At 66.8% G+C, this 57,671-nt stretch carries 42 protein-coding genes and 1 pseudogene (1 of these 43 running past the window's edge); 22 read left to right on the top strand and 21 right to left on the bottom strand.

Features of this window, described 5'->3' with window-relative positions; genetic code table 11:
- The 5 genes in view from ACI48D_RS03240 to ACI48D_RS03220 are tightly spaced (at most 31 nt apart) and all read left to right on the top strand, a layout consistent with a single transcriptional unit that may run on beyond the window.
- Nucleotides 1-448 carry the 3' portion of an MFS transporter gene (locus ACI48D_RS03240; RefSeq protein WP_435569970.1) on the top strand. It extends 845 nt beyond the left edge of the window, so 448 of the gene's 1,293 nt are visible here — the last part of the coding sequence; its start codon lies off the left edge, out of view; its stop codon occupies nt 446-448.
- Between the two features lie 31 nt (nt 449-479).
- The gene (gene gudD / locus ACI48D_RS03235) at nt 480-1,820 is read left to right on the top strand and encodes a glucarate dehydratase (protein ID WP_435569769.1); all 1,341 of its coding nucleotides are present in this window, start codon (nt 480-482) and stop codon (nt 1,818-1,820) included.
- A gap of 9 nt (nt 1,821-1,829) precedes the next feature.
- Complete coding sequence (garL, locus tag ACI48D_RS03230; RefSeq protein WP_435569768.1) at nt 1,830-2,612, top strand: 2-dehydro-3-deoxyglucarate aldolase; 783 nt, start codon at nt 1,830-1,832, stop codon at nt 2,610-2,612.
- Nucleotides 2,613-2,641: 29 nt separating this feature from the next.
- The gene (gene glxR / locus ACI48D_RS03225) at nt 2,642-3,535 is read left to right on the top strand and encodes a 2-hydroxy-3-oxopropionate reductase (protein WP_435569767.1); all 894 of its coding nucleotides are present in this window, start codon (nt 2,642-2,644) and stop codon (nt 3,533-3,535) included.
- Nucleotides 3,532-4,794 (top strand): glycerate kinase type-2 family protein, encoded by a 1,263-nt coding sequence (locus ACI48D_RS03220; RefSeq protein WP_435569766.1) that lies wholly within the window; start codon nt 3,532-3,534, stop codon nt 4,792-4,794. Before glxR ends, ACI48D_RS03220 begins: the two co-directional genes overlap by 4 nt.
- Before the next feature lie 120 nt (nt 4,795-4,914).
- On the opposite strand, the gene ACI48D_RS03215 is transcribed toward ACI48D_RS03220, so the two are convergent.
- The 3 genes from ACI48D_RS03215 to ACI48D_RS03205 form a co-directional block, all read right to left on the bottom strand.
- Nucleotides 4,915-5,073 (bottom strand): hypothetical protein, encoded by a 159-nt coding sequence (locus ACI48D_RS03215; RefSeq protein WP_435569765.1) that lies wholly within the window; start codon nt 5,071-5,073, stop codon nt 4,915-4,917.
- Between the two features lie 122 nt (nt 5,074-5,195).
- On the bottom strand, nt 5,196-7,064 hold the full coding sequence (gene glk, locus ACI48D_RS03210; protein ID WP_435569764.1) for a glucokinase: 1,869 nt from the start codon (nt 7,062-7,064) through the stop codon (nt 5,196-5,198).
- Between the two features lie 3 nt (nt 7,065-7,067).
- Nucleotides 7,068-8,714 carry an alpha-amylase family glycosyl hydrolase gene (locus ACI48D_RS03205; protein WP_435569763.1) on the bottom strand — a complete coding sequence of 549 codons (1,647 nt, stop codon included), beginning with the start codon at nt 8,712-8,714 and terminating at the stop codon, nt 7,068-7,070.
- 338 nt (nt 8,715-9,052) lie between these two features.
- Between ACI48D_RS03205 and ACI48D_RS03200 the strand changes: the two genes are divergently transcribed.
- From ACI48D_RS03200 to ahr, 3 genes are all read left to right on the top strand, one after another.
- Nucleotides 9,053-10,609 (top strand): oligopeptide:H+ symporter, encoded by a 1,557-nt coding sequence (locus ACI48D_RS03200; protein ID WP_435569969.1) that lies wholly within the window; start codon nt 9,053-9,055, stop codon nt 10,607-10,609.
- A 49-nt stretch (nt 10,610-10,658) separates the two neighbouring features.
- Entirely contained in the window at nt 10,659-13,406 is a 2,748-nt protein-coding gene (locus tag ACI48D_RS03195) for an alpha-1,6-glucosidase domain-containing protein (RefSeq protein WP_435569762.1), read from the top strand.
- A gap of 78 nt (nt 13,407-13,484) precedes the next feature.
- Nucleotides 13,485-14,507 carry an NADPH-dependent aldehyde reductase Ahr gene (ahr, locus tag ACI48D_RS03190; RefSeq protein WP_435569761.1) on the top strand — a complete coding sequence of 341 codons (1,023 nt, stop codon included), beginning with the start codon at nt 13,485-13,487 and terminating at the stop codon, nt 14,505-14,507.
- A gap of 221 nt (nt 14,508-14,728) precedes the next feature.
- Here ahr and ACI48D_RS03185 read toward each other — a convergent pair whose 3' ends face one another.
- The 4 genes from ACI48D_RS03185 to ACI48D_RS03170 form a co-directional block, all read right to left on the bottom strand.
- The gene (locus tag ACI48D_RS03185; RefSeq protein ID WP_435569760.1) at nt 14,729-16,591 is read right to left on the bottom strand and encodes a glucokinase; all 1,863 of its coding nucleotides are present in this window, start codon (nt 16,589-16,591) and stop codon (nt 14,729-14,731) included.
- 77 nt (nt 16,592-16,668) lie between these two features.
- Nucleotides 16,669-18,162: an MDR family MFS transporter gene (locus ACI48D_RS03180; RefSeq protein WP_435569759.1), complete on the bottom strand. Its 1,494-nt coding sequence runs from the start codon at nt 18,160-18,162 to the stop codon at nt 16,669-16,671.
- A 31-nt stretch (nt 18,163-18,193) separates the two neighbouring features.
- Nucleotides 18,194-19,393, bottom strand: a complete 1,200-nt coding sequence (locus tag ACI48D_RS03175) for an MFS transporter (protein WP_435569968.1) — start codon at nt 19,391-19,393, stop codon at nt 18,194-18,196.
- 15 nt (nt 19,394-19,408) lie between these two features.
- The gene (locus ACI48D_RS03170; protein ID WP_435569758.1) at nt 19,409-20,458 is read right to left on the bottom strand and encodes an NAD(P)-dependent alcohol dehydrogenase; all 1,050 of its coding nucleotides are present in this window, start codon (nt 20,456-20,458) and stop codon (nt 19,409-19,411) included.
- Nucleotides 20,459-20,593: 135 nt separating this feature from the next.
- Between ACI48D_RS03170 and ACI48D_RS03165 the strand changes: the two genes are divergently transcribed.
- On the top strand, nt 20,594-21,487 hold the full coding sequence (locus ACI48D_RS03165) for a LysR family transcriptional regulator (RefSeq protein ID WP_435569757.1): 894 nt from the start codon (nt 20,594-20,596) through the stop codon (nt 21,485-21,487).
- A 6-nt stretch (nt 21,488-21,493) separates the two neighbouring features.
- Here ACI48D_RS03165 and ACI48D_RS03160 read toward each other — a convergent pair whose 3' ends face one another.
- A complete protein-coding gene (locus ACI48D_RS03160; RefSeq protein ID WP_435569756.1) occupies nt 21,494-22,876 on the bottom strand; it encodes a PLP-dependent aminotransferase family protein in 1,383 nt (460 codons plus the stop codon).
- A 156-nt stretch (nt 22,877-23,032) separates the two neighbouring features.
- Nucleotides 23,033-24,109, bottom strand: a complete 1,077-nt coding sequence (locus tag ACI48D_RS03155) for an acyl-CoA dehydrogenase family protein (RefSeq protein WP_435569755.1) — start codon at nt 24,107-24,109, stop codon at nt 23,033-23,035.
- A 160-nt stretch (nt 24,110-24,269) separates the two neighbouring features.
- Here ACI48D_RS03155 and ACI48D_RS03150 point away from each other — a divergent pair, with 160 nt between their 5' ends.
- Nucleotides 24,270-25,487: a YeeE/YedE family protein gene (locus ACI48D_RS03150; RefSeq protein WP_435569754.1), complete on the top strand. Its 1,218-nt coding sequence runs from the start codon at nt 24,270-24,272 to the stop codon at nt 25,485-25,487.
- 10 nt (nt 25,488-25,497) lie between these two features.
- Here the strand turns inward: ACI48D_RS03150 and ACI48D_RS03145 are convergent, their stop codons facing one another.
- The 5 genes from ACI48D_RS03145 to ACI48D_RS03125 all read right to left on the bottom strand — a co-directional run bounded on the left by ACI48D_RS03145 (nt 25,498) and on the right by ACI48D_RS03125 (nt 33,496).
- A complete protein-coding gene (locus ACI48D_RS03145; RefSeq protein ID WP_435569753.1) occupies nt 25,498-26,532 on the bottom strand; it encodes an alpha/beta fold hydrolase in 1,035 nt (344 codons plus the stop codon).
- 97 nt (nt 26,533-26,629) lie between these two features.
- Nucleotides 26,630-28,303, bottom strand: a complete 1,674-nt coding sequence (locus tag ACI48D_RS03140) for an alpha-amylase family glycosyl hydrolase (RefSeq protein ID WP_435569752.1) — start codon at nt 28,301-28,303, stop codon at nt 26,630-26,632.
- A 125-nt stretch (nt 28,304-28,428) separates the two neighbouring features.
- Complete coding sequence (locus ACI48D_RS03135; RefSeq protein WP_435569751.1) at nt 28,429-30,060, bottom strand: alpha-D-glucose phosphate-specific phosphoglucomutase; 1,632 nt, start codon at nt 30,058-30,060, stop codon at nt 28,429-28,431.
- A gap of 85 nt (nt 30,061-30,145) precedes the next feature.
- The gene (locus tag ACI48D_RS03130; RefSeq protein ID WP_435569967.1) at nt 30,146-31,465 is read right to left on the bottom strand and encodes an MFS transporter; all 1,320 of its coding nucleotides are present in this window, start codon (nt 31,463-31,465) and stop codon (nt 30,146-30,148) included.
- 207 nt (nt 31,466-31,672) lie between these two features.
- Nucleotides 31,673-33,496, bottom strand: a complete 1,824-nt coding sequence (locus ACI48D_RS03125; protein WP_435569750.1) for a DEAD/DEAH box helicase — start codon at nt 33,494-33,496, stop codon at nt 31,673-31,675.
- A 117-nt stretch (nt 33,497-33,613) separates the two neighbouring features.
- Between ACI48D_RS03125 and ACI48D_RS03120 the strand changes: the two genes are divergently transcribed.
- The 5 genes from ACI48D_RS03120 (at nt 33,614) to ACI48D_RS03100 (ending at nt 36,488) form a co-directional block, all read left to right on the top strand.
- Entirely contained in the window at nt 33,614-34,510 is an 897-nt protein-coding gene (locus ACI48D_RS03120; RefSeq protein WP_435569749.1) for a LysR family transcriptional regulator, read from the top strand.
- 98 nt (nt 34,511-34,608) lie between these two features.
- Nucleotides 34,609-34,851 carry a tautomerase family protein gene (locus ACI48D_RS03115; RefSeq protein WP_435569748.1) on the top strand — a complete coding sequence of 81 codons (243 nt, stop codon included), beginning with the start codon at nt 34,609-34,611 and terminating at the stop codon, nt 34,849-34,851.
- Nucleotides 34,851-35,321 carry a (R)-mandelonitrile lyase gene (locus ACI48D_RS03110; RefSeq protein ID WP_435569966.1) on the top strand — a complete coding sequence of 157 codons (471 nt, stop codon included), beginning with the start codon at nt 34,851-34,853 and terminating at the stop codon, nt 35,319-35,321. The genes ACI48D_RS03115 and ACI48D_RS03110 overlap by 1 nt, the downstream gene beginning before the upstream one ends.
- Entirely contained in the window at nt 35,302-36,066 is a 765-nt protein-coding gene (locus ACI48D_RS03105) for a carboxymuconolactone decarboxylase family protein (protein WP_435569747.1), read from the top strand. The genes ACI48D_RS03110 and ACI48D_RS03105 overlap by 20 nt, the downstream gene beginning before the upstream one ends.
- Nucleotides 36,067-36,068: 2 nt before the next feature.
- Entirely contained in the window at nt 36,069-36,488 is a 420-nt protein-coding gene (locus ACI48D_RS03100) for a (R)-mandelonitrile lyase (RefSeq protein WP_435569746.1), read from the top strand.
- Here the strand turns inward: ACI48D_RS03100 and ACI48D_RS03095 are convergent.
- Entirely contained in the window at nt 36,439-37,971 is a 1,533-nt protein-coding gene (locus tag ACI48D_RS03095) for a tryptophan halogenase family protein (RefSeq protein ID WP_435569745.1), read from the bottom strand. The two genes, ACI48D_RS03100 and ACI48D_RS03095, sit on opposite strands and share 50 nt — an antisense overlap.
- An 89-nt stretch (nt 37,972-38,060) precedes the next feature.
- Entirely contained in the window at nt 38,061-40,829 is a 2,769-nt protein-coding gene (locus ACI48D_RS03090; RefSeq protein ID WP_435569744.1) for a TonB-dependent receptor, read from the bottom strand.
- Between the two features lie 525 nt (nt 40,830-41,354).
- On the opposite strand from ACI48D_RS03090, the gene ACI48D_RS03085 reads away from it, so the two are divergent.
- Genes ACI48D_RS03085 through ACI48D_RS03075 form a run of 3 tightly spaced genes read left to right on the top strand, consistent with a single transcriptional unit; the run spans nt 41,355 to nt 47,330 of the window.
- Nucleotides 41,355-43,229, top strand: a complete 1,875-nt coding sequence (locus ACI48D_RS03085; RefSeq protein WP_435569743.1) for a glycoside hydrolase family 13 protein — start codon at nt 41,355-41,357, stop codon at nt 43,227-43,229.
- A 48-nt stretch (nt 43,230-43,277) separates the two neighbouring features.
- A complete protein-coding gene (locus ACI48D_RS03080; protein WP_435569742.1) occupies nt 43,278-46,223 on the top strand; it encodes an MGH1-like glycoside hydrolase domain-containing protein in 2,946 nt (981 codons plus the stop codon).
- 12 nt (nt 46,224-46,235) lie between these two features.
- On the top strand, nt 46,236-47,330 hold the full coding sequence (locus tag ACI48D_RS03075) for an alpha/beta hydrolase (protein ID WP_435569741.1): 1,095 nt from the start codon (nt 46,236-46,238) through the stop codon (nt 47,328-47,330).
- A gap of 59 nt (nt 47,331-47,389) precedes the next feature.
- Here ACI48D_RS03075 and ACI48D_RS03070 read toward each other — a convergent pair whose 3' ends face one another.
- The 3 genes from ACI48D_RS03070 to ACI48D_RS03060 form a co-directional block, all read right to left on the bottom strand.
- A complete protein-coding gene (locus ACI48D_RS03070; RefSeq protein ID WP_435569740.1) occupies nt 47,390-47,896 on the bottom strand; it encodes a GNAT family N-acetyltransferase in 507 nt (168 codons plus the stop codon).
- Nucleotides 47,897-47,899: 3 nt separating this feature from the next.
- Nucleotides 47,900-48,430 (bottom strand): N-acetyltransferase family protein, encoded by a 531-nt coding sequence (locus ACI48D_RS03065; RefSeq protein WP_435569739.1) that lies wholly within the window; start codon nt 48,428-48,430, stop codon nt 47,900-47,902.
- 144 nt (nt 48,431-48,574) lie between these two features.
- A complete protein-coding gene (locus tag ACI48D_RS03060; RefSeq protein WP_435569738.1) occupies nt 48,575-49,843 on the bottom strand; it encodes an amidohydrolase family protein in 1,269 nt (422 codons plus the stop codon).
- Nucleotides 49,844-50,059: 216 nt separating this feature from the next.
- Between ACI48D_RS03060 and ACI48D_RS03055 the strand changes: the two genes are divergently transcribed.
- From ACI48D_RS03055 to ACI48D_RS03040, 4 genes are all read left to right on the top strand, one after another.
- Complete coding sequence (locus tag ACI48D_RS03055) at nt 50,060-50,845, top strand: phasin family protein (protein WP_435569737.1); 786 nt, start codon at nt 50,060-50,062, stop codon at nt 50,843-50,845.
- Nucleotides 50,846-50,951: 106 nt separating this feature from the next.
- A complete protein-coding gene (locus tag ACI48D_RS03050; protein WP_435569736.1) occupies nt 50,952-52,700 on the top strand; it encodes an ABC transporter ATP-binding protein in 1,749 nt (582 codons plus the stop codon).
- A complete protein-coding gene (locus ACI48D_RS03045) occupies nt 52,693-54,483 on the top strand; it encodes an ABC transporter ATP-binding protein (protein WP_435569735.1) in 1,791 nt (596 codons plus the stop codon). The genes ACI48D_RS03050 and ACI48D_RS03045 overlap by 8 nt, the downstream gene beginning before the upstream one ends.
- Nucleotides 54,484-54,697: 214 nt before the next feature.
- A complete protein-coding gene (locus ACI48D_RS03040) occupies nt 54,698-56,689 on the top strand; it encodes a tetratricopeptide repeat-containing diguanylate cyclase (RefSeq protein WP_435569734.1) in 1,992 nt (663 codons plus the stop codon).
- 14 nt (nt 56,690-56,703) lie between these two features.
- Here the strand turns inward: ACI48D_RS03040 and ACI48D_RS03035 are convergent, their stop codons facing one another.
- Both ACI48D_RS03035 and ACI48D_RS03030 read right to left on the bottom strand, forming a co-directional pair.
- A complete protein-coding gene (locus tag ACI48D_RS03035; protein WP_435569733.1) occupies nt 56,704-57,003 on the bottom strand; it encodes a hypothetical protein in 300 nt (99 codons plus the stop codon).
- 12 nt (nt 57,004-57,015) lie between these two features.
- Nucleotides 57,016-57,671, bottom strand: a pseudogene (locus tag ACI48D_RS03030) (hypothetical protein); the annotation flags it as partial.

The following is a 57,671-nucleotide window of genomic DNA, read 5'->3' as shown; positions in this document are numbered from 1 at the left end:
CGGCGGCGTGACCGGCGGCTGGCTGTCCGACCGCCTGGCCAAGCGCGGCTACTCGCTGTCGGTGTCGCGCAAGGTGCCGATCGTGCTGGGCATGCTGATGTCGATGAGCATGATCGCCTGTAACTACATCGAGACCGACATGCTGGTGGTGGCCGTGATGTCGCTGGCCTTCTTCGGCAAGGGCGTCGGCGCGCTGGGCTGGGCGGTCGTCTCGGACACCTCGCCGAAAGAAGCCGGCGGCCTGTCGGGCGCCCTGTTCAACACCTTCGGCAATACCGCCGGCATCACCACCCCGATCGTCATCGGCTACATCGTGCAGGGCACCGGTTCCTTCGCCGGCGCGCTGGTCTACGTCGGCGCGAACGCGGCGCTGGCGATCGCCTGCTACCTGTTCATTGTCGGCGACATCAAGCGCGTCAGCCTCTCCAAATCGCTGATCGCGAAGTAACCATCACCCCAGTTTTAGCAAGGAAGCACACATGACTACCTACGTATCCGGCGCCCCCGTCGTCACCGACCTGCGCGTCATTCCCGTGGCCGGCCAGGACAGCATGCTGCTGAACCTCTCCGGCGCCCACGGCCCCTGGTTCACCCGTAACATCGTCATTCTCAAGGACAGCGCCGGCAACACCGGCCTGGGCGAAGTACCGGGCGGCGAGAAGATCCGCAAGACCATCGAGGATGCCAAGCCCCTCATCGTCGGCAAGACGCTGGGCGAGTACAACAACATCCTGAATGCGATGCGCAAGACCTTCGCCGACCGCGACGCGGGCGGCCGCGGCAACCAGACCTTCGACCTGCGCACCACTATCCACGCCGTGACGGCAGTCGAATCGGCCCTGCTCGACCTGCTGGGCCAGTTCATGAACGTGCCGGTCGCGGCCCTGCTGGGCGAAGGCCAGCAGCGCGACGCCGTCGAGATGCTGGGCTACCTGTTCTATGTGGGCGACCGCAACAAGACGAACCTGAACTACCGCAGCGAGCCGGACGCCGGCAGCGCCTGGTTCCGCCTGCGTAACGAAGAGGCCCTGAGCCCGGAAGCCGTGGTGCGCCTGTGCGAGGCGGCCCGCGAGCGCTACGGCTTCAACGACTTCAAGCTGAAGGGCGGCGTGCTCTCGGCCGACGAAGAGATGGACGCCATCGTCGCCATGCACGAGCGCTTCCCGGATGCCCGCATCACGCTCGACCCGAACGGCGCCTGGTCGCTGCAGGAAGCGATCCGCGTGTGCCGCGACAAGCACGGCGTGCTGGCCTATGCCGAAGACCCGTGCGGCGCCGAGGGCGGCTTCTCCGGCCGCGAAGTGATGGCCGAATTCCGCCGCGCCACCGGCCTGCCGACCGCGACCAACATGATCGCCACCGACTGGCGCCAGATGGCCCACTCGATCCAGCTGCAGTCGGTCGACATCCCGCTGGCCGACCCGCACTTCTGGACCATGCAGGGTTCGGTGCGCGTGGCCCAGCTGTGCGAGATGTTCGGCCTGACCTGGGGTTCGCACTCGAACAACCACTTCGACATCTCGCTGGCGATGTTCACCCACGTCGGCGCCGCCGCCCCGGGCAAAGTCACCGCGATCGACACCCACTGGATCTGGCAGGACGGCCAGCGCCTGACGAAAGACCCGTTGAAGATCGAGGGCGGCATGATCCGCATCCCGTCCAAGCCGGGCCTGGGGATCGAGATCGACGAGGCCGAGCTGGAGAAGGCCCATCAAGCTTATAAAAACATGGGCCTGGGCGCGCGCGACGACGCCGCCGCCATGCAATTCCTGGTCCCGAACTGGACCTTCGACAACAAGCGCCCTTGCCTGGTGCGCTGAGAGACGATCATGAGCTACGACACTCCCTACAGCGGCATCCCGAACCGCTTCAAGCAAGACCTGCGCGAGGGCAAGCCGCTGATCGGCTGCTGGTCTTCGCTGGCCAACCCCTTCACCACCGAGATCCTCGGCCTGGCCGGTTTCGACTGGCTGCTGCTCGACGGCGAGCATTCGCCGAACGACCTGAACAGCTTCATCCTGCAGCTGATGGCATTGAAGGATAGCCCAAGTGCTCCGGTGGTGCGCCCGCAGTCGAACGACACGGTGCAGATCAAGCGCCTGCTCGACGCCGGCTTCTACAACTTCCTGATCCCCTTCGTCGAGAACGCCGAAGAAGCAGCCCAGGCCATCGCCGCGACCCGCTATGCGCCGGAAGGCGTGCGCGGCGTGTCGGTATCGATGCGCGGCAACCGCTTCGGCACCATCCCCGACTACCACCAGGTCAGCAACCGCCACATCACGGTGGCGCTGCAGATCGAGAGCCGCACCGCGGTCGCCAACATCGAGGCCATCTGCGCGGTGGACGGCGTCGACTGCGTCTTCATCGGCCCGTCCGACCTGGCGGCCGGCTACGGCTACCTGGGTAATGCCAGCCATCCGGAAGTGCAGGAAGCGATGCAGCGCGTGTTCGCCGCCGCCAAGGCCGCCGGGGTGCCGGTCGGGATCCTGGCGCCGCAGGAAAGCGATGCGCGCCGCTACATGGAGATGGGCGCAACCATGGTCGCCGTCGGCAGCGACCAGGGCCTGTTCCGCGCCGCCACCCAGGCGTTGCGCGACAAGTACGCACTGTAAGTCAGCACACCAGAAATACGGAGAACGCAATGAGCAAAATCGGATTCATCGGCCTGGGTATCATGGGTACCCCGATGGCGGGCCACCTGATCAAGGCCGGCCACGAGGTTTACCTGTACAGCCGCGGCAGCGTGCCGGGCGAGCTGGTCGACGCCGGCGGCAAGGCCTGCGCCTCCAGCCGCGAAGTCGCGCAGAACGCCGACGTCATCATCACCATGGTGCCGGATACCCCGCACGTGGCGGACGCCCTGTTCGGCGAGAACGGCGTGGCCGCAGGCCTGAGCGCGGGCAAGGTGGTGGTCGACATGAGCTCGATCTCGCCGGTCGAGACCAAGGTCTTCGCCGAGCGCATCAAGGCCTTGGGCTGCGAATACGTCGATGCCCCGGTCTCGGGCGGCGAAGTCGGCGCCAAGGCGGCCAGCCTCACCATCATGGCGGGCGGCTCGGAAGCGGCCTTCGATCGCGTCAAGCCGCTGTTCGAACTGATGGGCAAGAACATCACCCTGGTGGGCGAGAACGGCGCCGGCCAGACCTGCAAGGTGGCCAACCAGATCATCGTCGCCCTGAACATCGAGGCGGTCGGCGAAGCCCTGCTGTTCGCATCGAAGATGGGCGCCGACCCGGCCAAGGTGCGCCAGGCGCTGATGGGCGGCTTCGCCGCTTCGCGCATCCTCGAAGTGCACGGCGAGCGCATGGTCAAGCGGACCTTCGATCCGGGCTTCCGCATCGAGCTGCACCAGAAGGACCTGAACCTGGCGCTGTCGAGCGCGCGCGCGGTCGGCGTCTCGCTGCCGAACACCGCCACCGCCCAAGAACTGTTCAACAGCTGCGCGGCCCATGGCGGCGCAAGCTGGGACCACTCGGCCATGGTGCGTGCGCTGGAGAAGATGGCGAACTTCGAAATCGGCCAGCAGCAGAAATGAAAACGACGCCGCGCGATCTGTTGGTAAGGATGTTCGAGGCCGCGATCGCGTCGGCCCAGCCCGAGCATTGCGTGCCGCTGCATCTGCCCGCACCGGGCACCGGCAGGACCATCGTGATCGGCGCCGGCAAGGCATCAAGCGCGATGGCGCGGGCGCTGGAGCAGAATTGGAGCGGCCCTTTGTCCGGCCTGGTGGTGACGCGCTACGGCTATGCGGTCCCCTGCGAGCGCATCGAGATCGTCGAGGCCGCGCACCCGGTGCCGGACGAAGCCGGCCTGCATGCGGCCCAGCGCATGATGGAACTGGTCCACGGCCTCGGCCCGGACGACACCGTGATCTGCCTGATCTCGGGCGGCGGCTCGTCGCTGCTGCCGCTGCCGCTGGCCGGCATCACGCTGGAAGACAAGCAGGCCGTAAACCGCGCCCTGCTCGCTTCCGGCGCCACCATCAGCGAAATGAACTGCGTGCGGCGCCACTTATCGGGAATCAAGGGCGGACGGCTGGCAGCAGCCTGCCATCCGGCGCGCGTGGTCACGCTGCTGATTTCCGACGTGCCGGGCGACCGCCCGTGCGACATCGCCTCCGGCCCGACCGTCGGCGACCCGAGCACCTGCGCGGACGCGCTGGCGATCGTGCGCCGCTACGGCATCGAGCTGCCGGCGGCGGTGCGCGAGGTGCTGGAGAGCGGACGTGGCGAATCGGTCAAGCCGGGCGACCCTCGCCTGGAGCGTTGTGAGACGCGCATGATCGCGACGCCGCAGATGGCGCTGGAAGCCGCCGCGCTGGTGGCCCGCGAAGCCGGCATCACCCCTTACATCCTCGGCAATGCGATCGAGGGCGAGGCGCGCGACGTCGGCAAGGCGATGGCGGGCATCGCGCACCAGGTGGCGGACCACGGCCAGCCCTTCGCGCGCCCGTGCGTGATGCTGTCCGGCGGCGAGACCACCGTGACCGTGCGCGGCCAGGGCCGCGGCGGACGCAATGTCGAGTTTTTACTGTCGCTGGGATTGGCGCTGGAAGGCCGCGCGGGCATTCACGCGCTGGCGGGCGACACCGATGGCGTCGACGGCCAGGAAGAGATCGCGGGCGCGGTGCTGGCGCCGGATACGCTGGCGCGGGCGTGGGAGCTGGGCATCAAGCCGGCCGATGCGCTGCAGGACAACGACGGCCACGGCTTTTTTGGCGCCCTGGGCGACTCGGTGGTGACCGGGCCGACGCTCACGAACGTGAACGATTTTCGGGCGATATTGGTGCTCTGACCCGTCGTTCCCGCGCAGGCGGGATAGTGCCCCCGGCACTCTCCCTCCAAGCACGCGTTGCGTTGGCGCGAACAGAACTTGGATTCCCGCCTTCGCGGGAACGACGGTTTTAAGGCTATCTTACAGTTCGATCAGGACCTTGCCTTCCGGGTCGATACGGTTGGCGTAGGAAGCGATCCACGCATTGAACATGGTGCGCCAGAAACCCTGGCCTGCCTCGCGCTCGGCCGGCGACGACATCGTTTGCAGTTGAGCGGCTGCGCTGGACTGGTTGGACATGATTCACCTTTCGAAGAATGTTTGGATTGGTGACCATGTTAGAGCGATGCGGATATATCGTCCAATGATATGTTCGAATGCCAGCCATCAGTGAAGCATATGTCTGGCGCCGCGCTCGCACCTCAGCTATCAAGATGGGAAATGAGGGCCTGCGTCGGCGATGATAATGAAGATGAGCGCGCATGGTGCACGTCCACCGACAAGCCCACCGCCATGATGTCGATGAGGAGCAGCTGCAGCACCCGCGAGATCATCGACAGGAAGCTGGTGTTGTCCTCGGCATGGTCGACCGCCAGCACCACGCTGGCGACCTTGGCCAGCGGCGACTGGCTGTTGCTGATCGCGATCACGTCGGCGCCGGCGGCGCGCGCCTTGTCGACGGCACTCAGCAGCTCGGGCAGGCGCCCGGAATTCGAGATCGCCACCACCACGTCGCCCGGCCCCAGCAAGTCCGCGGCAAGGCTGAACAGGTGCGAGTCGTCGTACAACGCGGTCGGAATGCGGAAGCGGAAAAACTTGTGCTGGCCGTCCAGCGCCACCACGCGCGCATTGCCCATCGCATAAAACTCGATGCGCCTGGCCCGGCTCACCAGTTCGATCGCGCGGTCGATCGCGCGCACGTCGAGCTGGTCGCGGAATGCCAAAATGGCCGACACGGTGTTGTCGATGACTTTTGCGGACAGGTCGTGGGTGCTGTCGCTGTGGCGCACCTGGCTGTGGCGCACCGGGACTGCGCCGGTCAGCGAACTGGCGAATTTAAGCTTGAAATCGGCCAGGCCGAGGAAGCCCAGCGAGCGGCAGAAGCGGATCACGGTCGGCTGGCTCACATCCGCCAGCTTGGCGATACCGGCGATCGGCTCGTTCAGCACCAGGCGCGGCTGCTCCAGCACCAGGCCAGCCACGCGCTGCTCGGCCGGGGTCAGCTCCTTCTTCAGCTGGCGGATGCGGTCCATCAGGGTGTTGTCGCCGCTGCGCCCGCGCAGGTGCTCGGACAGGATGTTCGCCACGCCGTCGAAGGCGACGTGGGGCGTGGTGATGACGTAGGTCGGGATATCGGCGATGTAGCCGGAAAAACGTCCCTTGGCCTCGAAGCGGGCGCGGAACGGCGAGCTCCGGAACCATTCGCCCAGGCGCGGCACGATGCCGCCGCCGATGAAGATGCCGCCGAACGCGCCGAGGGTCACGGCCAGGTTGGCGGCGGCGCCGCCCAGCATGCCGCAGAAGCATTCCAGCACTTCCAGGCACAGCGGGTCCTGCTCTTCCAGCGCGGCGGCGATGATGGCGGCCGAGTCGCGCGCGGGCGCCTTCGCGAGCGAATGGACACCGTTGCGCTCGGCCAGCACGCGGTAAATGATCTCCATGCCGGGACCGGAGATCAGGCGTTCGTTCGACACGTGGGTCCACTCGCGCCAGGCGGCCTGCAGGATCGCAAACTCGCGCTCGTCGCTGGGCGCGAAATTCACGTGGCCGCCCTCGCTGCCGAGGGTGACGAAGCCGTCCACGGTCGGGATCCCGCCGGAGACGCCCAGGCCGGTGCCCGGCCCGAGTACGCCCAGCACCGCATGCGGCGCCGGCTTGCCCGGCCCGACCTGCATCAGGTCGTCCGGCTTCAGGCCCGGGATCGCCATCGCCAGCGCCGTGAAGTCGTTGACGATCAGGAGCGTCGACAGGCCCAGCTCGCGCCGCACGTCGTCGGTCGAGAAGGCCCAGGGCCGGTTGGTCATGCGCACGACGTCGCCGTCGACCGGATTGGCCAGCGCCAGCGCCGCGTGGTTCAGGCGCAGGTCCTCATGTTCGGACAGGTAAAAACGCAGCAGCGGCACGATGCCGTCGAACTCGTCGCATTTCAGCACCCGCACGGAGCGGTAGGTGCCGGGCGCCGTCTGCAGGGCGAAGCGCGCGTGCGTCGCACCGATGTCGGCCAGCAGGCGCGGGCCGTCGGCGAACGCAGTACGGACGAGTTTTCCTTCTGTATCCGGCTGCTCCTGCATGCCTCAGCCCTGGTCCGCGACGGTGCCGAACCAGGCGCCGTAGGGCGGCAATGTGACGGTGGTGCCGGCGACGTCCCCCTGCAGGTCATGGCCATTGAGCCTGCTTGCGCCGGCCGCCTCCGGCCAGTTGAAGTTCAACGGCTGGCTGGTCGTGTTGAACACGGCCAGCACCGACGGGTGGCCGGGCAGGTCGCGGCGCAGCGCCAGCGCCTGTTCCGGCACGTCGAAGAACGCGATCTCGCCGCGCGTGAGCTGCGGCAGCGTGCGGCGCCAGTGGATGATCCTGCGCTGGAAGTTCAGCATCGACTCCGGGTCGCGGTCCTGGATCTCCTCGGCCAGGGCCAGGTGCTCGGCCGGCACCGGCAGCCATGGCTTGCCGGTGGTGAAGCCGGCATTCGGCGCATCGGCAGTCCACGGCATCGGCGTGCGGCAGCCGTCGCGGCCCTTGAACTCGGGCCAGAAGGTGATGCCGTAGGGGTCCTGCAGCAGTTCGAAGGGCACGTCCGCTTCCGTCAGCGCCAGCTCGTCGCCCTGGTACAGGCAGGGAGTGCCCTTCAGCGACAGCTGGATCGCCAGCACCAGTTTCGACAAGGCAGGCGAAGGATTCCCCACTGCGTCACCCGAAGCCCAGCGCGTGGCCACGCGGATCGCATCGTGGTTGCCGACCGACCAGGAGGCCCAGCCATCCTTCACGCGGGTGTTGAATTCCTCGACCTGCTGGCGGATGTGGGCGGCCGTGAACACCGGCGTCAGCAGGTTGAAGCTGTACGCCATGTGCAGCTTGTCGCCGCCTTCGGTGTACTCGGCCATCTGGGCCAGCGCATCGTCGGAGCTGACTTCGCCGATCGATACCGCGCCGAATTCGTTGAGGAGTGTCCGTACGCGCTGCAGGAAGGCGACGTTCTCCGGCTGGGTCTTGTCGTAGATGTGCGCCTGCATGCCGTAGGGGTTGACGTCGGTGACGGTCGAGGTGTCGCGCACCAGCGCCGGCGGGTTGCTGCGCAGCTGGCGGTCGTGGAAGTGGAACACGCAGGCATCCATGCGCACGCCGTCGACGCCGCGCTCAAGCCAGAAACGCTGGGCGTCCAGGTGGGCCTGCTGCACTTCCGGATTGTGGAAGTTCAGTTGCGGCTGGCTGACCAGGAAGTTGTGCATGTAGTACTGCTTGCGGCGGGTATCCCACTGCCACGCCGAGCCGCCGAACACCGACAGCCAGTTGTTCGGCGGGTTGCCGTCCGCGAGCGGATCGGCCCACACATACCAGTCGGACTTCGGGTTGTCGCGGCTGGCGCGGCTCTCGACGAACCACGGGTGGGTGTCGGCGGTGTGCGACATCACCTGGTCGATCATGATCTTCAGACCCAGGTGGTGCGCTTTCTCGATGAGTTTGTCGAAGTCGGCCAGGGTGCCGAACATCGGATCGACGTCACAGTAGTCGGCGATGTCGTAGCCGAAGTCCTTCTGCGGGGACTTGAAGAACGGCGACAGCCAGACGATGTCGACGCCCAGGCTGGCGATGTAGTCGAGTTTGGCCGTGATGCCCGGCAGGTCGCCGACGCCGTCGCCGTTGGTGTCGAGGTAGCTGCGCGGATAGACCTGGTAAATGATGGCTTCTTTCCACCACGGATTGTTCGCGTTGGGAGTGCTCATGATAATGATGTCCGGTTCGTAAATTTTTACACAATATACAGCATCAATACCCGGCTGACAATCGTTTAGATTTTCAGAATCTTGATTAAATATCCTTAAAAATCATCGTCTTACGATAAATAAAGCTGAACAATATATGGGGGGAGTAGTAGTCAAACTACAGATTCGATGTTAGGGTGGCGAACTAACCGAAGAAGTTCTTGTTGCCAAGATAGAGTGGGTTGAATAGCATCGCTGCACCACGTGGACCAATAACACCATCGTCCCGCGAAGGCGGGAACGACGGGCACAAGGAGACACCGATGACCCAGAACCCGCCGCCAGTAAACACCGGCCGCATGCCGCGCCAGATCCCCTTCATCATCGCCAACGAAGGCTGCGAACGATTCAGCTTCTACGGGATGCGCAACATCCTGACGCCCTTCCTGATTTCATCGCTGCTGCTGTTCCTGCCCGAGCTTGACCGCGCCGGCGAAGCCAAGCACGTGTTCCACACCTTCGTCATCGGCGTCTATTTCTTCCCGCTGCTGGGCGGCTGGCTGGCCGACCGCTTCTTCGGCAAGTACAACACGGTGCTCTGGCTCAGCCTCGTCTACTGCGCCGGCCACGCCTGCCTGGCCGCGTTCGAAGGCAATGTCCAGGGCTTCTACCTCGGCCTGTTCCTGATCGCGCTCGGCTCGGGCGGCATCAAGCCGCTGGTGTCCTCCTTCGTCGGCGACCAGTTCGACCACACCAACAAGGACAAGGCCAAGCTGGTGTTCGACGCCTTCTACTGGATCATCAACTTCGGCTCCTTCTTCGCCTCGCTGCTGATGCCGATCTTCCTGCGCGACTACGGCGCGGCGGTCGCCTTCGGCATCCCCGGCATCCTGATGCTGGTCGCCACCCTGGTGTTCTGGAGCGGGCGCAAGAAGTACGTGCACGTGCCGCCGAGCGCCGCGAATCCGCATTCCTTCATGAACGTGGCGCGCACCGCCCTGCTGGCGAAACGCGATGGCGCCGGACGCCCTGGCCTGGCGGTGGCGGCGGTCGGTGCGGCCGGCGCGGTCGCCTCGCTGGCGATGACGCCCGACTGGGGCTTCGTGATCGCGGCCTGCACGGCGCTGGTGCTGCTGCTGGCCTTCGGCGGCATCGGCGTGGCGCTGCAGCTGGAGCGGGCGCGCGGCCTGCATCCGGACGAAGCGGTCGACGGCGTGCGCGGCGTGCTGCGCGTGCTGATCGTGTTCGCGCTGGTGACGCCGTTCTGGTCCCTGTTCGACCAGAAGGCCTCGACCTGGATCGTGCAGGCCAACACGATGGTGCGCCCGACCCTGTCGCTGTTCGGCAGCGAATTCCGCTTCGAGCCGGCGCAGATGCAGGCTCTGAATCCGCTGCTGGTGATGCTGCTCATTCCCTTCAACAACCTGGTCGTGTTTCGCGCCTTGCGCCGCCTGGGCTGGGAGCCCACCGCGTTGCGCCGCATGACCACCGGGATCGCTTTGTCGGCCCTGTCGTGGGTCGCGATCGGCACCATCCAGGTCGTGATGGACGGCGGCACGCCGGTCTCGATGGCCTGGCAGATCCTGCCCTATGCCCTGCTGACCATGGGCGAGGTGCTGGTCTCGGCCACCGGCCTCGAATTCGCGTACAGCCAGGCCCCGCGCTCGATGAAGGGCGTGATCATGGCCTTCTGGTCGCTGGCGGTGACGGTTGGCAGCCTGTGGGTGCTGATCGTGAACGCCAGCGTCAAGAACCAGGCGGTGCTGGGCCACATCGCCAACACCGGCCTGGGCGTGATGGCCTTCCAGATGTACTTCTTTGCTGCCTTCGCCTTCCTTGCCGCGCTGGTGTTCGGATGGTACGCGACGCGTTACCAGGTCGTCGACAACTACCGCGGCAAGGCTGCAGCAACCTGACCATTCCGAAGCCGGCGGCACGGTGCCGCCGGCTGTAACAAAAGCAATCATGACGAGAACACGCACCACCGCTGCGGGCCTGCTGGCCCTGCTGGCTTCCGCCGGCGCCCACGCCGCCATTTCCCCCGACGCCTGCGACGGCAAGTCTTACCAGGCCGTCCTGCATCCGGCCGCGGCCGGCTTCGACGCGCGCGCCGTCTGGCTCGACCGGCGCCTGCTCGCCTTCCCCGGCGCCTCCCCCGACGGCGTGTTCAAGCTGTATTACTCGCCCGCGGGCTCGATCGCCGCGCCGGTCGGCGGCAGGGTCGCAGGCGATGCCGGCGCGCTGACCCTCGGCCTGGCCAGGGGCAGCGTCGCGGCGCCGCTGGCCGCGCGCTTCAAGTGGCTCGGCGCCGGCCCGGTGCTGCAGCTCGACGAGAACGACGTCTCCCGGATGGGCGAGCTGCACCGCCAGCAGTTGGTGCTGGTGCAGGAAGATGCGCAGGGCACGGTGCTGGCGGCCACGCGCGTGCAGGTGGCGGGCGCGCTGGACGACTTGTATGCGGCCGCCGCCGGCCTCGACAAGCTCGGTGTCGACATCGCAGACAAGCGTACGAGTTTTACCGTGTGGGCGCCGACCGCCCAGCAAGCCGCGGTCTGCGTCTACAACACGCCCACCGCGACCGCGCATGCGGTCTACCAGCTGCGCTTCGACCCGGCCACCGGCGCCTGGAACGCGGCGGTGCCGGGCGACCTGAGCGGCAAGTATTATAAATATGCGGTCGACGTGCCGGTGGACGGCATGGGCATCGTGCGCAACCTGGTCACCGATCCCTATTCCATCAGCCTGAGCACCGATTCGAAGCGCAGCTACATCGCGCGCCTGGATGCTCCGCGCCTGAAGCCGGCCGGCTGGGACGCGACGGCGGCTCCGCAGACCGTCAGGAACCCGACCGACATGGTGGTCTACGAGCTGCACGTGCGCGACTTCTCGATCAACGACGCCAGCGTGCCGGAACGCCTGCGCGGCAAGTACGGCGCCTTCACCCGCCCCGAATCGAACGGCATGCGCCACCTGGCCGCGCTGGCGAAAAGCGGCCTGACCGATATCCACCTGCTGCCGGTGTACGACATCGGCAGCGTGCCGGAAGTTGGCTGCGCCGTGCCGAAACCTTCGGGCGCGCCGGACAGCGAGGCCCAGCAGCTTCTCGTGAAGAAGACCGCGGAAACCGACTGCTTCAACTGGGGCTACGATCCCTACCACTACAACGCGCCGGAAGGCAGCTATGCGACCGATCCGCTTGATGGCGCGCGTCGTGTGGTCGAATTCCGCGAGATGGTCGGCAACCTGCACAGGCTCGGCCTGCGGGTCGGCATGGACGTTGTGTTCAACCACACCTTCAGCGCCGGACAAGTTGAAAAATCGGTGCTCGACCGCGTCGTGCCCGGCTACTACCACCGCCTGAACGCGACCGGCGGCATCGAACGCTCGACCTGCTGCGACAACACGGCCACCGAAAACCTCATGATGGGCAAGCTGATGATCGACTCGGTGGCCCTGTGGGCGACCCAGTACAAGATCGATTCCTTCCGCTTCGACCTGATGGGCCACCAGCCGCGCGCGGTGATGGAACAGCTGCAGCGGAAGGTGAACGCCGCCGCCGGCCACCCCATCCAGCTGCTTGGCGAAGGCTGGAACTTCGGCGAAGTCGCCAACGGCGCGCGCTTCGTGCAGGCCTCGCAGCTGTCGCTGAACGGCAGCGGCATCGGCACCTTCAACGACCGCACCCGCGATGCCGTGCGCGGCGGCTCGGCCGGCGATTCGGGCGAGGCGCTGTTTTCGCGCCAGGGCTGGATCAACGGCCTGGTATATGACCCGAACGGGCACGCCGGCCAGCACGACCGTGTCGAGCTCCTGCGCGCCGCCGACATGGTGCGCGCCGGCCTGGCCGGCTCGATCCGCAGCTACCCGCTGCAGACCTTCGACGACAAGGTGGTCGCGCTGGAAGCGATCGACTACGGCGGCCAGCCGGCCGGCTATGCGAGCGAGCCGTCCGAGGTCGTGAACTACGTCGAGAACCACGACAACCAGACCCTGTACGACATCGACGTGTTCAAGCTGCCGGCCTCGACCCCATCCTTCGAGCGCGCGCGCGTGCAGGTGCTGGGCATGGCGGTGGACGCGTTCGCGCAGGGCATCGCCTACTACCACGCCGGCATCGATGTGCTGCGCTCGAAGTCCCTGGACCGCAACAGCTTCAATTCGGGCGACTGGTTCAACCGCCTGGACTGGAGCTACCGCGACAACTACTTCGGCACCGGCCTGCCGCCGGCGGACGACAACGGCAAGGACTACGCCCTGCTCAAGCCGCTGCTGGCCGATCCGGCGTTCAAGCCAACGCCCATGGATATCGCCTTCGCGCGCGACGCCTTCCGCGACCTGCTGGCGATCCGCGCCAGCTCGACCCTGTTCCGCCTGCCGACCGCGCTCGAGATCAAGCGCCGCCTGCGCTTCTTCAACACCGGTTCAAGCCAGAACCCGACCGTGGCCGCGGCCCACCTGGACGGCGAAGCCTATCCGGGCGCCGGATTCAAAGGCATCAGCTACTTCATCAACGTCGACAAGGTCGGCCACACGGTGGTCGAGCCGCAGGCGGCGGGCAAGGCGATGCACCTGCATCCGGTGTTCCTGTCGCCGAACGTGGCCGACAAGCGCGCGACCCAGGCGGCCTTCGATCCGGCGACGGGGTCGTTCAGCATTCCGCCGCGCACGGCGGTGGTGTTCGTGGAAGACCAGGCCGGTCAGGATCGGCGCTGAAGCATCCTGGCAGAAACGAAACACGTCCGCAGTGGCAGCGGTGCTAGACTTTTTTCCATCGCTTCGAGGAGAACCGGCATGGAAAAGATACGGGCATGGGCTGCGCAAGCCGCGGGCGGCCAACTTGTTCCTTTTGAATACGATCCGGGCCCGCTGGGGCCGGAAGACGTGGAGATCAAGGTCGAGTATTGCGGCGTCTGCCACTCCGACCTGTCGATGCTCGACAACGAATGGGGCATCACCGCCTATCCCTTCGTGCCGGGCCACGAGGCGATCGGGCGCGTGGTCGGCCTCGGCGCCATTGCGCAGACCAAGGGCCTGAAGCTCGGCCAGCGCGTCGGCGTCGGCTGGAACGTGCGCAGCTGCCAGCATTGCGCAGCCTGCCTCCGCGGCGACTTCCAGCTGTGCGAGAACGTGCAGGCGACCATCGTCGGCCACCATGGCGCCTTTGCCGACCGCGTGCGCGCCCACTGGATCTGGAGCGTGCCGATCCCGGACGCGCTGGCGCCGGGCAATGCCGGTCCGCTGCTGTGCGGCGGCATCACCGTGTTCGCGCCGCTGCTGCAGCTGCACGTGCCGCCGACCGCGCGGGTGGCGGTATTCGGCATCGGCGGGCTGGGGCACATGGCGCTGATGTTCGCGAATGCCTGGGGCTGCGAAGTCACGGCCTTCACGTCCTCGCCCAGCAAGGTGCAGGAGGCGATCTCCTTCGGCGCCCACCACGCGGCATCAAGCCGTTCCGAGGCCGACATGCAGCGCCTGGCGGGCAGTTTCGACTTCATCTTCATTACCGCCAACGCGCCGCTCGACTGGGACGCCATCATCGGGCTGCTGGCCCCCGGCGGCCGCCTGCACTTCCTCGGCGCCGTGCTCGAACCGGTGCCGGTGCAGGTGATGAGCCTGGTGATGGGGCAGCGGGCGGTGTCGGCCTCGCCGACCGGCAGCCGCTCCCAGATCGACACGATGCTGCGCTTCGCGACCCACCACCACGTCGCCCCCAAGGTCGAGCATTTCCCGATGAGCCGGGTCAACGAGGCGATGGACCACCTGCGCGCCGGCAAGGCTAGTTACCGGATCGTGCTGGATGCCGATTTTTCTTAGCCCTGCCCGGCTCAACCGCCGACCGGCCGGGCCAGGCCGGAGCTGAGCGCGCACAACATGATCAGCGTGGCCATGATCGCCAGGCGCTTGATGTCATCCGGGTGCATCATGCTGCTCTCCCATGAGGAAACCCACTCATTGTGGAATGCTGCACGGAAACATCTTTGATCCAGCAGGACCGCTCCCGATTTACCCGATCCGGATTGCGCCGGATCGGAAGATCAGATATCCAGGTGCGAAATCAGCAGGCGCCGGCGCTCGCTGTCACCCTCGCCGTTCTCCTGGCCCAGCGAGATGCCGACCGCCATGATGTCGATGAGGAGCAGCTGCAGGATCCGCGAGATCATCGACAGGAAGGTGGTCGAGTCTTCGCTGTGGTCGACCGCCAGGCAGATGCTGGCCTTGCGCGCCAGCGCCGACTTGCTGCTGGTGATGGCGATGACGTCGGCGCCCGCCGCGCGCGCGGTGTCGACGGCGGACAGCAGCTCGGGCAGCTGGCCGGTGGTCGAGATCGCGATCACGACGTCGCCCGGTCCGAGCAGCTCGGCCGCCAGGCTGAAGAGATGCGAGTCGCCGTAGGACGAGGTCGGGATGCGGAAGCGGAAGAACTTGTGCTGGCCGTCCAGCGCCACCACGCGCGAATTGCCCATCGCGTAGAACTCGACGCGCTTGGCGCGGCGCAGGAGTTCGATGGCGCGGTCGATCGAGTTCACGTCGAGCTGGTCGCGGAATTTCAGGATCGCCGACACGGTGTTGTCGATCACCTTCGCGGACAGGTCGTGGGTGCTGTCGCTCATGCGCACCTGGCTGTGGCGCACGGGGATGGTGCCGGTCAGGCTGCCCGCGAACTTGAGCTTGAAGTCGGCCAGGCCGGAAAAGCCCAGCGAGCGGCAGAAGCGGATCACGGTCGGCTGGCTCACGTCGGCCAGCTTCGCGATCTCGGCGATCGGCTCGGACAGCACCTTGCGCGGATGCTCCAGCACCAGCGTCGCCACGCGCTGCTCGGCCGGCGACAGCTCGTGCTGCAGGTGCTGCACGCGCTCCATCAGCGTGTTGGCGCCGGTGCGGCCGCGCAGGTGTTCCGACAGGATGCTCGCCACGCCGTACAGCGCCGGATTCGGCGTCATGATCACGTAGGTCGGGATCTGCGCCAGGTAATCCGAGAAGCGGCCCTTGGCTTCGAAGCGGGCGCGGAACGGCGACGTGGCGAACCACTGCGCGACGCGCGGCACGATGCCGCCGCCGATGAAGATGCCGCCAAAGGCGCCGAGCGTGACGGCCAGGTTGGCGGCCGCCCCGCCCAGCATGCCGGCGAAGCACTCCAGCACTTCGAGGCACAGCGGGTCCTGCTGTTCGAGCGCGCCGCTGACGATTTCGGCGGCGTTGCGGGCCGGTACCTCCACCTTGTTACGCTGCGCCAGCGCGCGATAAATGATCTCCATGCCGGGGCCGGAAATCAGGCGCTCGTTCGACACGTGGGGCCACTCGCGCCATGCGTACTGGAGGATGGAGAACTCGCGCTCGTCACTCGGTGCGAAGTTGACGTGGCCACCCTCGCTGCCGAGGGTGACGAAGCCGTCCACGGTCGGGATCACGCCGGACACGCCCAGGCCCGTGCCCGGCCCCAGCACGCCGGCCACCGCATGCGGCTCCGGCTTGCCGCCGCCGATCTGCAGCAGCTCTTCCGGCTTGAAGCCCGGCAGCGCCATCGCCAGCGCGGTGAAGTCGTTCACGATCAGCAGCGTGGTGAGGCCAAGCGTGCGCCTTACCTCGTCGGTCGAGAACTGCCAGTTGCGGTTGGTCATGCGGATGAAGTCGCCGCTGATCGGATTCGCCAGCGCGAAGGCGGCGTGGCTGATGCGCACGCCGTTCGTCTGCGTTTTCGCCTGTTCCAGATAGGCGTTCAGCAGCGGCACGATGCCGGGATAGTCGTCGCACAGCAGCACGGCGACGTTACGCAGCACGCCCGGCGCGCTCTCCAGCGCGAAACGCGCATGGGTCGCGCCGATGTCGGCGAGCAGGCGGGGGCCGTCGGAGTAAGCGGCGCGGGGTTGTTTCTGTTCGGTGTCAGGCTCAATAGTCATTGCAGTAGGATACCATTGATCGATTGACACCAAAATGCCTCCTTCGTCATTCCCGCGCTGGCGGGGACGAGGCAATGTCAATCCGCCTGCGGCGGCTGCGGCGCCGCGGCGCCTTCCACATGCACGTCCGGCATGAACAGCAGGACGATCAGCCCGGCCAGCACGATCACGGTGCCGGCGCCGAAGATGTTGGCGATGGCATGCCGGTAGACCTCGCGCATGGCCGGGTCGAGGACCACGCCGGAGCCGGCGCTGGCGGCCGTCTTGACGCCGTGGGCCTGCAGCTGGTGCGCCAGGATCGCGCCGGAGCCGGTCACGCCGAGCAGGCCGCCGAGCGAGCGGAAGAAGGTCAGCATGGCGGTGCCGACGCCGCGCCGCGCCACCGGCAGCGCGCTCTGCACGACGATGGTCATGTTCGGCATCACCAGGCCCAGGCCGGCACCCAGCAGGAAGATCGGCGGCTCGATGAACAGGTAGCCGCGCCCGCTGGCCATGGCCCAGGTCAGCGCGGCAAAGGCAAGCACCGCCACCGCCAGGCCCGCCACCTGCCCTTCCTTGTACTTGTTGGCGCGCGCCACGACGCGGCCGATCAGGCTCGAGGCGACGATCATCCCGGCCATCATCGGTACCGTCAGCATGCCGGAATTCGCCGGGCTGCTGCCCATCACGAGCTGGAAGAACAGCGGGAAGAACACGCTCGATCCCATCAGGCCGACGAAGCTCAGCGCCATCACCACGCTGGCCAGGTTGAAGACCCGGTTGCCGAACAGGTCCGGCGGCAGCACCGGCTCGGCGGCGCGGCGCAGGTGCACTACCAGCGAGGCGCCGAGCACCACGGTGAGCACGGCGCACACCTTGATCTCGGGCGCATCCCAGGGCCATTCGGTGCCGCCCAGGGCCAGGATCAGCAGCAGCGAGACGATGCTGGCGGTAAGCAGGATCGAGCCCAGGTAGTCGATGCGGTGCGCGTGCGTCGCCGCCGGCTTGCGCAGCGAGCGCGCGATCGACCAGCAGGCGAAGGCGCCGACCGGCAGGTTGATGAAGAAGATCCAGTGCCAGGACAGCAGGTCGGTCATCAGGCCACCCAGCACCGGGCCGAGCACGCTGGTGACGGCGAACACGATGGCGATCGATCCCTGGCGCTTGGCCCGGTCCTTGGGAGCCACCAGGTCGCTGATGATGATCTGGGCCAGCGGCATGAAGCCGCCGGCGCCCATGCCCTGGATCGCGCGGAACACGATCAGCTGCGTCATGCTGCCGGCCAGGCCGCACAGCACCGAGCCGATCAGGAAGGTGGCGAGCGCCGTGAAGATCATCGGCCGCCGCCCGTACTGGTCGGCCATCTTGCCGTACAGGGGCATGGTGGCGGTGGAGGCCAGCACGTAGGCGGTCACTACCCAGGACAAATGGGCCATGCCGCCCAGGTCGCCGACGATGCGCGGCAGGGCCGTGGCGACGATGCTCTGGTCGAGCGCGCCCAGGCCGAGCACGGCCATCAGGGCAAAGTAGACGGCGCGGATTTCCTTCTCGGAGACCGGCGCGGGAGCGATGGCGTGCGAAGTCTGGGTCATGCGACTATCTTACGACAAGACCGGCCCAGCCTCAGGCCCGGCGTGCGCTCACCTTCGCCGAGCGCGCCGCCAGCCAGGCCAGCGCTGCCCCCGCCACCAGCGCCGTCGCGCTCAAGCCGAAGCTGGCGCGGTAGCCGCTGGCATCGAACAGGATCCCGCCGACCGTCGCGCCGGAGGCGATCGCCAGCTGCACCACGGCCACGATCAGGCCGCCGCCGGCCTCGGCATCCTGCGGCAGGGTGCGCGCCAGCCAGGTCCACCAGCCGACCGGCGCCGAGGTCGCGACCAGGCCCCAGAGGGCCAGCAGGACGGCGACCGCGGGCACCGACGAACCGAAGGTCATCAGGGACAGGCCGATCGCCGCCATCAGCAGCGGAATCGCGATCAGCGGCCGGTACAGGCTCTTTTCCAGCACGCCGCCGATCAAGGTGGTACCGATGAAGCCGGCCACGCCGACGATCAGGAGCATGCCCGACAGTCCCGACACGCCGACCTTGGTGACCGTTTCGAGGAAGGGCCGCAGGTAGGTGAACAGGGCGAACTGCCCCATGAAGAACAGGGCCACGCCGGCCATGCCCAGCGCCACCACCGGGCGCCGCAGCAGCCGGAAGGCGTGCCCTGGCCCGACGCCGCCCGCCGCATGCATGTTCGGCAGGCTGAACACCTTCCAGCCGAAGGCGATCGCAGCCACCGGCACCACGGCGAAGAAGGCGCCGCGCCAGCCGACGACGCTGCCCAGGAAGCTGCCCAGCGGCGCCGCCACCACCGTCGCCAGGGCGTTGCCGCCGTTGACGATCGCCAGCGCGCGCGGCACCTGATGGTCCGGCACCAGGCGCATCGCCGTCGCCGCCGACATCGACCAGAAGCCGCCGATGGCCACGCCGATGAAGGCGCGGCCGATCATGAAGACCGTGTAGTCGGGCGCCAGCGCCGCGACGGTGCCGGACACCATCATCAGGAAGGTCAGCGCCAGCAGCAGCATCTTGCGGTCGAGACGTCCGGCCAGCGGCGCGATGAACAGGCTGGTCACCAGCGCGAACGCGCCGGACACCGAGATCGCCTGCCCGGCCTGCCCTTCGCTGATGTGCAGCTCGGCGGCCACCGGCGTGAGCAGGCTGACCGGCATGAATTCGGAGGCGACCAGCACGAAGGCGCCGAGCGCCATGGCGAACACTGCGCCCCACGCCGCCGGCTTGTCATCCACCGCAGCCTGGCCGGCGGGAATGCGCATGTCCATGATGCCTCCTTATGCCGCCAGCGTGGCGCTGTCGATCACGAAGCGGTACTTGACGTCGCCCTTGAGCATGCGCTCGTAGGCGCCGTTGATCTCGTCCGCGCGAATCATCTCGATGTCGGCGACGATGCCGTGTTCGGCGCAGAAATCCAGCATCTCCTGGGTTTCCGGGATCCCGCCGATCATCGAGCCGGCCAGCGCGCGGCGCTTCGTGATCAGGTTGAATACCTGCGGCGACGGGTGCGGCGTGGCCGGCGCGCCGACCAGCACCATGGTGCCGTCGCGCTTCAGCAGGGTCAGGTAGGCGTCGAGGTCGTGCGGCGCCGCCACGGTGTTCACGATCAGGTCCAGGCTGCCGGCCCGGGCCGCCATCGCGGCGGGGTCGCGCGACACCACGACTTCGTGCGCACCCAGCGCCTCCGCATCCCGGCGCTTCGATTCCGAGGTAGTGAACGCAATCACGTGCGCGCCCATCGCGCGCGCCAGCTTGATGCCCATGTGACCGAGGCCGCCGATGCCGACGATGCCGACCTTCTTGCCGGGACCGGCATTCCAGTGGCGCAGCGGCGAATAGGTGGTGATGCCGGCGCACAGCAGCGGCGCCACCGCGGCCAGTTGATCCTCGGCGTGGTTCACGCGCAGCACGAAGCGCTCGTGCACCACGATCTGCTGCGCGTAGCCGCCCAGCGTGTGGCCGGGCGCGTCCTGGGTCGCGCCGTTGTAGGTGCCGACCATGCCGTCGCAATACTGTTCCAGGCCTTCTTCGCAGTCCGCGCAGTGCTGGCAGCTGTCGACCATGCAGCCGACGCCGACCAGGTCGCCGACCTGGTGGCCGTGCACGTGCCCGCCGACGGCCGAGACGCGGCCGACGATCTCGTGGCCCGGCACGCACGGGTACAAGGTGCCGGCCCATTCGCCGCGCACGGTGTGCAGGTCGGAATGGCACACGCCGCAATAGGCGATGTCGATCTGGACGTCATGCGGTCCCGGCGCGCGGCGGGTGATGTCCATCGATTCCAGCGGTTTGTCGCCGGCGTAGGCGCCGTAGGCTTTCACAGTCATGGATGACTCCTTGGTTTATATTCGGGAAGGCATGCATGGTAAAGGCAAACAGGGCCGCATAACGGTGTCGGAATTGCATGGGCTTATGAATAGGGCTCATGAATGCCATATTTAATTAGGGATACACTTTCATCAATGGCCCGCGAAAACATCAACGACATCCTCGTCTTCCTTGCCGTCGCGCGCGAGCGCAGCTTCACGCGCGCCGCCGCCAAGCTCGGCATGACCCAGTCCGCCCTCAGCCACATCATCCGCGCACTGGAAGAGCGCCTCGGCGTGCGCCTGCTGACCCGCACCACGCGCAGCGTCTCGCCCACCGATGCCGGCGAACGCCTGCTGCAGAACGTCGGCCCGCGGCTGGAAGAGATCGAAGCGGAAATCGCCGCCGTCAGCGATCTGGGCGACAAGCCGGCCGGCACGATCCGCATCACGGCGATCGACCATGTGGTCGACGACGTGCTGTGGCCGCGCATCGCGCCGCTGCTGCCGCAGTATCCCGACCTGCAGGTGGAGTTGAGCGCGGACTACCGGATGGTCGACATCGCAGCCGAGCGCTACGACATCGGCGTGCGCTTCGGCGACCAGGTCGAGAAGGACATGATCGCGGTGCGCCTGACGCCGGACGTGAAGATGATGATCGTCGGCGCCCCGGCCTACTTCGCGCAGCGGCCGGTTCCGGGCTCGATCCAGGACCTCATGAAGCACAACTGCATCAACCTGCGCCTGGCCAGCAGCGGAGGTTTGTACGCCTGGGAGCTGCGCCACCAGGGCCAGGAACTGGAAGTGCGGGTGCGCGGCCAGCTGACCTTCAACAGCGCCTACCAGATCCTGCATGCGGCGCTGAGCGGCTGCGGCCTGGCCTTCGTCCCGGAAGACCTCGCGGGTGAGCACGTGCGCGCGGGACGCCTGCACAGCGTGATGGAAGACTTCTGCCCGAGCTTCCCGGGCCTGCACGCCTATTACCCGAGCCGGCGCCAGAACTCGCGCGCGCTGGCGCTGGTGATCGAGGCGATCCGCTACAAGGGCTAGCCAGGCTCAGACCACCGCATCGTTGAACGGGTCCGGGCGCCGCGCCAGCAACTGCGACAGGCGCTGCAAGCCCAACTGGAGACGGACCCTGTCCTGGATGCTCCCCAGCGAGATCCGGATCGCATTCACGCTCTCCGGACCGGTTGCGAATGCCTCCCCGGGCGTGACCGCCAGCCCTTCCTTGTCCGCTGCGCGCGCGAGCTGGTAGGAGTTCCAGTACGCCGGCAACTCGAGCCATACATGCAGCCCATCGCCGGCGCCAACATAGCGTCCGGCCAGGATGTCGCGCGCCATCCGGTGGCGCAGGCGCGCCTCGTTCTTCACGCCTTCCATCAGCCTGAACGCCGAACCGTCGAGGATCCACTGGGTCGCCAGCGCAGTCGTCAGCGGCGCCGCCATCAATGCGAATGACCTCAAGGCGGCCAGGAAGCGTTCCCGCTTTGAGGCATCGCGCACGACCACGAAAGCGATGCGCAGGCCGGGTGTAAGGCATTTCGACAGGGTCGAGACGTAATGGACATTGTCGGGCGCGAGCCGGGCGATGGGCGGCGGCGGCGCCTCCGCCAGCAACCAGTACGGGTCGTCCTCGACGATGCCCACAGCGTGGCGCTTCGCCAGCGCGGCCAGTTCCTTGCGGCGCCGTTCCGGCATCGTCACCGCGGTCGGGTTCTGCAAGGTCGGGTTCACGTAGATGAGCCGTGGGCGGTGCGCGCGGCACGCTTCGTCGAGTGCCTGGGGGAGCATTCCGTGCCTGTCGGTCCGGACCGGCACGATGCGCCGGCCGAACTGGGTCGCCGCCGAGCGCAGGCCGGGATAACCCGTCGGTTCGGCCAGGATGACCTCGCCCGGCTCCGTGAGCGCAAGGATGAGCGCCGCGATGGCGGCCTGGGCGCCCGGGCAGACCAGCACATGGTTCGGGTCCACGCTGCCGAACATCGGCGCCATCCACGCTGCCCCGGCCTTGCGGTCGGCGATGCCGCCGCCGCCCAGGTGGTAGGTCATCAGCAGTTCGTTATCGGCCCGCATCAGCACCTGCGCCAGTCCCTGCTTCAGCAGGTCGTCGAAGTCGACCCCGGCCGGCGGCGGCGGAATGTTCATGCTCAGGTCGAGTACCGAGACCAGCTCCGCCTTCGGCGCGGCCACATAGGTGCCGCGCGCACCGCGCCCTTCGAGCAGGTTCCTGCGCCTGGCCTCGTCGTAGGCCCGGGTGACCGTGGTGAGGTCGACCTCCAGCTGCGCCGCCAGCTGGCGCTGCGGCGGCAAGCGGTCGCCCGGCTTCAGCGCGCCGTCCGCCACCGCCTGCTGCAACGCATCCGCGATCTGGATGAAACGGGGCCCGGCAGATGCCGCCAGCCTGGGCAGCCACGATGGCGGACCATCATCTTGCATGGATTTCAACCGGGACATTTTGTCTCAATGCATGGAAATTGCTTCTAATTAGTATGCTTCAAAACCTGGGGCGAAGCCATCCTTGCATGGACTCGTACCCAGCTTTCCCCCTCTTCGTATGCACATAGGTAGCGGTAATGAACGACTTGAGGATCATTACTGCGGGCGCTGAACCGCCAGTTGCGCCAGGTCGTTCTTGAGTTGCACCACGGTCGGCGTCACGACCGTCAGGAAGGCCGCCTCGCGCGAGCGCCGGCTGAAAGCCCTGCCTTCAGCGCCCAGCAGGGCGCGGCCGCCGAGGGCCTGCAGTTCCAGCTGTACGGCGCCCGCCGCCAACTCGACCATCCGCAGGCGCAACTGCAGGAGCTCGCGCGGGCGCTCGCACAGGCGGCCGTCATCCAGGCCCGCAAACAATGCCCCGGCATAGTCATCGGTCGCCGCTTCGAGTGCGAGCATGTCGCCGGCAAGCATCGAATGACCGCCTCCGACGGCATGCCGTGCCGCCCGCAGCGATGCGCGCGCAAGCCCGAGCCCCAGTCCGCATTGGAGCCCGATGAAGGCTGGACGGATGGCGGGCAGGAAAACCCGGGCCTGCGGATGGAGTTGCCAGGCCTCGCCGGCCGCGACGCCGCTCAGGCGCAGCGCGGCGGTATTGGTGCCGCGCAGTGCCAGCAGATCGAGGTCCGGCTCGCGCTGCAGGCCGGGCGCATCGTGCGGAACGGCGATTACGGACGGGTTGTCGCCCCGCTCGTCTCCGGCCGCGATCGCCACGACGAAACCCTGCCGGTGCAGATTGGTCGCCCAGGCCACGGAACCGTCCAGCCGCATCGTCCCGGATACGGTGCTGCCGGATACCCGCAGGCGATCCAGCCCGCCCAGGAACTTCATCGCGTTGGACAAGCCCGGCGCACCGGCCAGCCGGCCCTGCAGCAGCTCGGGCATGAGCTTGCGTACCAGGCCGCGGTTTGGACTGGCCAGCAGGCATTCGATGAAGGCGCGCTGCGCCCAGAACACGAAGGCGGCGCTGAGCGAATGCTCCGCCAGTCCGGCGACGACGCGGACCGCGGCAGCCGGCCCCGCGCCTGTCCCGCCTTCGGCCTGCGGCACGCCGACCGCAAACAGGCCTGCTTGCGCCAGGCGCGCCAGCACGGCATCTCCCTCCGCAGGATGCGTGTCGAGTGCCTCCGCACGCTCCTTCAGCCAATGAATCAGCGATTCGTCCAGCACTGCCATCTTCCACCCGATATGAAGTTACGAGATTCATATTAAGCGAAAACAAAGCCCATACATGGGCGGCGCCATGCCCGAAACGGGCGCCCTGTCTGCACGAAACAGGGAAAAGCGCGAAAATAGCGGATTACACTTTCATCGGCCATTTCCGGCCGCTTTCGCCATGTCCACTGTCGCTACTTCGTCCGTTCCCCGCGGGACCGGCATCAATCCGGCGCCACTTGGCGTCGCACTGTTGCTCATCGTGCTCGGCGCCTTGTACCTTGCACAAGCCGTCGATGCGCGCCAGGCCGCGCTGTACGTGGTCGGCGCCCTGCTCGGCCTCGCGCTGTACCACGCCGCCTTCGGCTTCACGTCCTCGTGGCGCGTGTTCATCGCCGACGGCCGCGGCGCCGGCCTGCGCGCGCAAATGCTCATGCTCGCCGTCGGCGTGGCGCTGTTCTTCCCGGCGCTGGCCGCCGGCACCCTGTTCGGCGCGCCGGTCAAGGGCCTGGTGTCGCCGGCCGGCACCTCCGTCATCGTCGGCGCCTTCATGTTCGGCATCGGCATGCAGCTGGGCGGCGGCTGCGCCTCCGGCACCCTGTACACGGTCGGCGGCGGCAGCACGCGCATGATCGTGACGCTGATCGCCTTCATCGCCGGTTCCGTCATCGGCACCGCGCACATGCCGTTCTGGACCTCGCTGCCGCAGCTGAAACCGATCTCGCTCGTCACCACGCTGGGCCTGGCGCCCGCGCTGCTGCTCAACTGGCTGGTGTTCGCGCTGATCGCGGGCATCACGGTGGTGGTCGAGAAGCGCCGCCACGGACGCCTGGTGGCCCCGAAGCTGCCGGCGAACCGCGCCGCGACCTGGCTGCACGGTCCGTGGCCGCTGGTGGCCGGCGCCATCGCGCTGGTGGTGCTCAACTTCGCCACGCTCGCGCTGTCGGGCCGCCCGTGGGGCGTGACCTCGGCGTTCGCGCTGTGGGGCGCGAAGGCCGCCTCCTTGATCGGCGTCGACGTCGCCAGCTGGACCTACTGGTCGACCAAGGCCAACGCCGCCGCGCTGGCCGCGCCGATCTCGCATGACGTGACCTCGGTGATGGACATCGGCATCGTGCTCGGCGCGATGCTGGCGGCGGCGCTCGCCGGCCGCTATTCGCCGGTGTGGAAACTGCCGCTGCGCTCCCTGATCGCAGCGGTCGTCGGCGGCCTGCTGCTCGGCTATGGCGCGCGCCTGGCCTACGGCTGCAACATCGGCGCCTACTTCAGCGGCATCGTGTCGGGCAGCCTGCACGGCTGGCTGTGGCTGGTCGCCGCGTTCACCGGCAACGTGTTCGGCACGCGCCTGCGTCCGCTGTTCGGGCTCGAGGTCGAGCGTATCAAGCAAAGCGGGTGCTGAACCGGCCGGCTTACTTCCCTGCCAGCCCCTTCAGCAGGGCCGCATGGAAAGCCGCCGGGTCCTGCATCTGCGGCGCGTGCCCCATCTCGCTGAACTCGACCAGCGTCGCATGCGGGATCGCCTTGGCGGCCCGCTTGCCCAGCTCCGCGTAATTGCCGAGTTTCGGCCGCAGCTCGGCCGGTGCGGCATCCTTGCCGATGGCGGTGTTGTCCCTGGTACCGATCAGCAGCAGCACCGGCATCTTCAATAGCGGAAACTCGTAGACCACCGGCTGGGTGTAGATCATGTCGTACAGCAGGGCCGAGTTCCAGGCCACGATGCGCTGGCCCGGCCCGCGGTACATCCCCGCCAGCATCTGCACCCAGGGCTCGTACTCGGGCTTCCACTGGTTCACGTAATAGGTCGACTTCTCGTAGCTGCGGATCTTGTCCGCCGTGGTCCCCAGCTCGCGCTCGAACCATCTGTCCACGCCCAGCGAAGGCACCCCCAGCGCCTTCCAGTCTTCCAGGCCGATCGGGTTGGCCAGCACCAGTTGCTCGGTCTGGTCCGGATACAGCAGGCCGTAGCGCACCGCCAGCATGCCGCCGGTCGAGTGGCCCATGACGGTCGCGTTCTTCACGCCGATCGATTCCAGCAGCGCGTGCGTATTCGCGGCCAGTTGCTGGAAGCTGTACTGGTAGTGTTCGGGCTTGCTCGACTTGCAAAAGCCGATCTGGTCCGGCGCGACCACGCGGTAGCCGGCCTTGCTCAGCGCCTCGATCGAGGACTGCCAGGTCGCCGCGCAAAAGTTCTTGCCGTGCAGGAGGACTACGGTGCGGCCGTTCGGCGTGGCCGGCTTGACGTCCATGTAGGCCATGTGCAGCGGCACGCCCTGGGACGTGAAGCGGTACTGCTGCACCGGGTAGGGATAGTCGAAGCCTTCGAGTTCGGGGCCGTAGGCTGGTTCGGCGGGACCGGCAGCGAGGACGGCCCCTGGCAGGCTACACAGGGCGGACGTCAGCAGGAGCGAGGACAGGGGCGCGGCAAAGCGTTTACGTGCAGGCATCGTTGGCTTCCTTCTAGGGTTGCTGATGCCTGCGAGTCTAGCCCAGATGCCTGGCGCGCATGTCCTTACGCTTTACTTTCCCGTGCCAACCATCGGCTCAGTCCAGCGCGATCAGCGCCACCGGCGCCCGCAGCGCGAACTGCACCTTGCCGCCCGCGACCATCGCCGTCTTGCCGGTGTACCAGTCGCGCACCGTCTGGCCGTCCGAGAACACGCCGGCCACCGGAATCGCGACAATCCTGTCCTGCGGCAGGCCGAGCGCGACCACCACGCGGTCCGTCACGCCATCCTTCTCCCAGGTGCGCTTGAAGACGTAGGGGCTGGCCTGCAGCATCTGGTGCACGCCCGCGCCCACCGCCGGATGCGCATGCCGGAAGCGGCCCAGGCGCGCCCAGTGGTCGCGCACCTCGGCCACCCCGAACAGGCCGACGCGGGTGTTGTTCTTGAGCTGGTCCCAGTTCATGAAGGAGCGCAGGTTGGCGTCGCCTTCCGCGCCGTCGATATGGAGTACCCGCGCGGTCTCGTCGCCGTAGTAAATCTGGGCCTGGCCCGGCGCCAGCAGCAGTTTGTTGGCCGCTTCCATCGGGTGCTCGCGCATGGCGTCGAAGGGGTGGCCGTCGTCGTGCGAATCGAGGTAGTTCAGCACCGATACGCCTTTCAGCGGGCCGTGCAGCGCCGCCGAGTACGACGAGAACAGCGGTTCGTAGCCCTGGCGCGCATCGCCCGCCATGCTGAAGTTGATCATGCTGTCGAAGCCGTTGTCGTAATAATCGACGCTGGTGCCGCCGTCATAGGTGAACTGGCGGCCGGCCTTGACCGAGTAGCCGTAGGTCTCGGCCGTCATGAAGAACGGCAGGTCGCCGGCGACGCGCTTGGCCGGATTCGCCTTCTTCCAGTCCTCGTAGGCGGCGCTCGCGACCTTCTTGAGGTCCTTCCACACACCCGGTTCGGTGTGCTTCACGGTGTCGGCGCGGAAGCCGTCGAAGCCGTACTTGCGGACCCAGTCGGCGTGCCACTTCATCAGGTAGTAGCGCGGCGCGCGCGGGTAGCCGGTGCGCTTGAAGAAGTCGTTCAGCTCCGCCGTCTCGCGATCAATGCGTCCTTCCTTCTTCCACTTCGCCACCAGCGCAGGGGGCAGGTCGACCTTCTCGTCGCTGTCGGTGCGGAAGTCCGGCAAGTTCTTCACCAGCGTGCAGCTGACCGTGGTCGCCATGTCCTTGTAGGTGCAGGTGGGCTCCGTGCGCACCCACTCGGCAGGCCACACCGGGTCGGATGGCGTGACCGGGCCGGTGTGGTTCATCACCACGTCCAGCAGCACACGGATGCCGCGCGCGTGGGCGGCATCGACCAGCTCGTGCAGGTCCTTCTCGTTGCCGAGGTTGGCGTCGATGCTGGTGAAGTCGCGCGCCCAGTAGCCGTGGAAGCCATACGACTTGCCGGTGCCTTCGTCGGTCGCGGCGTGGATCTGCTCGACCGGCGGGGTAATCCAGATCGCGTCCACGCCCAGGTCGTCGAAGTACCCCTCCTTGATCTTCTGCGTGACGCCGGCCAGGTCGCCGCCCATGAAGCCGCGTGCCCTTGCCGCATCGTCCTTGCGGCCATAGGCGTGGTCGTTGGCCGGGTTGCCGTTGTTGAAGCGGTCCGTCAGCAGGAAGTAGACGGTCGCGTTCTCCCAGGTGAAGGGTTTTCCTTTTGCCGGCGTCAGGTCCGGGGCGGCGGACGCGCTGCCGAAGGCGAGCATCAGGGAAACGGCAAGGGCAGAAAATTTCATTCAGGGTCCTTTAGTTAGTTACGTCGTTCCCGCGCAGGCGGGAACCCAAGTTTCGGTGGTTCGCCACGAACTTGGATCCCCGCCTGCGCGGGGATGACGGGGATATGCGCGGGAACGACGGCAGTTCATGTGATAACACTCGGTTCTTTACGTCCGGTGCGCTGCTTGAGTTCCGACACCTGCTCGGCGATGGCGATCAGGGGCGCCAGCGCTTCCTGGGTGTCGAGGTTGTGGCGCATTGGATCGGCCTCGTAGCGTTCGAGGTAGACCCGCACGGTCGCGCCCTCGGTGCCGGTGCCGGACAGGCGCAGCACGATGCGCGAGCCGTCGCTCATGATGATGCGGATGCCCTGGTGGCTGGCGACCGAGTTGTCGACCGGGTCGGTGTAGACGAAGTCGTCGGCCTGGGCGACGCGAAAATTCCCGAAGCTCTGCCCCGCCAGGCTCGGGAGCCTCGCGCGCAGCTCGCTCATCATCCGCTCGGCGGCAGCCGCGTCGACGGCTTCGTAGTCGTGGCGCGAATAGTAGTTGCGGCCGAAGCGGGCCCAGTGCTCCTGCACCAGCTGGTTGACCGATTTTCCGCTGGCGGCGATCAGGTTCAGCCAGAACAGCACGGCCCACAGCCCGTCCTTTTCACGGATGTGGCTTGATCCGGTGCCGTAGCTCTCCTCGCCGCACAGGGTGGCCAGGCCGGCGTCGAGCAGGTTGCCGAAGTACTTCCAGCCGGTCGGGGTCTCGAAGCAGGAAATGCCGAGCGCCTCGGCCACGCGGTCGGCCGCCTGCGAGGTCGGCATCGAGCGCGCGATGCCCTTCAGCCCGGCGCGGTAGCCCGGCGCCAGGGCGGCGTTGGCGGCGATGATGGCCAGGCTGTCGGACGGCGCCACGGGAAGTCCCCGCCCGACGATCATGTTGCGGTCGCCGTCGCCGTCCGAGGCGGCGCCGAATTCGGGCGCGTCCGGGCCGTTCATGATTGCGACCAGCTCGGCGGCGTTGACCGGGTTCGGGTCCGGGTGGTGGCCGCCGAAGTCTTCCAGCGGCTCGAAGTTGATCACGGTGCCGGCGGGGGCTTTCAATATGCCTTCGATGATGGCTTTCGCGTAGGGACCGGAGACGGCGCTCATGCCGTCGAAGCGCATCGTGAAGCCGCGCTGGAACAGGGCGCGGATGGCGTCGAAGTCGAACAGGCGTGCCATCAGCTCGGCGTAGTCGGCCACCGGGTCGATCACCTCGACCGTCATCGCTTCGAGCCGGGTCGTGCCGAGCTGGTCGAGGTCGACCGGGCCGGCGTCGCTGATGCGGTACTCGCTCAGCGATTGGGTGTGGGCGAAGATCGCCTCGGTAACCTTTTCAGGTGCCGGGCCGCCGTTCTCGATGTTGTACTTGATGCCGAAGTCGCCGTCCGGGCCGCCGGGGTTGTGGCTGGCCGACAGCACGATGCCCCCGAAAGCCCCGTGCTTGCGGATCACGTAGCTGACCGCGGGCGTGGAGAGGATGCCGCCGCGCCCGACCAGCACCTTGGCCACCTTGTGTGCGGCGGCCATGCGCAGGATGGTCTGGATCGCGTTGCGGTTGAAATAACGGCCGTCGCCCCCGAGCACCAGGGTGCGCCCACTGCAATCGCCCAGGCTCAGGAAAATCGCCTCGACGAAGTTTTCGAGGTAGCCGGGCTGCTGGAACTCGGTCACCTTCTTGCGCAGGCCGGAGGTGCCGGGGCGCTGCCCCGCGAACGGCGTGGTCGCTACTGCTTGGATCGTCATGTCGCGCTCCTGTATCGATGCATGGTTTGTTGTCAAACCTTCATGATAAGGCAGGAGGCGAAATGATGGCGCAGCCTAGTCGCCCTTACTTCTCGGCCTTGTCGGTCACGAACAGCGTCAATACGGCTGCCAGCACCATGCAGGCGCCGCCCAGCACCAGGGTCAGCACCGTGTGGCCGCCGAAGAAATGCTTGGTGAAGAAGCCGAGCAGCAGGCCGCTGACGATCTGCGGGATCACGACGAAGAAGTTGAACAGGCCCATGTAGTAGCCCATGCGGCTGGCGGGCAGCGCGCCGGCCAGGATCGCGTACGGCATGGTCAGGATGCTGGCCCAGGCGATGCCCACGCCGATCATCGGCAGCATCAGCATCTGCTGTTCGTGGATGAAGAACAGGCTGGCCAGCGACAAGCCACCCAGGCCCAGGCAGATCATGTGGCAGGTCTTGCGGCTGGTGGCGCGCGCGAGGATAGGCAGCAGGAAGGCGGCCAGCGCCGACACGCCGTTGTACACCGCGAACATCACGCCGACGTAGTTGCCGGCTTCCTGGTAGGCGGCCGACTGGGCGTCGACGGTGCCGAAGACGTTGTCGGCGATCGCGGTGCCGGTGTAGATCCACATCGCGAACAGCGCGATCCAGGTGAAGAACTGGACAAAGGCCAGCTGCACCATGGTCTTCGGCATCTGGCCGAAGCCGCCGATGATTTCGCGCAGGGCCACGCCGAAGCTGCGCGCATGCTTGCGCTGTTCCTGGAAGCGGTCCAGGTCGGGCGGCGGCAGTTCGGTGGCGGTGAACACGGTCCAGCTGACGGCGGCCAGGAACACAGCGCCGCCGACATAGAAGGAGTAGCGCACGGTATCCGGAATCGCGCCGGCGACCGGCACGTTCGACACGCCCAGGTAGTCGGCGAACAGCTTCGGCAGCAGCGAGGCGATCACCGCGCCGCAGCCGATGAAGAAGGTCTGCATCGCGAAGCCGGCGGTCTGCTGCGAGGGGTCCAGCTTGTCGCCGACGAAGGCGCGGAACGGCTCCATCGAGACGTTGATCGCGGCATCCATCATCCACAGCACGGCCACCGCCATCCAGACGGCGGCGGAATTCGGCATCAGGAACAGCGCAATGGCGGCCAGGATGGCGCCGAGGAAGAAGAAGGGACGGCGGCGGCCCCAGGTCGGGTGCCAGGTATTGTCGCTGAGGTAGCCGATCACCGGCTGCACCAGCAAGCCCGTGACGGGCGCGGCGAGCCAGAACAGCGCTAGGTCGTCGGGCGAGGCGCCGAGGGTCGAGAAGATCCGGCTGGTGTTGGCGTTCTGCAGGGCGAAGCCGAACTGGATGCCGAAGAAGCCGAAGCTCATGTTCCACAGCTGCCAGAACGACAGGCGCGGCTTGAGCGAGTGAGTGTGCATTTCCATCTGTGTCCCCTAACGGTGCCCGGACTCATGCCGAACTACCTCCATGTAGCAAAATAACATGGGGATGGATGAGTGTCAATTGGGGCAATACTAGGCAGACGGAGGGGTTGTGTAGTCAAACAACACGTAGGGTGGGCGGCCGTAAGCGAAGGGATGCCACGCTCACGGCCGCGTGGACACACATGGTGCCCACCCTAGGAATCAGCCCTTGCGGTGCGGCTTCTTCTCGCCGAACTTCTTCTTCGGCGCGGCCTTGATCGGCTCCTCGCCGTCGCGCGTGATGTTCAGCTGGCGTCCCGCTACCCAGACCTTCTGCAGGTGGGTCAGCAGGTCCTGCGGCAGGTCGGCCGGCATGTCGAGGGTCGAATAGTCGTCGTAGATCTCGATGCGGCCGATTTCCTTGGACGGGATGCCGCCCTCGTTGGCGATCGCGCCGACGATGTTGCCCGGCTTGACGCTGTTCGCGTGGCCGACCTCGATGCGGTAGGTCGCCATGCCCGGTTCCGGCGCGCGCATCACGCGCTCCTTCTTGAAGCTTTCGCGCGGCTGGGCGAAGCCTTCGCGCGTCGGGCGGGCCGGACGCTCTTCGCCTACGCGCATGTCGTTGCCGAAGCCCTCGCGGCCGGCGCGGGCCGGACGCGCATCCTCGCGCCACTCCGGACGCGGCTCGCGTTCCTTCCATTCCGGCTTCGGCTCGCGGTCCGGCTTCTCCAGCAGCAGCGGCTCGTCGCCGCGGTTCAGCTTCGCCAGCGCGGCGGCGATGTCGATCGCCGGCACGTCGTGTTCGCGCTCGTACTCCTCGATGAGGCTGCGGAACAGGTCCAGGCCGCCGGCGGCCAGGGCTTCGCCGATCTGGTCCTTGAACTTCGCGATGCGCACGTCGTTGACGGCCTTGATGGTCGGCAGGGTCAGCTGGGCGACCGGCTGGCGGGTGGCGCGCTCGATCGCCTTCAGCATGCCGCGCTCGCGCGGGGTCACGAACAGGATCGCCTCGCCGCTGCGGCCGGCGCGGCCGGTGCGGCCGATGCGGTGGGTGTAGCTTTCCGGGTCGGACGGCACGTCATAGTTGATCACGTGGCTGATGCGCTCGACGTCCAGGCCGCGCGCGGCGACGTCGGTGGCGACCAGGATGTCGATCTTGCCTTTCTTGAGCTGCTCGATGGTGCGCTCGCGCTGCTGCTGGGCCAGGTCGCCATTGATGGCGGCGGCCGCGAAGCCGCGCGCCTGCAGCTTGGCCGCCAGTTCCTCGGTGCCCAGCTTGGTGCGCGCGAAGATGATCATGCCGTCGAAGGGCTCGGCTTCCAGGATGCGGGTCAGCGCTTCCAGCTTCTGCAGGCCGGCCACCAGCCAGTAGCGCTGGGTGATGTTGGTCGCGGTGGTGGTCTTGGCGGCCACCGTCACTTCCTTCGGCTCGCGCAGGTAGGTCTTGGCGATGCGGCTGATCGCCGGCGGCATGGTGGCCGAGAACAGCGCGGTCTGGCGCTGCTCCGGGGTCTCCTGCAGGATGCGCTCAACGTCGTCGATGAAGCCCATGCGCAGCATCTCGTCGGCCTCGTCCAGCACCAGGGTGGTCAGCTGGGACAGGTCGAGCGTGCCTTTGTCGAGGTGGTCGATGACGCGGCCCGGGGTGCCGACCACGACCTGCGCGCCGCGGCGCAGTGCCGACAGCTGCGGACCGTAAGCCTGGCCGCCGTAGATCGGCAGCACGTGGAAATTCTTCAGGTGCGCGGCGTAGCTCTGGAAGGCTTCGGCCACCTGGATCGCCAGCTCGCGCGTGGGCGCCAGCACCAGCGCCTGCACGGCGGGGTTCTTGACGTCGATGCGCGACAGGACCGGCAGCGCGAACGCGGCGGTCTTGCCGGTGCCGGTCTGGGCCTGCCCGAGGATGTCGCGGCCTTCCATCAGGAGCGGAATGGTGGCGGCCTGGATCGGCGATGGCGTCTCGTAACCGACGTCCTTCAGCGCTTTCAGGATCGGTGCGGGAAGGTTCAGGTCGGCAAACGTCGGGAGCTGGGTGTCATGCATGTAGGAAATTCTCTTAAAATCGAAGGCAAACCTGCAGTTTACTCGTTCGCGGCCTGGTAAGCCCGGATTATTTGCTGGCGAGGCGCCCGGAAAACGACGCTGCTACACTACTCGTCCATGGCACGCCCCGATTTCAACCACCTGCAGGCCTTCATCCTCGTCGCGCGCGAGCGCAGCTTCACGCGCGCCGCCGCCCAGCTCGGCGTGTCGCAGTCGGCGCTCAGCCACACCATCCGCACGCTGGAATCGAAGCTGGGCGTGCGCCTGCTGACCCGCACCACGCGCGGCGTCGCCCCCACCGAGGCCGGCGAAAAGCTGTACGCCTCGCTGGAGCCGCACTACGAGGGCATCGAAGCGGGCCTGTCGGCGCTCGGCGATGCGCGCGACAAGCCGGCCGGCACGATCCGCATCACGACCCACGACCACGCGGCGGCTACCGTGCTGTGGCCGAAGCTGTCGAAGGTGCTGGCGGCCTACCCGGACATCAAGGTCGAGATCAGCATCAACTACGGTCTGATCGACATCGTCGCCGAACGCTTCGATGCCGGCGTGCGCCTGGGGGCCCAGGTGGCCAAGGACATGATCGCCGTGCGTATATCGCCGGACATGAAAAGGGCCGTGGTCGGCAGCCCCGCCTACCTGTCCGGCCGGCCGCCGCCCAGGACGCCGCAGGACCTGGTGCGCCACAACTGCATCAACATGCGCCTGCCGACCTACGGCGGCCTGGCCCCATGGGAATTCAGCAAGGACGGCAAGGAACTGCAAGTGCAGGTCGAGGGCCAGGCCATCTTCAATACCACGCCGCAGAAACTGCAGGCGGCGCTGGACGGCGCCGGACTCGCCAGCCTGCCGGACGACATGGTCGCCGAGCACGTTGCGGCCGGCCGGCTGCAGCGGGTGCTGGAAGACTGGTGCCCGACCTACCCCGGCTACCACCTCTACTATCCGAGCCGGCGCCAGGCATCCCCGGCCTTCGCGCTGGTGGTCGAGGCGCTGCGCTGGCGGCCGGACTAGTGAAATTTCCTCATATCGCTATTGAGTAAATCACGCCTATCTTCATGAATGGGTGCTGGCTATAGTGGGATCCTCACCACGCATCGAGGATTCAAGCCATGCCGCACATCATCGTCAAACTCTGGCCGGGAAAGTCCCGGCAGCAGAAGCAGAAGCTGGCCGACGAGATTACCCGCAGCGTCACCAGGGTCCTTGCGTACGGCGACGAATCGGTCTCGGTCGGTTTCGAGGAAGTCAGCGCCGGCGACTGGATGACGGAGGTTTATCAACCGGACATCGCTGCGAAACAGGACAGCCTTTTCAAAAAGCCCGGCTACGGCCCGCTGGGAGGCCAGTCGTGATGCACTGCGCCGCCTCCGCTTGCGCACTGCTGCTGGCCCTGCCCGCCTTTGCACAGCAAGCCAACGCGCCCGACATGCGCATCGCCCGCGCCGGCAGCCAGGCCTCGAGCAAAGGCCCGGCCCAGTACTTTACCGGCAGCGCGCGCATCGACCCCCTGTTTGCCCAGCAGGTGCCGATGAACACTTCGGGCGCCTACGTCAGCTTCGAACCGGGCGCGCGCTCGGCCTGGCATACCCATCCGGCCGGACAGGTGCTGGTCGTCACCGCCGGCGTAGGCCGGGTGCAGCGCTGGGGCGGCCCGGTCCAGGAGGTCCACCCGGGCGACGTGATCTGGACCCCGCCCGGCGTCAAGCACTGGCACGGCGCAGCGCCGGCCACCCCGGTCACGCACATCGCGATCCAGGACAGCGTGGGCGGCAAGAACGTCGAATGGATGGAAAAGGTCAGCGATGAACAGTACGGCAAATAAAGCCGCCGCCCTGCTGCTGGGCTGCGCCTGTGCGCTGCCGGCCACGCAGGCGGCCCCTCTCGACAAGGAGAAACCCATGATGTCACCCGCATTGGACAACTATACCCAGGGCCTGGTCCTGGGCGAACTCTGGCAGCGCCCGGACCTGTCGCCGCGCGACCGCAGCATCGTCACGCTGGCGGTGCTGGTCTCGAAGAACCAGGCCCAGGACCTGCCCTTCTACCTGAACCGCGCGCTCGACAACGGTATCAAGCCGGGCGAGATCGCCGAGCTGATCACGCACCTGGCCTTCTATTCCGGCTGGGCCAACGCCACCGCCGCGGATGCCGTGGCGAGAACCGTGTTCGCCGAACGGAAGATCGATGCGTCCCAGCTGCCGCCGGCGAAACCGGCCCCGTTGCCGCTGGACGAGAAGGCCGAAGCGGCGCGTGCCAAAAACGTCGAGGAGAACTTCGGCAAGACCGCGCCCGGCGTGGTCAAGTACACCACCGAGGCCCTGTTCCGCGACCTCTGGCTGCGCCCCGGCCTGGCGCCGCGCGACCGCAGCCTGGTCACCGTCAGCGCCCTGGTGGCGAACGGCCAGGTCGCCCAGGTCGGCTATCACCTCAACCGGGCCATGGACAATGGCCTGACCGGGAAGCAGGCAGCCGAAGCGCTGACCCAGCTCGCCTTCTACGCCGGCTGGCCGAATGTGTTCTCGGCCATGCCGGTCTTCAAGGACGTCTTCGCAAAACGAAAGGAATAGCCATGCATCTCAAACGTGTGGGCTCGCAGCCCTCGATGAAAGGCCCCGATGAATGGTTCACGGGCACCGTGCGGATCGACCCGCTCAACAACGCGCCGGCACCGTCGCGGGTATCGTGTGCGAACGTCACCTTCGAACCCGGCGCGCGCAGCGCCTGGCATACCCACCCGCTGGGCCAGACCCTGGTGGTCATCAGCGGCTGCGGCTGGACCCAGTGCGAGGGCGAGGCGATCGTCGAGATCCGCGCCGGCGACGTGATCTGGTGCCCGCCCGGCCACAAGCACTGGCATGGGGCCTCGCCGACTACCTCCATGACGCACATCGCGATCCAGGAAGCGCTGGATGGCGTGAACGTGGTGTGGATGGAGAAGGTCAGCGACGCGCAGTACCTGGCTGGCCCGCCGCCACGACCGCAGCAATGAAGTCCTTGTGACTCGGCATGACGTTCACGCACTTGCCGATCACCTCTTCGATATTCCCGAGGAAGGCCTGCAGCTCCCTGTCGTCCAGCAGGCCGGCCAGCGGATGGTGGCCCTGGGCGCGCACGCCCTGCCCGTGCAGCACCTGCTGCCAGCCGACTTCGGCGAACAACTCGTTGTTCTCGCGGATCACGCGGCCGTGGCTCCTGTACAGGTCCAGCTTGCGGCGCAGGGTGTCCGGGATCTCCATCGTGCGGCAGTGGTCCCAGAACGGCGTATCGCTGCGCTCGGTCGCGTGGTAGTGCAGGATGAGGAAGTCGCGGATGCGTTCGACCTCGAAATCGCACTGGGCGTTGAATTCGTCGATGTCGGCCTGCTGGAAGCCGGCGTCCGGGAAGAAGCCGACCAGGCGCGAGAGCGTCGACTGGACCAGATGGATCGAGGTCGATTCCAGCGGTTCCAGGAAGCCCGACGACAGGCCGATCGCGACCACGTTCTTGTTCCAGGTCTTCTTGCGCTTGCCGGCTGTGAAGCGCAGCATGCGCGGGTCGGCCAGCGCCTTGCCATCCAGGTTGTTCATCAGGACCGAGGCCGCCTCGTCGTCGCTCATGAAGCGGCTCGCGTACACGTGGCCGTTGCCGGTGCGGTGCTGCAGGCCGATGCGCCATTGCCAGCCGGCCGGGCGCGCGGTGGCGATCGTGTAGGGCAGCAGCTCGCCGGACAGTTCGCACGGCACCGCCCAGGCGCGGTCGCAGGGCAGCCAGTGGCTCCAGTCCTCGAAGCCGGTCTTCAGGGTCTGCTCGATCAGCAGGGCGCGGAAGCCCGAGCAGTCGATGAACAGGTCGCCTTCGACCACCGTACCGTTCTCCATCACCACCGACTCGATGAAATCGTCCGCACGCTGGCGCACCTCGACCACCTTGCCCTCGGTGCGCACTACCCCATGGTGCTCGGCGTACTTGCGCAGGTAGCGCGCGTACAGGCCGGCATCGAGGTGGAAGGCGTACGGGATATCGGCCAGCGGCGAGTTCGGCATGTCGGTGGACGGGCGCATGAATTTGTGCGCCTTGGCCGCCATGCGGTTGAGCGAGTAGCGCTCCAGGTCCGGCGCCTTGCCGGCCTGCCAGGCGCGCAGCCAGTACTGGAAGAACTCCAGCGTCCACAAGGGCTGGCCGATGGAACCGAAGCCGTGCATGTAGCGGTCGCCCAGCTTGCCCCAGTCGACGAAATCGATGCCGAGCTTGAAGGTGGCCTTGGTCTCGCGCATGAATTCGTCCTCGTTGATGCCGAGGGCGGTATTGAACAGGCGGATCATCGGGATCGTCGATTCGCCGACGCCGACGGTCGAGATCTCGTCCGATTCGATCAGGCGGATCGCGTAGCGCTTCTGCAGGAGGCGCGACAGCGAAGCCGCCGCCATCCAGCCGGCGGTGCCGCCGCCGACGATCACGATGTTCTTGAGGGGGGTAGATGTCTCGTTCTTCATTGTGTTAGCAGCATATGTAAAAAGCCTCCTGCGCGGTAGTACCGGGCAAGAGGCTTTTATTGAGTTGTCGGCTTACGCCAACACCTGAATTACAGCTTGTAGTTCAGGCCGAACAGCACGGTGCGGCCGTAGCGGGTGTCTTCGATGACGTTATCCTTGGTCTTGCGATAACGCTTGAAGTGCGCGTCGTTCACGTTGTTCATCTCCAGCAGGAAGGACAGACCTTTCATCGGGCCGCTCTGGAACTCGTAGCCGAACTGCAGGTCGAGCACCTTCTCGCCGTTGATGTAGGTGAGTTCGCGGTCACCGGTGTTGGTGCTGACTTCACCGATGAAGTCCGAACGGTAGCGCTCAGCGGCACGTGCCGAGAAGCCTGCCTTCTCGTAGTACAGCGTCAGGCTGGCGATGCGGCGCGACAGGCCCGGCAGGCCCATGTTGCCCGAGCCGCCTTCGGCCGTGTCAGGCAGATTGACCGCGCTGCTGTTCTGCGAAGCGTTGGCGACCACGCCGAAGCCGTCCAGGTAGCGGCTGAACACGTTCAGCGGCATCGATGCTGCCAGTTCCACGCCCTTGATGTTGCCGCCGTTGCCGTTGACCGGCGAGGTGAACAGGCCGATGTTGGTCGGCGCCTTCACGGTGGTCGGCTGCAGGTACGGGGTGAAGTCGACGGTGCGGCTGGTGGTCACGATATACGTGTCCAGCTTCTTGTAGAACACCGCGGCGCTGACGTAGGCCTTGCTGTCCCAGTACTTCTCGTACGACAGGTCGATGCCCTTGGCGCGGAACGGATCCAGCTTCGGATTGCCGCCGCTGCCGCTGTAGATGGCGCGGGTAGCATCGTAGCCGAAGTTGCCGCTGGCGCGCATGTCGTTCAGGGTCGGACGGGCCATGATCTTCGACAGCGAGAAGCGCAGTGCCTGCTGGTTGCCCAGGTCGCCGATCAGGTTCAGGCTCGGCAGGAAGTCGTTGTAGCTGGTGCCGTCGCTGACCGGTGCGGTCGGACGGTTGGCGTCGCTGGTGCCGCCGTTCTTGTCGACCGAGTAGGCGGTCGAATCCTGCTTGGTGTGGATCATCTGCAGGCCCAGGGCGCCACGCACCGGCAGGAAGCCGACCTGCTGGTCGATGCCCAGCTTGGCGAAGGCGGTCGTGACCTTTTCGCTCACGATCCAGTCCTTGTTCCAGATGTCCGGATGGTTCTTGCGCTTCAGGTCGTACAGGTTGTTCAGGTTGGCGACCGGATCGAAGGTGATCACGTTGATGCCGCTGTCGCCGGCCATGCCCGAGCCGCTGCCCGACGGATAAGGCGCAGTCGCCAGCGGGTTGCTGTTGCCCTTCACCGACAGCAGGTTCTCGGTGTACTCGCGGGTCTTCGAGCGGTTCGACACGTTGACGCCGGCGGTCACTTTGCTGAAGAACATGCCTTCCGGCAGATCGCGGGAAGCGTCCAGGCGCAGCGCGTCGATCTTGTCGTACACGTGCGGGAACTTGACGTAGCCTGCCTGCACGTCGGCGCCGCCCCAGCCCTGCGGGTCGGTCAGCTTGACGACGTTCGGATCGGCGTAGTTCAGGCCCGGCACGAAGCTGTGGCTGCCGGCCGAGAACTTGACGATATCGAGCCCGGCGCCGCCATAGGTTTCGATGTTGGTGCCGTTGCGCTCGGCCGAGTTGAACGACAGGTCCAGGTTGGCGGTCCAGTCCGGAGTCACGCGCAGCTTGTTGTTCCAGCCGATCGACTTGGTGGTGTCGGTCCACGACACGGCGTCGTTGCGGACCACGGCCTTGACGTTGTCGAAGGCGCCGGCGGTCGCGCTGCCGCCCGACAGGGTCGGGTTGATCAGGTGGCCCGGCTGGTCGTACTTGCTGGTGGTGCTGGTGTAGTCGTCGTTCAGCGGCATCTGGATGCCGCGGGTACGGTTGTTACGGTCGTAGCGGGTGTAGAACAGGTCGACCGTGGAGGTGAACTCCTTGCTCGGACGGTACTGGATCACGCCCATCAGGCCGTTGCGGGCTTGCTCGTAGCCGTCGGTCCAGGCATTGAAGCCGTTGTACGGCACGTTGACCTTCTGCCCGTTGTAGTTGGCGGTGCCGTTACCCCAGGATTCGAAGCGGGTGGTGTCGCCGCTGCGGCCCTGCAGGCGGGCGAAGCCGAAGGCCACGCCGACCTGGCGGTTCATGAACTGGTCGATGTACGAGAAGGTGAAGCGGTTGCCATGGCCCTTGTCGTTATCCATGCCCAGGCCGGTCTTGTCGCGGCGGTAGTTCATGGCGATGGTGCGCTTGGCGAAGTCCAGCGGACGCACGGTCTGCAGGTCGACGGTGCCCGACAGGCCCTGGCCGACGAGGGCGCCGTCCGGGGTCTTGTAGATCACCACGCCCGACAGCAGCTCGGACGGGTACTGGTCGAATTCGACGCCGCGCGAGTCGCCGGTCGAGACTTGCTCGCGGCCGTTCAGCAGGCCGGTCGAGAAGTCCGGGGACATGCCGCGGATCGAGATCACGGCCGCCTGGCCGTTGCTGCGCTGGGCGGTCACGCCCGGCAGACGGGCGATCGACTCGGCGATGCTCTGGTCCGGCAGCTTGCCGATGTCTTCGGCCGAAATCGCTTCGACGATGGAATCGTTGTTCTTCTTGACGGAGATGGCCGCCTCGATGCCGCGGCGGATGCCGGTCACCTGCACGGTCGTGATGCCGGAATTGGTGGCGCCGGTCGCGGCGGCGTCCTGGCCGCTGGTGTCCTGCGCGTAGGCGGCATGGCTGGTCAGCGCCATGAAGACGGCGCAGCCGGCTGCAACCGGGCTGAGCTTGAATGCAATGCTGCCCGGCACAGTGCGCGCCGCGCGCTTATTGATAAGGTTCATTTGTCCCCTCAAATCGTTCAAATCTATGTTTTTCCCGAAAACACTAGCCGGAGAGCCATCACCACGGGAGCCAAAAGCAAACGTTCTTAGACGTTCTGCTAACGATTCTGTACTAAAACTAGATGCACTGTCAACGGAACTTGTCCGCGACTACGTGATTGTGGATCTTTTACGCGCTTTTGTGAGAGTGAAGCCCTATATCGTTGTATTCGAGCTACAAAGACGGCATACAGACAATGTAGTCGTACTACAATTTGCTTACTTTGCACCAATGTGGGTTGCGTTTGCACCAGTCTGGTGCGAATTTTCGTAGTAGATTTTCAGCTTATATCAATACATTTGTTTGGCAGCATGTATTTACCTTGTTGAAATGGTGTAGCAAAACTAGAGACTCCACAGGATGCTTTCGTTGAAGCCATATCTGCACTCGTGTATTCTCTAGGCAACAATGCAAACCCGGCACATTCCGCAGGACACTTCTGTCCGTTTGCCGATGTAGTTGCGCTACTTATGGAGACGATTCCCATGCCCGGCACCATCCACCGCGCCCTGTCAAGCATCCTTATCGGCACTGCCCTGCTCGCTACCGGCGTGGCGCGGGCCCAGGCGCCTGCCATCGACCACGTCGACCCGCCGTTCTGGTGGGCCGGCATGCACGACCAGCGCCTGCAGCTGATGGTCCACGGCCCCGCCATCGCCGACCTCGAACCGGCGCTGGCCTATCCCGGCGTGCGCATCGCCCAGGTGACGCGGGTCGCCAACCGCAACTACCTGTTCATCGACCTGGTCGTCGACGGCAAGGCGGCGCCGGGCAGCCTGCGCATCGATTTCCGCGGCCAGGGCGACGCCAGGGGACGCAGCGCCAGCTACACCTACCGCCTGCTGGCGCGGGAGGCGAATTCCGCCGAGCGCAAGGGTTTCGATACCCAGGATGCGATCTATCAGGTCATGCCGGACCGCTTCGCCAACGGGATTCCTGCCAACGACAGCGTGGCCGGCATGGCCGACAAGCTGGACCGCAAGCTCGGCCACGGCCGCCACGGCGGCGACATCCAGGGCATGATCGACCACCTCGACTACATCGCCGGCATGGGCTTCACCCAGCTGTGGCCGACACCGCTGGTCGAGAACGACATGCCGGCCGCCTCCTACCACGGCTATGCCGCCACCGATCACTACAGGATCGACCCGCGCTACGGCAGCAACGAGGACTACGTGCGCTTATCAAAAGAAGCGCGCAAGCACGGCATCGGCCTGATCCAGGACGTGGTGCTCTCGCACATCGGCAAGAACCACTGGTGGATGAAGGACCTGCCGACGCCGGACTGGATCAACCACAACGGCAAGTTCGTGCCGACCCACCACCACCGCACCGCCGTGCAGGACCCGTATGCGTCGAAGGAAGACGCCAGCAACTTCACCACCGGCTGGTTCAGCCCCGGCATGCCGGACATGAACCAGACCAATCCGCTGGTCGCCAATTACCTCATCCAGAACAATATCTGGTGGATCGAATATGCGGGTTTGAGCGGGCTGCGGATCGACACCTTCGGCTACTCCGACGGCGCCTTCCTGACCGAGTACACGAAACGCCTGATGGCCGAGTACCCGCACCTGAACATGGTGGGCGAGGAATGGAGCAAGCTGCCGGCCGTGGTCTCGCACTGGCAGCGCGGCAAGCGCAACTTCGACGGCTACGTCAGTTCGATGCCCAGCCTGATGGACTTCCCGCTCACGGAAGCGATGCGCACCGCGCTGGCCGACAAGGAGGGGAACAACATCTTCAACGAGGTCTACGAAACCCTGTCGCTCGACTACCTGTATCCGGACCCGAGCCGCCTGGTGCTGTTCGAGGCCAACCACGACATGCCGCGCCTGTACAGCGTGGTCGGCGAAGACATCGACCGCTGGAAGATGGACCTCGCCTTCGTGATGACGATGCCGCGCATCCCCCAGCTCTATACCGGCGACGAACTCCTGATGACCAGCGCCACCAGGGAGCGCGACGACAACAGCTACCGCCGCGACTTCCCGGGCGGCTGGGCCGGCGACAAGGTCAATGCCTTCACCGGCGCGGGCCTTTCCACGCGCGAGCGCGAGGCCCAGGAATTCGTCCGCAAGCTGGTCAACTGGCGCAAGAACAGCCCCGTCATCCACCACGGGAAGCTGATGCACTACGGGCCGGAAGAGAATACCTACGTTTACTTCCGCTATGACGGCAACAAGAAAGTCATGGTGGCGTTCAATGCGAACACGAAGGACACCGTACTGCGCGCCGAGCGCTTCCACGAGATGCTCGACGGCGTGGCGTCGGGACGCGATGTCCTGACTGGCAAGACGTTTGCGCTGAAGGACGAGATCCGCTTGCCGGCCAAGTCCGTGCTGATTCTTGAAATTTAATGTCCGCGCGGGCACGTTGTGCCTACGCCGGCCGCGCCCACCCTACCTATGAAACCGACCGTCATCGCCATCGCCGCGGCCCTGCTCGCGCAATCCCTGCCCGCCATCGCCGCCGAAGCGCCGCCGCTGCGCTACGAGCTCTACGTGCGCGGCGCCTTCAACGGCTGGGGCACCGACAACCGGCTCGCGTACCAGGGCAAGGGCATTTACGAGACCGAGATCCTGGTCAGCCCCGGCAACCACGCTTTCAAGATCGGCAGCAAGGACTGGAGCGCCGAGTGGGTCGCGAATCCGTCCGCCAGCGTGGCGGTGAAGCCCGGCACGGCCTATCCGCTGGCCCTCGAGGCCGGCCCCGAGGACACCCTGTTCACGAAGCAGACCGCGACCTTCCGCTTCCGCGTCGACGTCAGCGATCCGGCGAAACCGGTGCTGAGCGTGGGCCGCGTCGAGACGCCAGCCACCGGGCCCGCCGTCGATCCGCATGCGGGTGCCGGCGCGACCGCCTCATTGAGCTTCCCGACCTGGGACGGCAAGCAGGAAACGGCGCGCTTTTCGGTGCGCGATCCGCAGGCGCCGTTGCGCACCTACGCGCACTCGACCACCATGCAGCTGCGCGACCCCGGCCCGCAATACCTCAGCTACCAGGAGGATGCCGCCCTGCCCCGGGTTCGCAGCGGCAACCTGGCCTTCGACGCCCTGTTCGCGCTGGCGGCCCACGAGATGCGCCTGGACTCCGTGAAGGAAATCCGCGACGGCAACTACAACGGCAACAATCCAGTTCCCTGCGACTGCTTCGAGACGGGAGAGAAATGGCACTACGTCTGGACCCGCGACCTGTCCTATGCGGCCGACCTGGGCCTGGCAATGCTCGATCCGCAGCGGGTGCGCAATTCGCTGCTGTTCAAGCTGTCGGGCTGGCGGGATGGCGTCAAGCCGGGGCCGCAGGCCGCCGGCACGCCGGACGGCCTGCAGATCGTACAGGACACCGGCAGCGGCGGCAGCTGGCCGGTCAGCACCGACCGCATCGCCTGGGCCTTCGCCGCCGAGGAAGTGCTGAAATCCCTGGCCCCTAGCGAGCGCCGGGCCTTTGCCGCCACCGCGCTGAAGGCTTTGTCGAATACGATCGACAACGACCGCATCGCCGCCTTCGATACAGCCTCCGGCCTGTACACGGGCGAGGAATCCTTCCTCGACTGGCGCGACCAGAGCTATGCTGCGTGGATTCCGCAGGACCTGGCCTCGATGGCGAGTTCGAAGGCGCTGTCGACCAACGTCGGCCACTACAAGGCCCTGGGCCTGGCCGCCACGCTGGCGCGCGAACAGGGCGACGAGGCCCGCGCGGCCCGCTACGCAGGCTGGGCGCGCGATCTGAAGCGCGCCATCAACGCCCGCCTGTGGCTGGACGATGCCGGCATGTACAGCAGCCTCACCGCCGCGCATTTCGACGGTGCGCCGATGCACAAGTTCGACTGGCTCGGGCAGTCGCTCGCCATCGTCACCGGCATCGCCGACGGCCGGCAGGCGCGCAGCATCCTGGCCAGCTATCCGCATGGCCCGATGGGCGCGCCCGTGATCTGGCCGCAGCAGCCCGACATGCCGGTCTACCACAACCGCGCCATGTGGCCCTTCGTGACGGCCTACGGCCTGCGCGCCGCCGTGGCGGGACGCAACGTGGCCGTCGCCGACGCCGCCTACAACTCGCTGATGCGCGGTGCCGCCCTGAACCTGTCGAACATGGAGAACCTGGAGTGGCTGTCCGGCCAGCCCGTGCTGCTCGACGAAGCCCATCCCGAGCTGATCGGGCCGGTCATCAACTCGAAGCGCCAGCTGTGGTCCGTCGGCGCCTATCTCGGCATGGTGGTGCGCAATGTGTTCGGGGTCTCGACCACGAACGAAGGCATCGCTCTGCAGCCCTTCGTCACGGGCAAGCTGCGCGGCGGCGTGTTCGCGGCCTCCGATACCCTGACGCTGGACAATCTGCGCCTGCAGGGCCATGTGCTCGACCTGACCTTGCGCCTGCCCGCGGCCGCGCGCGCGGGCGCGGGCGCGGGCACAAGCGGCGTGTATGCGGTCGAACGCATTCTCCTGAACGGCAAGCCGGCAGGCAGCCGCATCGGGTGGAGCGAGCTGGGAGACGCGAACCGCATCGAGATCGTGCTCGGCAGGCTCGAAGCCGGAGAGCAGGCGATCCGCCGGGTGAACGCCGACCCCTATGTGGAAACGCCTGCCGTGTTCGGCCCGCACGAGCCGGCCATCGCCAGCCTGCGGCGCGACGGCGGCGGCCACGCCATCCTCGGCATCGCGTCACAGGATGGTGACCAGGTCCGCTATACCGTCTACCGCGACGGCAAGCCGGTGGCCTCGGACCTGCCGGCCGGCGCCTGGACCGACCGGCAGGCCTCCGGCACCGCCTGCTACGCCGTCGAAGCGGAATTTTCCGGCTGGGGCAACCACAGCCACCACAGCCGGCCGCGCTGCCTCGATGCCGGCGTCGAGATCGCCGCCAGCGACCCGCGCGTGAGCGCCGGCGTGGCGCTGGCCGCACCGAACCAACGCTTTGACGAACCGCACCTGGCCGGCTGGGGCAAGCCGCAGGACCGCTTTAGCGTCAGGGATATCGAGCTGCCATCGGCCGGCGACTACGCCGTGCAGATCCGCTACCACAACGGCGCCAACCAGGTGAACCTGGGCATCAGCGGTGGCGTAAAATGGCTGGCGGTAAAGGATGAGTCGGGCGCCATCGTCGCGCAGGGCGTGGTGCAGCTGCCGCACGCGCGCATCGAGAAGGCGCACACGCCGATCGTGTATTCGACGCCCTTGATGGTCCATTTGACGGCGCGCCCGAAAGCGAACGGCGCCTACCGGATCGAGATGAGCGACTTCTACAACATGAGCTACCTGCAGAGCAACAGCACCTTCAGCGCGGCGGGCGGCGCCGAGGGACCATCCAACCGCTTCGACATCTATGGCGTACGCCTGCTGCGCGTGCGCTGAACCGGAGACTCCATGAAACAAGGCATGAAGACGGCCGCGGCGGCGATGCTGCTGGCGCTGCTGGGAATGAATGCGCCGCTGGCCGGCGCCACCACGGTGCGGGTGCACTACCCGGCCGGCAAGGAAGGCATCCGCATCGTCGGCGACAAGGGGCCGATGAGCTGGTCGAAGAGCGTGCCGGCGCAGGCGCCCGACGGCCCGGTGAACATCTGGACCTATACCTGGCCCGACGAGCTGGGCGAGGTGCAGATGAAGCCGATCCTGGGCGAGGGGAAGGTCGCGGTCGGCGGCGCCTACAAGCTGGCGGCAGGCAGCAAGGTCGACATCTATCCCTTCTTCGGCGCGCCGTTCGGCAAGCTGACGATCGTGAAGGACTTCGCCTCGCCCCAGCTGAAGAACAGCCGCGCACTGCGCATCTGGCTGCCGCCCAGCTATGCGGAGAATCCGGCCAAGCGCTATCCGGTGCTCTACATGCACGACGGCCAGAACCTGTTCGATGCGAAGACCGCCGCCTACGGCGTCGAATGGGGCATCGACGAGACCATGAACCGCCTGGTGGCGATGGGCACGGTGGACGAGGTGATCGTGGTCGGCATCGACAACACGCCGGACCGCATCCCCGAATACACGCCCTGCTGCGACCCGAAATACGGCGGCGGCAAGCTCGATGCCTACGGCGCCTTCATCGTCGAGACGGTCAAGCCTTACGTCGACCGCAACTACCGCACGCTGCCGGGCAAGGACACGACCGCGATCATGGGTTCCTCGCTGGGCGGCATCGCCTCGGTCGCGATCGCGCAGCGCTACCCGGACATCTTTTCGAAGGCGGGCGGCGTCTCCAGCTCGTTCTGGTGGAACAAGGGCGCGCTGATCTCGACGCTGCCGGCGCGCGTGCCGGTCAAGTTCTACCTGGACGCCGGCACCACCGACGACGGACTGGAAGACACGGCCCGGATGGTGGAGGCCATGCGGGCCAAGGGCTACCGCGAGAGCACCGACCTGATGTTCTTCAAGGCCGAAGGGGGCCGCCACAACGAAGCCTCGTGGGCGGCGCGGGTGGAAAAGCCGCTGACCTGGTTCTTCCCCTGGGGTAGCAGTAAGCAATAAGCGCCTCGTCGTTCCCGACACTGCCGGAAACGACTTCCCGCGCAGGCGGGAACGACGTTCTATAGCTCGATGCTGTACAGATTGGTGCCGGCATCCTCGGGCACCAGGTGCATGAACCGCACGAAGCCCATCCCCAGCTTGCGCAGCAGGCCGTTCGAGGCGAGGTTGTTGGGCGAGGTGATCGCCAGCAGGCGCCGGATGCCCAGTGTCGGCGCGTAGGCCAGCACGGCCTGGGCGGCCTCGAAGGCATAGCCCTGGCCGCGCCAGCCGGGCAGGTAGGCATAGCCGAGGTCGATGCCGTCGAGGGTGTCGCGCTTGATCAGGCCGCACATGCCGATTGCCGTTGCGCACTCCTTCAGTTCGACTACGTAGAGCGAGTGGCCGCGTTCTTCCTGCATCGCGATCGGCCCGGTCAGCAGGGCCTGGTGTGCCTGCTCCAGCGTGCGGACACCCTTGTCGCCGATGTGCTCGATGAAGGCCGGGTCATTGACCAGCGCGTAAAAGAACCCGGCGTCGTCCGGCTTCGCGGTGCGCACCCGCAGGCGCGCGGTCTCGGCAATCTCCATGGATCAGTCTTCCTCCGGCCAGACCCAGCGCGCCGGGTCTTCCAGTAATTTATACATCACATAAGCGTCGACGAAGCCCAGGCGGCGGTGCCGGAAAGCCTTGGGCAGGGTGCCGACGATCGAAAATCCGAGCCGCTTCCACAGGTTGATCGCGGCATTGTTGGTGCTGACGACGTAATTGAACTGCATTGCCAGGTAGCGCTGGCGGCGCGCTTCTTCGATGCTGTGCTCGCCGAGCATGCGCCCTACCCCCACGCCCTGGGCGTTCGGGCTCACCATGTAGGCGGCGTTGGCGACGTGGTCGCCGCGGCCGAGGTGGTTCGGCTGCAGCTTGTACATCCCGAGCACCCTTTCCCCTCCTTTCACGGCGACGAAGGTGGTCGCGCTGGGCGCGAACCAGTAGTCGTGGCTGTCTTCACGACTGGTCGAGGCACCGTGGGCGAAGGTTTCGCCGGTGACGACGTGGGCCCGGAAAATGGCCCACATTGCATCGAAGTCGGCGTCGCGCGCTGGTCGGATCTGGATGTCTCTCACTGCTAGCCTGAGGGAATGTAACGAAAGCGCAAGATTCTAAACCGGTATTTGTCCGCACGGCTACAGAAAAATGTAACTGCATTTACAGAAAGAAATTGAATTACGGTAAGCAACGTCTTTATACAATCTATAAACTTAAACAATTTATAAACGAAAATTAACACTCGACGGCCGGTCCGGCAGGTGCAAGACGGCGCGGGCGGGCGGCGCCTCGCTGAGGATGCGGCCGCGGCGCACTACCAGGCGGCGCGCGGCGCGCAGGCGGATCGCCTCGACCGGACTGCCGGCGTCGAGCAGCACCAGGTCGGCGTAACAGCCCGGCTCGATGCCATAGCCCTGCAGGCCGAGGATACGCGCCGGGGTCGCGGTCACGGCCTGGAAGCACTGGCGCATCGCGGCCTGGCCCGTCATCTGGGCCACGTGCAGGCCCATGTGCGCCACCTCCAGCATGTCGCCCGAGCCGAGGCCGTACCACGGGTCCATCACGCAGTCGTGGCCGAAGGCGACCGGCACGCCGGCGGCCAGCAGCTCCGGCACCCGGGTCATGCCGCGCCGCTTCGGATAGGTGTCGTGGCGGCCCTGCAGGGTAATGTTAATCAGCGGATTCGCGATCGCCGCCACGCCCGATTCGGCGATCAGCGGCAGCAGCTTGCTGACATAATAATTGTCCATCGAATGCATCGAGGTCAGGTGCGAGCCGGCCACCCTGCCCTGCAGGCCCAGGCGCTGCGCCTCCATCGCCAGCGTCTCGATGTGGCGCGACAGCGGATCGTCGGTCTCGTCGCAGTGCATGTCGACCATCAGGCCCTTGTCCGCCGCGAATTCGCACAGCAGGCGGATGGAGTCCGCCCCTTGCGCCATGGTGCGCTCGAAGTGCGGGATGCCGCCGACCACGTCCACGCCCATCGCGATCGCGCGCTTCAGGTTGTCGAAGGCGGCGGGACTCCTCAGCAGGCCGTCCTGCGGAAAGGCCACCAGCTGCAGGTCGATGTAGGAGGCGACCCGGCGCTTGACGTCGAGCAGGGCCTCGACCGCCAGCAGCCGCTCGTCGCAGACGTCGACGTGGGTGCGGATCGCCAGCAGGCCGCGCGCCACTGCCCAGTCGCAGTACCGGAGGGCACGCTCGACCAGGGCTTCCTGCGCCAGCTGCGGCTTCAGTTCGCCCCACAACGCGATGCCTTCGAGCAGGGTGCCGGATTCGTTCACGCGCGGCAGGCCGTAGCTGAGGGTCGCGTCCATGTGGAAATGGGCGTCCACGAAGGGCGGACTAACCAGGTCGCCGCCCGCATCGATCTCGCGCCGGCCCTGGTGCGGCAGCTTCGGCCCGACCGCGGTGATGCGTTCGCCCTCGATGGCGATGTCGATGGAAGGGCGGCCGTCGGCCAGGGTGGCGTTGCGGATGACGAGGTCCATGCGTTGGCTCCTGATTTACTGAAAGATCTGATGAGCTTGCCCGATTGTAGGCAGATTAGCAAAAAACTAGTTATGTCAATGACGCAGATCAAGATGTCATGCTGCGACGCAAGGTTTCCTTGCAAAAACAACACAAATACTTCTTTCCAACACTACCGAACGCCTTTACACTAGCTTCTTATTGCAGTGCGTCATAACTGAACAAAAGGGATCCAGATGACTCGATTTTCCGACCAGTTGTCCGCCGTCCGCCAGGCCCAATTGGAGGCCCAGCTCGACATGTTCCGCAACCTGACGTCGCGCGCCCTCGACAGCGCCGGGCAGATCGCCGCGTTGAACGTGCGCGCTTCGCGTGCCTCGATGGAGCAGGCCGCCGGCACCATGAAGCACCTGCTCGAAGCGCGCGATCCGCGCGACCTGCTGGCCCTCGGCTCCGCCGCCCAGGGGCAGTGGCATACCCTGTTCTCGTATGGCCGCGAGCTGTTCGGCCTGGCAATCGGCGCGCGCGCGCTGCCGGCAACGATTCCGCTGCTGGCCGCGCCGGCACCGACCGCGAACGTGCCGACCACCTACACCCAGGTGATCGACCAGGTCTCGATCGCCACCGACGCCGCCGCCACCATTACCGGGGAGATCGCCGCCGCGGCCGTGGACATCGGTGCCGCCCAGGCCGAAGCCGCGCTCGAGGCCGGCACCGTGGCGCGCACGCAAGCCGCGCCGGCAAACCAGCCTGCCGGCGCAGCGGCCAGCGAACCCGCCGACGCCCAGCTCGCGGCAGCCGAAGCGGCAATCGACACCGCCATCGCCGACGACGTTCCGCCCGCCGAGCCCACGCCGCTGGCCAAGGCCCTGAGCGAGGTCTCGCCCAAGCCGGCCGGCGCCGAGCATCCGCTCGCCTCCACCGTGCCGCTCGAAGCCGGCGACCAGGTCGAATTGCCGGCCGTCCGTCCTCAGGAAAATGTGGCGCGGGCGAAGCCGTCGCGCGGTCCGCGCCGCAAATAAGCGGTCGCTACGCAGCCAATAAGCGCCAGCTAAGCGAACAGGCAAGAGCCTGCCAAAAAGGTTACATTAGCGGTCCTCGCAACCAGAACGACGAACGGGACAGGCAATGGGTTTGGCAAGGCTGATCGGCGGTTTCGTGCGCCGGCATTGGCGCGCGTACGCGTCGTCGGCGGTAATGCTGTTCGGCGTTGCCCTGTGCTCGGTGCTGGTGCCGCGCAAGGTCGGCGCCACCATCGACGCCCTGGCGGCGCACCGCATCCAGGGCCACGAACTCACCATCCAGCTGCTGCAGCTGCTCGGCCTGGGCCTGGCGATCTATGTATTGCGCGTGGCCTGGCGGCTGCGCCTGTATTCGGCCGCCTACCGGCTCGGGGTCGAGCTGCGCACCAGGCTGTATGCGCGGCTGTCGGCCCAGGGCCCGGCCTTCTACCAGCGCCAGCGCACCGGCGACCTGATGGCGCTCGCCACCAACGACATCGACGCCATCGAGCAGGCCGCCGGCGAAGCGATGCTGGCCGGCTTCGACGGCACCCTGACCCTGTTGATGGTACTCGGCATCATGTTCCTCGGCGTCGACTGGCGCCTGACCCTGATCGCCCTGCTGCCCTTCCCCCTGATGGCGCTGGCGTTCTGGCGCATCTCCAGCCATATCCACACAGCGTCGAGCGATTCGCTGAAGCGCTTCTCGAGCCTCAACGACCACGTGCAGGAGACCCTGTCCGGCGTGCGCACCCTGCGCGCCCTCGGCCTGGAAGCGCGCAGTGCCAAGCAGTTCTCGGAGCTGGCCGCGCGCGCCGCGGACGCCAGCCTGACGGCACAGAAATGGGAAGCGGCCTACGAACCGGCGGTCGGCCTGACCCTGAGCGCGGCCACCGGCCTGACCCTCGGCCTGGGCGGCTACCTGGTGTGGAACGGACAGCTCACCATCGGTTCGCTGACCAGCTTCACGATGTACCTCGGGCAGCTGATCTGGCCGATGTTCGCGGCCGGCTGGGTGCTGTCGCTGATCGAGCGCGGACGCGCGGCGCTGGCGCGCCTGCAGCCGCTGCTGGAGGCGCCGCTCACGATCGATGACCACGGCACCGTCGACCGCCTCGCGCGCGGCCCGCTGGTGCTGGACGGCGTGCGCTTCGCCTATGGTGGACAAGAACGTCCGGCGCTGCAGGACGTCTCGCTGCGCCTCGAACCGGGCCGGACCCTGGGCCTGGTCGGCCCCACCGGCGCCGGCAAGTCGACCCTGCTGCGGGTGCTGCTGCGCCAGGCCGAACCCCAGCACGGCCTTGTTACCTGGGGCGGCCACGCGCTCGACGACTATACCCTGGCCACGCTGCGCTCCGGGATCAGCTGGGTTCCGCAGGAATCCTTCCTGTTCTCGGCCCCGATCGCCGAGAACATCGCGCTCGGCCGCCCCGGCGCCTCGCGTGCCGAGATCGAGCACGCGGCGAAGATGGCCGACATCCACGCCGACATCCTGCGCTTCCCGGACGCTTACGACACCCCGGTCGGAGAAAAGGGCATCACCCTGTCCGGCGGCCAGCGCCAGCGCGTCGCGATCGCGCGCGCGCTGCTCGCGCAAAGCCCGCTGCTGCTGCTCGACGACGCCTTGTCGGCGGTCGACACCGGCACCGAGACCCGCATCCTGGAACACCTGAATGAACTGCGCGCCGGCCGTCCCGAACTGTCGGCGGTGATCGCCAGCCACCGCCTGTCGGCCGTGGTCAAGGCCGACCTGATCGTCGTGCTGAAGGATGGACGCATCGTCGAATCCGGCACCCACGAGGCCCTGCTCGCACGCGACGGCTGGTATGCCAGCCAGTGGCGCTATCAACAACTGGAGGCCAGCCTCGATGCTTAATAATGTACCGCAAGCCAGGCAGGCGGCCGGCCTGCTGCGCCGCGCCGCGCATCCGGACCGCGCCCACCTCGGCTGGGCCACCGCCTGGCTGGTGCTGGCCGCCGGCCTCGAAGTGCTCGGTCCCCTGCTCGGCAAGAAGCTGATCGACGATCACCTGCTGCCGCACCACCTGGACTGGACCCGCATGGGCCTGCTGCTGGCCGGGACACTCCTTACCGGCTGGGCGGCGTCGTGGATCCGCTTCTTGCAGCTGGTGCGCCTGTCCGGCCTGGCGATGCGCTCGGTGCAGCGCCTGCGCGAATGGGTCTACGGCCACGTGTTGCGCCTGCCGATGGCCTTCTTCGACCGCGCCATCACGGGCCAGCTGGTGAGCCGCGTCACCAACGACACCGAGGCGGTGAAGACCTTATATATTCAAGTGCTGTTCGTGATCCTCGACAGCAGCATCGTGCTGGTCGGCACCTCGATCGCGATGGCCTGGCTCGACTGGCACCTGATGCTGATCGTGCTGGCCCTGCTGCCCGCCGTGCTGGGCATCATCTGGCTGTACCAGCGCCTGTCGGCGCCGGCCGTCACGCGGGCGCGCGCGCTGCGCAGCGACATCAACGCCCAGATGGCGGAATCGATCGGCGGCATGAGCGTGCTGCAGGCGAACAATGCCCAGCACCGCTTCGGCGAACGTTTCAAGGCCACCAACGACCAGCACTACACGGCGCGCGTGGCCGAGCTGCGCGCCAACGCCTTCCTGCTGCGCCCGGCCCTGGACTTCCTCAACGTGATCCTGCTGGCGGTGGTGATCTTCAGCTTTGGCCGCCAGAGCATGGGCGCGGTCGAGGTCGGGGTGCTGTACGCCTTCATCAGCTACATCGCGCGGGTGGTCGAGCCGCTGATCCAGATTACGATGCAGTTCAGCGGCCTGCAGCAGGCGGTGGTCGCCACCGCGCGCGTGGCCGCCCTGCTGGATGAGGCCAACGCGCCCGAGCACGGCAAGCGCAGCGGCAGCGGCGGGCGCGCGGCCGACGGCCGCGCGGGCCGCACTTCCGATCCGGACGCCCCGGCGGTGCGGGTGCGCGACCTGAGCTTCGCCTATGTCGAAGGCCAGACCGTGCTGCACCACCTGTCGCTCGAGATCCCGCAGGGCGCCTTCTTCGGCATCGTCGGCCACACCGGCAGCGGCAAGTCGACCCTGCTGTCGCTGCTGCTGCGCTACTACCCGGCCATGTCCGGCAGCATCGAGATCCACGGCGAGCCGCTGGCCGGCATCGACAACGAACGCTTCCGCAACGAGGTCGGGCTGGTGCCGCAGGACCCCTTCCTGCTGGCCGCGTCGGCGCGCGAGAACATCGACATGGGGCGCGGCCTGCCGCAGGACCGCATCGAGGCCGCGGCGCGCGCCGCCCACGCCCACGACTTCATCGCGGCGCTGGAACAGGGCTACGACACGCCGCTGGGCGAAGGCGGCTCGCGCCTGTCGTCGGGACAGAAGCAGCTGATCGCGATCGCGCGCGCGCTGGCGGGGAAACCGCGCATCCTGCTGCTGGACGAAGCGACCTCCCGCATCGATAGCCAGACCGAGCAGATCGTCCAGCAGGCCGTGGTCGGACTGCGCGGCAAGGTCACCGTGATCGCGATCGCGCACCGCCTGTCGACCATCCGCGATGCCGACCGCATCATCGTGCTGAACCACGGCCGCATCAACGAATCCGGCACCCATGAAGACCTGATGCGCATCGAAGGAGGCCTGTACCAGCGCCTGTACCTGCTGCAGCAACTCGTTGTCTGAAAGGCACTATATGAGTTTTAGTCATATATGTATCTTTTTTGCATATATGCATTAAAACTTGTCTTTCCGAAAGGCAAGCGGCGTACAATATTTGGCTGAGTCCCGGCTGGGACGACCAACACGTCCCTGGGGAACTATGCTGGCAGGCCTATATCGCGGATCGCTTCACCGGCGCAGTCTGGGACTGCTGGCGACGCTTTTCCTGGCGTCCGGCATGGCGTTTGCGGACGCTCCCCTGCCGCTGTCCCAGCGCCTGGCCGCGATCCAGGACCTAAGCCGCTTCACGCCGCTGCGCGCCCTGCCGCAACTGGCCAGGCTGGAGCAGGAAAGCCGCGCCGCGCCGCTGGCCGAAAAAGCCGCCTTCCTCGACCTGTCCTGCAAGACCCATAACATTCTCGGCCACCAGGAACTCGCCAACAAGCTGTGCGACGAACTGATCGCGCTCGGCCAGCAGCATGCCGACAACACGATCATTGCGCGCGGCCTGCTGGCCAAGGGCTACGTGGTGTTCGCGATGAACGACCTGAGCCAGGCGCACCAGATGGTCTGGCAGGCGGAAAAGCTGGCCGCCGGCAGCCGCGACATGGACCTGCGGGTACGCTCCACGATCTCGTCCGGCGAATCCTTCGCCGAAGAGGGCAACTTCCCGATGGCGCTGACGAAGATGCAGGCCGCCGCCACGCTGGCGCGCCAGAGCGGCGATCCGATGCTGGCGACGATCGCGTTCAACGCGCTGGCCTACCTGTACAACCAGATGCGCGAGCACGAGAAAGGCTTCGACGCACTGAAGGAAGCCTACGGCGCCGCCGAGGGCATCGACTCGCCGGGGCGCCTGGCGACCCTCAAGACGACCGAATACGCGCTGTCGATCGAAACCGGCCAGGTCCAGCGCGGCCTGAAGGCCCTGCAGTCGGCCCTCGAACTGGAGCGCAAGATCGGCGCCGGCCCGATGATCGCGACCGCGCTGGTCAACCTGTCCGACTGCTACCTGAAGCTGAAGGATTACCGCAACGCCCTCTCGTACGCCCAGCAGGCGCTGGAACAGGCACGCCTGATCAACAAGGAGAGCTCGATGGCGACCGCGCGCACGAACATCGGCGAGGCCTACCTGGGGATGGGCCGCATGGCCGAGGGCAAGAAGACCATCGAAGAAGCCCTGGCCTGGTACGAGAAGCAGGGCGACAAGCCGTCGCTGCAAGCCTTCCTGTCCGAATACGGCGACGCCCTGGAACGCGCCGGCGACCTGCCCGGCGCCCTGCGGGCCTACCACCGCGAGCGCGCGCTGTCGAACGAGCTGTTCGAGAAGCGCCGCCAGAAGGTAGTGATGGAGCTGCAGGAAAAGTACGAGGCCGACAAGCGCCAGCGCCAGATCGAACTGCTGCGCCAGGAAAACCAGGTCAAGAGCACCGAGATCGACAACCGCCGCCTGCAGCAGCGCGTCTGGTGGCTGCTGGCCCTGGTGTTCGCGCTGTCCTCGGTGATCGTCTATTTCCTGTACCGCAAGGTGCGCCAGGCGAACGCCCGGCTCGAGGAAAAGAACCTGGAACTCAAGCAGCAGAGCGCGCGCGACCCGCTGACGGCCCTGTACAACCGCCGCCACTTCCAGGAATTCATGCGCGGCCGCCAGGAGATCGCGCAGACCGGTGCAAGCGGCGACATGGTCAGCGCGCTGTACCTGATGGACGTCGACCACTTCAAGCACATCAACGATACCTACGGCCACGGCGCCGGCGACGCGGTGTTGCGCGAGATCGCCGAGGCGCTGCGCGAGATCCTGCGCGAGACCGACATGATCGTGCGCTGGGGCGGCGAGGAATTCCTGGCCTTCCTGCCGGCGGTGCCGCGCAACAGGCTGGACGACGTCGCGCGCCGCCTGCTGGCCGGCATCCCGGCCCGCTCGATCGCGTACCAGGGCATCCAGCTGTCGGTGAATGTCTCGATCGGCTTTGCGCCCTTCCCGCTGGCGCCGGGCGGCAAGCCGATGTCGTGGGAACGCGCCGTCAACCTGGTCGACATGGCGCTCTACCTGGCCAAGGGCCATGGCCGCAACCGCGCCTACGGCGTGCAGGGTTTCGCGGGCGATAGCGGCATGAGCATGGAAGAGATCGAGCAGGACATCGAGGCCGCCTGGCGCGCGGGCAGCATCGAGCTGTCGATCGTGCAGGGGAGCTCGAATCCTCCGCAATTGCAGGCTGTGCCGGCGTAAGATTAGCGTCGTCCTCAGCGCGCCGCCTCCTGCATCTTCTCCCCCGCCTTCTCGACCTTCTCGCCTACTTTCGCCGTCGCCCGGTCCAGGTTGCGGCTGGCTTCCGCGGCCGCCACTTTCGCCTTTTCGCGCGCGCGCTCGGCGGCGGCGTCGGCCTCGGCCATCTGCTTCTGGACCGCATCCTGCACTTTGGTGCCGGCCTCGTCGACGGCCTTGCCGGCCTTCTGGGCCGGTCCCATGCCGTCGCCGGACGAGGGATCGCAGCCGGCCAGCACGGCGGCCGCCAGCATGACTGATATCGATAGTCGCTTCATCGTCTTCCTCCTTTATTCCGACGGCGCCGCCAGCGGATGGGACCGATGCGCCTCATCCTCGCGGCGCGCGTCCTCGATCCGGGCGCCGAGCGCGCGCGTGTTGTCGTCCTCGCCCCAGCGGCGCACGAAGGCCTGCAGGCGCGCCCTCGCCCTGTCCCAGCCGTCCGCCGCCAGCGCCGACTCGGCCGCGGCACTGGTCTCGTTCCAGGCCTTGGCGCGCTGGCGCCGCCGCGTGCAGATTGCCGCTTCGTCGTTGAGGCCCTGCTGCAGGCGCTGCAACTGCTCCGGCGTGGCACTCGTCTTGCGCAGGGCGATCAGCTCGGCCTGCGCCTCGCTGCCCTTGCACTCGTGCGCCAGGGCGATCGCCGCGTCGATGCGGCGGTCGATCTTCTTCGCCGACGGCTTGGCCATCAGCCATACCCCCCACAGCGCGGCGAGTACCAGCAGCCACCAGCGCAGCCGGATCGGCTTGCGCTGGGGCGGGTGCGCGTCCAGCGGCGGGCGTGGCACTTCCTGGCGCGGCGGCGCCGCTGCCGGACCTGCGGGGGCGGCCCCAGGCGCGGCGGCGCCCTTGCCGCCGTGGCCGAACTCGGTCGCGCTCGGGGCCGGCGCGGCAGCGGAAGGCGCCGCCGCGCGGGGCGCAGGCGCTTGCGGCTCCAGCGGCGCGG

The sequence above is a fragment of the Massilia sp. LXY-6 genome (assembly GCF_051233485.1).
Lineage (GTDB): Bacteria > Pseudomonadota > Gammaproteobacteria > Burkholderiales > Burkholderiaceae_D > Telluria.
This window is presented reverse-complemented; position numbering and strand designations above follow the sequence as displayed.

Excerpts from the sequence above, each read along its gene's own strand:
- ACI48D_RS03110 (WP_435569966.1), top strand. The coding sequence starts at position 34,851 with ATGCACTGCGCCGCCTCCGCTTGCGCACTGCTGCTGGCCCTGCCCGCC.
- ACI48D_RS03160 (WP_435569756.1), bottom strand. The coding sequence starts at position 22,876 with ATGCAAGATGATGGTCCGCCATCGTGGCTGCCCAGGCTGGCGGCATCT.
- ACI48D_RS03215 (WP_435569765.1), bottom strand. The coding sequence starts at position 5,073 with ATGTCCAACCAGTCCAGCGCAGCCGCTCAACTGCAAACGATGTCGTCG.
- ACI48D_RS03085 (WP_435569743.1), top strand. The coding sequence starts at position 41,355 with ATGCCCGGCACCATCCACCGCGCCCTGTCAAGCATCCTTATCGGCACT.
- ACI48D_RS03035 (WP_435569733.1), bottom strand. The coding sequence starts at position 57,003 with ATGAAGCGACTATCGATATCAGTCATGCTGGCGGCCGCCGTGCTGGCC.
- ACI48D_RS03040 (WP_435569734.1), top strand. The coding sequence starts at position 54,698 with ATGGCGTTTGCGGACGCTCCCCTGCCGCTGTCCCAGCGCCTGGCCGCG.
- ACI48D_RS03220 (WP_435569766.1), top strand. The coding sequence starts at position 3,532 with ATGAAAACGACGCCGCGCGATCTGTTGGTAAGGATGTTCGAGGCCGCG.
- ACI48D_RS03115 (WP_435569748.1), top strand. The coding sequence starts at position 34,609 with ATGCCGCACATCATCGTCAAACTCTGGCCGGGAAAGTCCCGGCAGCAG.
- ahr (WP_435569761.1), top strand. The coding sequence starts at position 13,485 with ATGGAAAAGATACGGGCATGGGCTGCGCAAGCCGCGGGCGGCCAACTT.
- ACI48D_RS03075 (WP_435569741.1), top strand. The coding sequence starts at position 46,236 with ATGAAACAAGGCATGAAGACGGCCGCGGCGGCGATGCTGCTGGCGCTG.
- ACI48D_RS03055 (WP_435569737.1), top strand. The coding sequence starts at position 50,060 with ATGACTCGATTTTCCGACCAGTTGTCCGCCGTCCGCCAGGCCCAATTG.
- ACI48D_RS03140 (WP_435569752.1), bottom strand. The coding sequence starts at position 28,303 with ATGAAATTTTCTGCCCTTGCCGTTTCCCTGATGCTCGCCTTCGGCAGC.
- ACI48D_RS03150 (WP_435569754.1), top strand. The coding sequence starts at position 24,270 with ATGTCCACTGTCGCTACTTCGTCCGTTCCCCGCGGGACCGGCATCAAT.
- glxR (WP_435569767.1), top strand. The coding sequence starts at position 2,642 with ATGAGCAAAATCGGATTCATCGGCCTGGGTATCATGGGTACCCCGATG.
- ACI48D_RS03135 (WP_435569751.1), bottom strand. The coding sequence starts at position 30,060 with ATGACGATCCAAGCAGTAGCGACCACGCCGTTCGCGGGGCAGCGCCCC.
- ACI48D_RS03080 (WP_435569742.1), top strand. The coding sequence starts at position 43,278 with ATGAAACCGACCGTCATCGCCATCGCCGCGGCCCTGCTCGCGCAATCC.
- ACI48D_RS03175 (WP_435569968.1), bottom strand. The coding sequence starts at position 19,393 with ATGCGCATTCCCGCCGGCCAGGCTGCGGTGGATGACAAGCCGGCGGCG.
- ACI48D_RS03145 (WP_435569753.1), bottom strand. The coding sequence starts at position 26,532 with ATGCCTGCACGTAAACGCTTTGCCGCGCCCCTGTCCTCGCTCCTGCTG.
- ACI48D_RS03200 (WP_435569969.1), top strand. The coding sequence starts at position 9,053 with ATGCCGCGCCAGATCCCCTTCATCATCGCCAACGAAGGCTGCGAACGA.
- ACI48D_RS03120 (WP_435569749.1), top strand. The coding sequence starts at position 33,614 with ATGGCACGCCCCGATTTCAACCACCTGCAGGCCTTCATCCTCGTCGCG.
- ACI48D_RS03165 (WP_435569757.1), top strand. The coding sequence starts at position 20,594 with ATGGCCCGCGAAAACATCAACGACATCCTCGTCTTCCTTGCCGTCGCG.
- ACI48D_RS03205 (WP_435569763.1), bottom strand. The coding sequence starts at position 8,714 with ATGAGCACTCCCAACGCGAACAATCCGTGGTGGAAAGAAGCCATCATT.
- ACI48D_RS03180 (WP_435569759.1), bottom strand. The coding sequence starts at position 18,162 with ATGACCCAGACTTCGCACGCCATCGCTCCCGCGCCGGTCTCCGAGAAG.
- glk (WP_435569764.1), bottom strand. The coding sequence starts at position 7,064 with ATGCAGGAGCAGCCGGATACAGAAGGAAAACTCGTCCGTACTGCGTTC.
- ACI48D_RS03095 (WP_435569745.1), bottom strand. The coding sequence starts at position 37,971 with ATGAAGAACGAGACATCTACCCCCCTCAAGAACATCGTGATCGTCGGC.
- ACI48D_RS03045 (WP_435569735.1), top strand. The coding sequence starts at position 52,693 with ATGCTTAATAATGTACCGCAAGCCAGGCAGGCGGCCGGCCTGCTGCGC.
- ACI48D_RS03050 (WP_435569736.1), top strand. The coding sequence starts at position 50,952 with ATGGGTTTGGCAAGGCTGATCGGCGGTTTCGTGCGCCGGCATTGGCGC.
- gudD (WP_435569769.1), top strand. The coding sequence starts at position 480 with ATGACTACCTACGTATCCGGCGCCCCCGTCGTCACCGACCTGCGCGTC.
- ACI48D_RS03060 (WP_435569738.1), bottom strand. The coding sequence starts at position 49,843 with ATGGACCTCGTCATCCGCAACGCCACCCTGGCCGACGGCCGCCCTTCC.
- ACI48D_RS03195 (WP_435569762.1), top strand. The coding sequence starts at position 10,659 with ATGACGAGAACACGCACCACCGCTGCGGGCCTGCTGGCCCTGCTGGCT.
- ACI48D_RS03070 (WP_435569740.1), bottom strand. The coding sequence starts at position 47,896 with ATGGAGATTGCCGAGACCGCGCGCCTGCGGGTGCGCACCGCGAAGCCG.
- ACI48D_RS03125 (WP_435569750.1), bottom strand. The coding sequence starts at position 33,496 with ATGCATGACACCCAGCTCCCGACGTTTGCCGACCTGAACCTTCCCGCA.
- ACI48D_RS03100 (WP_435569746.1), top strand. The coding sequence starts at position 36,069 with ATGCATCTCAAACGTGTGGGCTCGCAGCCCTCGATGAAAGGCCCCGAT.
- ACI48D_RS03170 (WP_435569758.1), bottom strand. The coding sequence starts at position 20,458 with ATGACTGTGAAAGCCTACGGCGCCTACGCCGGCGACAAACCGCTGGAA.
- ACI48D_RS03155 (WP_435569755.1), bottom strand. The coding sequence starts at position 24,109 with ATGGCAGTGCTGGACGAATCGCTGATTCATTGGCTGAAGGAGCGTGCG.
- ACI48D_RS03105 (WP_435569747.1), top strand. The coding sequence starts at position 35,302 with ATGAACAGTACGGCAAATAAAGCCGCCGCCCTGCTGCTGGGCTGCGCC.
- ACI48D_RS03090 (WP_435569744.1), bottom strand. The coding sequence starts at position 40,829 with ATGAACCTTATCAATAAGCGCGCGGCGCGCACTGTGCCGGGCAGCATT.
- garL (WP_435569768.1), top strand. The coding sequence starts at position 1,830 with ATGAGCTACGACACTCCCTACAGCGGCATCCCGAACCGCTTCAAGCAA.
- ACI48D_RS03185 (WP_435569760.1), bottom strand. The coding sequence starts at position 16,591 with ATGACTATTGAGCCTGACACCGAACAGAAACAACCCCGCGCCGCTTAC.
- ACI48D_RS03130 (WP_435569967.1), bottom strand. The coding sequence starts at position 31,465 with ATGCACACTCACTCGCTCAAGCCGCGCCTGTCGTTCTGGCAGCTGTGG.